Genomic DNA, 57671 nt, shown 5'->3' with positions numbered 1-57671 from the left:
GCTTAAATGAAGAAGGCTTTAATCTCGATTTGATTGGTCGTGCGCGTAAAATGAAAATCGTCATGGACAGAGATTACGTCGTAGAAAAGCTGAACGTGAATGGCCAACCCTATATTTATCAACAAGTAGAAAACAGCTTCACCCAACCCAACGGCATCGTGGCGCAAAAAATGTTGGAATGGGCAGTGGATTGTACCCAAGACAGCCAAGGCGATTTACTTGAACTCTATTGTGGTAATGGCAACTTCTCATTAGCGCTGGCGCAAAACTTCGAGCGAGTACTGGCTACCGAACTGGCGAAGCCATCGGTCGATTCGGCGCAATACAACATCAAAGCCAATAACATTGATAATGTACAAATCATCCGCATGTCAGCGGAAGATTTTACCGATGCGATGGAAGGAAAGCGCGAATTCCGACGCCTAAAAGATAACGATATCGACTTAACCAGCTACAACTGCAACACCATTTTTGTCGATCCGCCACGTTCCGGCATGGATGAAGGGACTTGTAAAATGGTTCAAGGCTATGAGCGCATCATGTATATCTCATGTAATCCAGAAACACTGAAAGATAATTTAGACATTCTGGCGCAAACCCATAATATCACCCGCTTTGCTTTATTTGATCAGTTCCCATTTACTCATCATATGGAAGTGGGCGTGTTTTTAGAGCGTAAATAAAAACCGAACGTTCAAAAAATAAGGCCGCTGAATATCTGAATATTCAGCGGCCTTGTCGCTTCAAACCATTATTTATTTAGACTTTTTGATTGCGCCTTTCATCAACGTAGTGCCTTTGGCTAACATTCTTAATTGCAAAATCATTCGCTCAGCCAGTGCGTCACGCGCATCAGCTTCAAGATCCAAGGCTTCCGCTCCTGAAGTAAAGACGATAGTCACAGAGGCTTCCGCTTGAATCGCAGCCAATTCAGGTTCAAGACCGGCTCGAACCAAATACTCAGCTAATTCTGCGCCAAAATGTTGGATTTCACGCGCCACCGCTGCACGAAACTCCGCCGAAGTGCCTGAACGCTCACGTAATAATAAGCGAAAAATGTTCGGGCTTTGCTCAATAAACTCCATAAAAGTTTGTACCGAAGTGCGAATTAAACTGCCCTCTGCCACAATGCGCTGACGAGCCTGACGCATCAATTGTCGCAGCAATAAACCACCTTCATCCACCATCACTAAGCCAAGTTCATCCATGTCTTTAAAATGGCGATAGAAAGACGTCGGCGCAATCCCAGCCTCGCGAGACACTTCACGCAAACTTAAATTAGAAAAGCCACGATCTGCACTTAATTGACCAAAGGCGGCATCAATCAAAGAGCGACGCGTTTTTTCTTTTTGTTGAGCTCGAATTCCCATATTGTCTTCTCTTGCTATCAATCTTTGATGATCATTGGGCAACTAATATACCGATAAATCCCTCTTGTACCTAATCACACCAACTGAATTTTCCTCGAAAAAACGAAATTTATCCTGAATCAACTCAATCTCTGTGATCATGACGACTGTCTGCTGCCTCCATCATTTACCCGAAAAATGAATGCGTTAGAATTTGACCTTATTGGATATAAACTCGGTGGGCGCTAAGCTCACATAAACCAAAGGAAGAGCATGATGGATTCAACACACTTTGATGTCATTGTCATCGGCAGTGGCCCGGGCGGTGAAGGTGCTGCTATGGGGCTAGCAAAAGCAGGGCTAAACGTCGCTATCATTGAAAAAGAAAGCAGTGTTGGCGGCGGGTGTACTCACTGGGGCACCATTCCATCAAAAGCCCTCCGTCATGCGGTTAGCCGTATCATCGAATTTAATAACAACCCATTATTTTGCAAAAACAACACCAGTTTAACCGCTTCTTTTTCCGATATTTTAAACCACGCCAAAAGTGTCATTGATAAGCAAACCCGCTTACGCCAAGGATTCTACGACCGCAACAGTTGCTCATTATTATTTGGACAGGCCACGTTTACTGGCCCGAACAGCATTTCTGTCACTCAAGCCGATGGCACCTCTGAAGAATACAGCGCGGATAAATTTGTCATTGCAACCGGCTCTCGCCCATACCAACCGGATGATGTCGATTTCAATCATGAGCGTATTTATAACAGCGACACCATCTTAAATTTAAAGCATGACCCTCGACACATCATCATCTACGGTGCCGGTGTCATTGGCTGTGAATACGCCTCGATTTTCCGAGGATTAGAGGTCAAAACCGATTTAATCAACACTCGTGATCGCTTATTGGCTTTTCTTGATAATGAAACCTCCGATGCCCTCTCCTACCATTTCTGGAATAGTGGCGTGGTGATCCGCAATGATGAAACCTACAGTAAGATCGAAGGTACGGACGATGGCGTCGTCATCCATCTTGAATCCGGCAAGAAGATGAAAGCCGATTGCTTACTGTATGCCAATGGTCGAACCGGTAATACCGACACCTTAAATTTAGAATTGGTTGGTTTAAAAGCCGATTCTCGAGGCCAATTAAGCGTCAATAATAGTTACCAAACTGAAGTTGAGCATGTTTATGCGGTCGGTGATGTGATTGGTTATCCGAGCCTAGCAAGTGCCGCTTACGATCAAGGCCGCTTTGTGGCTCAAGCCATCGCTAAAGGCAAAGCGGATAACTTCTTAATTGATGACATTCCAACCGGGATTTATACCATTCCAGAAATCAGTTCGGTCGGTAAAACAGAGCAAGAGTTAACCGCAGCAAAAGTGCCTTATGAAGTGGGTCGTGCGTCGTTTAAACACTTAGCTCGCGCGCAAATTGCCGGTAAAGACATTGGCAGCTTGAAAATTTTATTCCACCGAGAAACCAAACAAATTTTGGGCATTCACTGCTTTGGTGAACGCGCGGCAGAAATCATTCATATCGGCCAAGCGATTATGGAACAAAAAGGCCCAGCCAATACCATTGAATATTTTGTGAATACCACATTCAACTACCCAACCATGGCGGAAGCCTATCGTGTGGCGGCATTAAATGGTCTCAATCGCTTGTTTTAAGTTAGATTCCAATCATAAATGAAAAAAAGGCGCTAATGGTTCTGTCCATCAGCGCCTTATTCTTATCCGCGAAATTAAGAAGTCGCTTCAATAAAAGTCTGAGCTTTCCATTGCTTAATGAATATGACCGCCAGACCAACACCACGCATTCCCATGAAGCTCAACATGGCAAGCCATAAAGCATGATTGCCCCAAGAAGCGAAACTAAAGTACAGCGCAAAGAAACACAACATCGCCACCAACATACTATTGCGCATGTCTTTGCCTTTGGTCGCGCCCACAAAAATACCATCAAGTAAGAAGCACCACATTGAAACCAGTGGCATCACTACCAGCCAAGGCAGATAAATATCCGCTTGTGCCTGTACATTTGGGATATCGGTGATCAAACGAATGAGTTGGTGACCAAATAAGAAGAATAGCAAAGTCAGCAGTAGGCTACATATCAAACCCCAAAATGAGGTACCGATAAGAGAGTTTAATAACTGCCCACGGCTTTTTGCTCCAACCGCTTTGCCCACCATGGCTTCCATTGCATAGGCAAAACCATCCATGCCATAAGACACCATCATTAAGAAGCTCATTAACACCGCATTTGCGGCCACCACCTGATCACCTAAAGCTGCCCCTTGAAAGGTCATAAAGCTGAATACCGCTTGTAAGCATAAAGAGCGTAAAAAGATATCGCTGTTTAAGCGCAGCATACGACCAATCCCTTGTGTCGCTGATGGCAACAAACTCACCACACTTGGCAGTTGCTGCTTAATCCAAGTACGCATTACAAAAACTAAACCAAGCGCCAAACCGGTATAATCAGCCGCAACCGACGCCCAAGCGGCACCTGCGACTTTCCAATCAAACACCAATACAAACAGCACATCCAAAATAATATTGGCAAGGTTGGTGATAATCACTAGCCACATCGGCGCTCGCGCATTTTGTGTGCCTAATAGCCAACCTAAAATCACAAAGTTGGCCAATGCCGCCGGTGCACTCCATACGCGAATAGAGAAATATTGCATGCCATAGTGTTTCACTTCTTCACTGGCATTACTTAGCGAAAAGATCAAATCAGCAAGGGGAGAATGAAATAATAGAAATACAGCAGCCAAAGACCAGGCCACCAGCATGCCTTGTAGCCAAACTTTCGCCAACTTATGCGCACTCTGCTCACCTTGAGCTTGCGCCGTTAACCCGGTGGTCGCCATACGTAAAAAGCCCAGCAACCAAAACGTCACACTGATCATGGTGCTGCCCAAAGCCACACCGCCGAGATACCAAGCATAATCCAGATGCCCGATGACCGCCGCATCGACCAAACCTAACAAAGGTACGGTAATATTGGAAAGCACCATAGGAATGGCAAGTGTCAGCACTTGTTTGTGTAATGCTCGCTGAGAAAGAATCTGTTGCAACTGTTGGATCACGGAAAACCTCGCTTAGATGAAAGCTCAGTCTACCCTGCTTTTTTTTGTAAAGAAATTCCTAAGCCAATAACGACCTGTTTAAATCATGCTCACCAGCGTAAATGAATGAGGCTCGGCGTGAGACGATGTTTAAGAAAAGGCAATTTGGCCGCCACTCGTTGCCACGCACGCCAACGTTTACAATCGCTCTCAATTGGTGAGTAAGCTTTGATTTGGTAAATCCAGGGCAACCAAGAGACTAAACTGGTTAACGGATTTTTTAATCCATGAGAATAAGGCACACAGCCCATTTTTTTGCCCCAATGGCTCTGCGTTTTGTCCCCCGCTAAAACTAAGCACGCTTCAGCATGAGAAAAATGACGACCAATTTTTTGCACAAAATGTGCCACCTGGTTACGCGGTTGATTCAACAGGGCTTGCTCACACACGACCAATACGGGTGCAGTTTCGGGGATTCTAATTTGCTCTAACCAACTCATATCAGGAACTGAGCCACACATCATGGTGTATCGTTCGCTATGATGAAACAGCCTTTGACGCCACAGCAAGGTTTCATCCACATCCACTTCGATCCAATGACACAAACCATTATCTAAACGATAAAAACGCGTATCGAGCCCAGCGCCAACATTGATGATCCACGCGTTAGGATGATGCTTTAAGAAACGAGCCACTTCCATATCGCACAATTGGGTCAAGGTGACATGAAGTAATTGCTTTTGATCGATATCGCCAGAAAGACACTCATCGGAAAGGTGGCACCGCTGACAAGCACGAGCGGCAATAGGGTCATACACCAAACCATCATCAATCAAACTTTCACGACTACGCAGCCACAATGGTTGCAACAAATCACTCGGGACTTGATACGTTTGTGACGACGATGTTTTACGGTGTTCAGAAGAAAGGCTCATCAATTAACCTCCTGGCGTGAGATTAATTGATGATAATGATTCTCATTTTAACATTCAAGCGTATTAAATCAGTTTTTTACTGATAAGAGCAGTGAGAATAAGAACGGAAAACAGGTTACATCCAAGTGTTATTACGAATAATGCCAACCGCCAAGCCTTCAATGGTTAACTCTTGTTGGGTTAAGTCCACTTCAATTGGGCTAAACTCTTCATTCTCTGCATGCAGCAATACTTTAGAACCTTTACGTTCTAAGCGCTTCACTGTGACATCGTCATCCACGCGAGCGACAACCACTTGCCCATCACGTACATCTTGAGTCTTGTGTACCGCAAGCAAATCGCCATCAATAATACCGATGTCTTTCATACTCATGCCATGTACACGCAATAAGAAATCCGCTTGTGGTCGAAACATAGATGGATCAACTTGATAATGGCTTTCAACGTGTTCTTGCGCCAAGATAGGTTCACCCGCTGCCACTTGACCAATCAAAGGTAAACCCTGATCTTCCAGCAGTTCTTCTTCGGCTTGCACGATGCGAATACCGCGCGAAGCACCAGGAATAATTTCAATTACATTTTTTCGCGCTAAAGCTTTTAAATGCTCTTCTGCGGCATTAGCGGAACGAAACCCAAGTTCACGAGCAATCTCAGCACGAGTAGGCGGCATTCCGGTCATATCAATCTTATCTTTGATCAGTTCAAAAATTTGTTGCTGGCGAGGCGTTAAGGGCTTCATAATTCACCTGTCTTTTTATACAGTTGACTGTGAGTATATACAGTAAAATAAAATAACTCCAGAGATATGAATCACTTTTTAATCATTTATCCCCAAGTAACTTAATGCGTATATCAATTTGAATCTCATTGAAAAGTCAGGATTTGCTTGGTATTGGGATGATTTGACCGGAATAAGCTAATAGAATGTGGCGTTTTCTGCTATTCTTGCAGCGCATTTGTGGGCCGTTTGTTTTCATTCCCACTGTTTTTTACTTTTGAGGCTATACATTGCTATGTCTTACGGACACCTAGTTTCTCGTTCTCTGCTTAAGTTACCGCTGTCATTGTTGGTAAAAGGTAAAACCATTCCTGCCAATCCGGTGGAAGAGTTAACGATAGATTTAACTAAGCCCATCGTGTATGCGATGCCGTTTGATTCAGACATCGATCTGATCAGCTTGCAAACCCAAACCAAAGCACTCGGTTTACCCGATCCTCTCACTCCGCTCATGGTTAACGGTAAAGAATTTTCACGCTTTGTGTTTTTAACCTCAAAAGGCATCACTCAGCAAAGTAAGCAGGTCTTACCGCAAAAGTCGGTTGAGCTGTTTACTGATTTACTTAAATTGCATCAAGACGACCTAGAGTTGGATATTCAAGTTCTACCTACCGCCATTTTATGGGGTCGTAAACCGAATAAAGAAGGCAAAGAGAAACCATATTTACAAGCGATCAGTGCCTGCCAAAAAAGCCGCTTACTCGTTTCTTCAGGGCGCGATTGTATGATCCGCTTTAGCCCTTTTGTATCACTACGTTATATGGCTGACACGCACGGGGTGGATGAAACCATCGCGCACAAATTGGCTCGTGTGGCTCGCATTCACTTTTCTCGTCAAAAATTAGCCGCATCAGGCCCAAGTTTGCCGCAGCGCCAAGTGCTGTTTAATCGCTTGTTGAAATCGCCTGAAATCCAAAAAGCGATTCAAGACGAAGCGAGCAGTAAAAATATTTCTCTCGAAAAAGCACAAAAACACGCGCAAGACATGCTAGAAGAAATCGCGGCGGATTTCTCTTATACCTTGATTCGTGTTGGCGCTCGATTCCTCGGTTGGTTGTGGAATAAACTGTACCAAGGCTTAAATATCAATAACATGGCAAGCGTGCGTAAACTGGCGCAAGATGGCCATGAAATCATTTATGTGCCTTGCCACCGAAGCCACATGGATTACCTATTATTGTCTTATGTTTTACATCATGAAGGCATGGTACCACCACACATTGCAGCGGGAGTGAACTTAAACTTCTTCCCTGCTGGCCCGATTTTCCGCCGTGGTGGTGCGTTCTTTATTCGTCGCAGCTTTAAAGGCAACAAGCTGTATTCAACCATTTTCCGCGAATATTTGGCTGAGTTGTTTATTAAAGGTTATTCGGTCGAATTTTTCAGTGAAGGCGGACGCTCACGCACTGGTCGCTTATTACAAGCCAAAACCGGCATGCTAGCGATGACAATTCAAACCATGCTGCGTGGCTTAAACCGCCCTGTGACATTAGTTCCTGTTTACATCGGTTATGAACACGTGATGGAAGTCGCCACCTACACCAAAGAGTTGACCGGCAAACGTAAAGAAAAAGAAAGTGCGGGTATGGTTCTGAAAACATTACGTAAATTGCGTAATTTCGGCCAAGGCTACGTCAACTTTGGTGAGCCGATTAACTTGAATCAGTACCTCAATGAAGAAGTACCGGGTTGGTCGAGTAAAGAAAACCAAAATCAAGATGGTCAAAAACCACAATGGATGAACCCTGTTGTGAATAAGTTGGCCAACAAGATGATGACACACATTAACGATGCAGCTGCGGCCAATGCGTTAACGCTCTGTTCGACAGCATTATTAGCCTCCAACCAACGCGCATTGTCACGTAAGAAACTGGAACAACAAATTGAGTGTTACTTAGCTCTGCTGTCGAATGTACCTTATAGCTCAACCAGCACAGTACCCAATGCCACGGCAGCAGAATTAGTCGAGCATGCCGAAAAGCTCGATAAATTCATGGTCGAAGCGGATGATAAAGGTGACATCATTTCACTCGATCGTAGTCAGTCGATTTTGATGACCTATTATCGCAATAACATCATTCACTTGTTTGCCTTACCTTCTTTAATTGCCCACTTAGTGGTGCAAAAAGAACACATTTCACGCCAACAATTACACCATGCTATTGGCTTAATCTTCCCATTCTTAAAAGCGGAATTATTCCTGCATTATCAAGATGATGAACTTGAAGATGTGATTAACAACCATGTTAATGAACTGATCCGCCAACAACTAGTGATAGAACAAGAAGGTGAGTTATCAATTAACCCAGCTCATGTACAAGTGCTGATCTTACTATCGCGCACGATTGTCGAAACCTTGCAACGCTACGCGATAGCACTGACGCAATTGGTTGCCATGCCCGATATTGATAAAGGCTTATTGGAACAACAAAGCCAAAATATTGCGCAGCGTTTAGGCCGCCTGCATGGCATTAATGCACCAGAGTTTTTTGATAAAGGCGTGTTCATCACTCTATTCCAAACTCTCAAGCAACAAGGCTATTTGGAGCAGTCAGAATCAAACCAAACTCAAGTTTTGGTCGACTTATTGGGTGAATTGCTGTCACCGGAAATTCAATTGACGCTACAAGAAAGCATCATGCGCAAAGACTGATTCGATGCTTTACCGTCTAAAAACAAACATGCCGCAAGTGGAAGCACCTGCGGCATGTTTTTCTTTAAAACAATAGAATGAGCGATGAACTAAGAGCTAAAAAATCACACTCAATAGAATCCCTAACGCGATCACCATTCCAGCATAATTATTATTGAGGAAGGCGGTAAAACACGCCTCTCTTTCTCTATCCTTAATCAAGCGCTGTTGATAAACAAATAAAGCAGCCGCGCCTAACACACCCCAATAATACACAGGTGATAATGACATCCAATCACCCAACACCATCAACAGTAATAAACTCGCCAACTGCAATAAACCAATGATTAATTTATCGAAACGACCAAACAAAATCGCGGTCGACTTAATGCCAATTTTTAAATCATCATCTCGGTCAACCATGGCGTATTGAGTATCGTAGGCAATGGTCCACAGCATATTAATCGCGAAAACTAACCACACTTCAGGAGGTAAACTGTTGGATTCAGCTGCCCACGCCATCGGAATCGCCCAGCTGAACGCTAAGCCTAAAAATAACTGAGGGACATGAGTAAATCGCTTCATAAATGGGTAGATAAACGCCAACACCACTCCCACTAAAGACAACTCAATAGTGAGGCGATTCATGCTGAGTACCAATAAGAATGACACCAATACCAGCACGAAAAACAAAACTAACGCTTCTTTACTGCTCACCAATCCTGATGGCAAAGGGCGATTTTTAGTGCGCTTAACATGGCCATCGACTTTGCGGTCCGCAAAATCATTGATCACACACCCCGCTGAACGCATCGTAAAGACACCAAGGACAAACACAATAGTGACATGCCAATCTGGTAATCCATCTGCGGCCAACAATAACGCCCACAAGGTTGGCCACAAAAGTAATAAAGAGCCAATGGGACGATTCATTCGAGTTAACTGCCAATACGCAGCCGCTTTTTCCATAGTCATTGCTTTCATTCCTTGCGATAAATAGGCGATGGTGGCAAAAATAACTCTGCCACTAACATCGGCTTATTATTCATCCATAAACGCGAACTGCGTGCTGCTAATTGTCCTAACGGCGAGTCAACCGTGCCTAAATGTAACTGGTCACGTGCAACCTGTTGGGCTTGGAATACCGTCAAGCCAAGAGGCTTCTCACCTATCTGAGATAAATCAAACTGCTCATCACTTAATGACGAGCGGGGAATAATTGTGCTGCCAAGCAACCAAGGCTCACCATCAGCGGCCAAAATCACATCTCGGACCAAACAATCTTGGTCATCACATGAATGCTCAAACAACATCGATTTTTGAAAGTCAGTCAATTCATGCACTGGCACTAACTGATTACGCACCACTTCAGCCACTAATCGTTGGCATTGTTGAGAAAAGAGCTGAGACAGTGAGCCTTGCTCTTGCAACCATTGCGGATCATGCTGCTCAGAGAATGAAAACTCGGCCGCGTGTTGCCAATCAAGCCCTGAAAAATAACTAAAGTAAGAAGAGTAGCGTTGTTTCATCATATCCATATCATCGAGATCTTACAGCCAGTCGCCATTGTATCAACAGAAATCCATTGCGGATATCTAAGCCATAGGCTCTTAAACACAATAAAGGCAAACTAAAGCACAAATTAGGATTTTTTTGTCGGCGTTTCTAATTTTGTTGGCGTTTCTAACATAGCTAAAGCACAACCGGTCAACAAACCCGCCAAATGAGCACTATTGGCAATCGCCATAAAAGGCTGAATAAAGCCAAACACTAGCCAGCCCAGCATGAAAATCACTAGGGTACGTGGAATAAATAAACCTTTTTCTGGGCAGCGCCAGCCAATAACCCACAAATAGCCCATCAAGGCGTACACCACGCCAGATAAGCCACCAAAGTTTGCCCCTTCAACCCAGTATTGTGCCGCGCCCGATAATGCCGCAGACAATAAGAAGATCTGGAGTAATTTGAATGACCCTAGCTTTTTCTCAATATCACCACCAAACTGCCACCACCACAGTAAATTAAAGGCAATATGAGCAATAGAGAAATGCAGCAACGCATGACTTATCCAACGCCACAGCTGCCATTTTTGCTCCAATGTGGCAGGAAAATGCAAAGATTGAAAAATAGGACGTCCAAAACCAACAAATTGCAGCGTGTATATGGCTAAACACACCACCATAATTAGTAATGTTAAAGGCCCAGCTTTAGACTTAATCTGCTGAATAAAGCTAGGAGAATGGTATTGGAACTGTTGAGTACGAGTGTCTGCCACTTGCCAAGAAGCCTCTTGATATTTTTGATCGTGTGGATTTGCCATGAACGCGTTTAATTCCGCTTCTGCTTCCACTTGATGTTCAGGTTGTTTGAGCCACAAAGCAAAATGACCCTCTCCCTCCGGCATCAGCACAATATCAATGTGGCGTGAGGCCATATAATCAATAAAAGATTGAGCAACGCGAGGGTTATCCAATGTGACCAAACGAATCATACTACTACCTATTTGGTTTACTTATACACAATCCTGCCAATGAAATGACAAGATGACCATTACGCCATTTTTATCACGGGCAAATCACTACGTTGCCAAGCTTCAAAACCACCATCCACACTATACACTTCTTCAAAGCCTTGGTTGACTAAATATTGGGCCGCACCTTGGCTACTGATACCGTGATAGCACATCACCAACACCGGCTGATCAAACTCAATCTCTTCCATCAAAGCCACAATCGTATCATTAGTTAAATGCTTCGCTTCTTGAGCGTGCGCCACCGCAAAAGATTGTGGGTCTCGAATATCCAGTAACACGGCATTTTTTTCACGCAACATCTGCTGAGCACCGGTTACATCAATATGTAAAAACTGGTCCATAAGTTTGATTCCTTTTTCGATAAATAAAGTGAGGCCATTATAACGTATCCCACAGCAAACAAAGACATAGAGAAAGTGAGGACTCCTAAAATTGTATACAAATAAGCCATCTGTGGATAAAGCTGTGAATTGCGTTGATAAAGTGTTTCTCTAATAAAAGATCCACTAGATGTAGTGTTGATCCTGATCTAGGTGTGTGTAAATTTATCTTTATCCCCATTCAAAAAAACGTCACGAACCCAGATGTTGTGTGCGGATCGATCACTCCAACACTAGTTTCCCCACAAACTTATCCACAGGGGAAAATGGCGCAATCGATTATAGCGATCCGTCCACATGATCGAACCGAAATAAACTGATCGCATAAAAAAAGCCAAGATCATAAGACCTTGGCTTTTGGGGATTCTTATCCATGAACCAATGATGAATTAAAACTCACCCACCGCTGATTTCAATTTCTTCATTGCGTTCTTTTCAAGCTGACGAATACGTTCTGCCGATACATTGTAGGTTTCTGCTAACTCTTGCAGCGTTGCTTTTTGGTCATCCAACCAACGAGAACGAACAATGTGTTGGCTGCGCTCGTCTAACGTTGCCAAAGCATGACCTAGACGGTTATTAGTATGCGCTTCCCAGTTATCCGCTTCGATATTTTCAGCAATATCAGAATGCTTATCTTCTAAATACAATACCGGTGCAGTGTAAGAAGAGATGGAATCATCATCTTCTGAAGGCATTTCAAAAGTCGCATCTTGCGCGGCAAGACGAGACTCCATTTCACGCACTTCATGAGCAGATACACCGAGCTCTTGAGCAACAGTTTCCACTTCACCATTGTTAAACCAACCTAAGCGTTTTTTCGACTTACGTAGGTTAAAGAATAATTTACGTTGTGCTTTGGTCGTGGCAATTTTCACAATACGCCAGTTACGAAGCACGTATTCATGGATTTCAGCTTTAATCCAGTGAACAGCAAATGAAACAAGACGAACACCCACTTCTGGGTTGAAGCGTTTAACTGCCTTCATTAAGCCAATATTACCTTCTTGGATCAAATCCGCTAAAGGTAAACCATAACCAGAATAGCCACGAGCTACGTGAACCACAAAGCGTAGGTGTGACAGAATCAGGCCTTTCGCCGCTTCAATCTCACCGTGGTAATGTAATCGCTCTGCTAAGTCACGCTCTTCTTCAGCGCTCAGCATTGGGTAGCTGTTCGCTGTGCGAATATAGCTATCTAAACTATCTGAAGTGACTAAAGCCATTGGATATGCGTTTGACATTCAATTCCTCTTTCTGTCTTTAAATCGGTTGAACACTGTTAGAAAGACATTTGCTTAATTTACAACCCACCTATTCTGGACCTAAAAATCTCGATCTTCAAGGGGGAAATTATTATTCATAGTCATTAGCGAGAATGCAAGCCTCTAAAGCTATTGCTTAAAAGAAAAGCCGTGAAGCTCACATTGCAGCGCCAATAAACATAATGCGATTGAAAAATTGGCTAATAAAAAAGGCCTCATGAGCGAGACCTTTTATTAGAGTGAAGAAGTTTAAACTGGTTCAATTTCTTTTAGATGTTTTCTCGCCGATAAATTAGCGGCTATCCATCCAAGCGCTGAGCCAAGCATTAATAGCAAAATACTTTCATCCCAGCCTAAGCCGAGCAAACTAAAGTGACTATCGTACAAATTAGCCAAATCATCGACCGCGCCACTCACTAACAACGTGATGATCAACGTAAACAACCACGCAATGAAAGAGCCAAGTAACCCCAACCATAAACCGGTGTACAAATATGGACGCAAGATGAAGCGGTCGGTGGCACCAATTAACTTCATAACCTGAATTTCTTCTTTATGCGCCAAGATATTAAAGCGTAGTGTGTTACCGACAATTAAGAACACCGACACCAACATCAGTACAGCAAAAGAACATGACACTATATAGGCTAAGTGTTTTATCGCATCCAAACGTGCAAACCAATCTTCATCCAAACGCACATCAGTGACATCGCTTTCTGCTTGCAATTTACGCGCTAGCATTTTGATATTGCCGGTTTGATCCGCTTGAGGCAGCACCACTAACACCGGAGGCAAAGCGGTATTGCTTAATAACGACATCGCTTTTTCCAATCCGGAGAACTGGCTTAAATCTTCCAAGCCTTGCTGAGAAGAAATGTATTGCACCGATTTCACTTCCGGCATGTTTTCAAGCTGGTCTTTAAACACCATCAAACGCGCTTCTGGTGTGCCTTCTTTTAAATACACACTGATTTGAGAGGCGCTGTTCATCTCTTCAGCCACCGTAGCGATATTTTTACCCGCGGTATAAAACGTGGCAGGCAAAGTGAGTGACATCGATACCACAGCCAATGTCAAAATCGTGCCTAGTGGGCGCGCCATTAAATTACGAAACGATTCTTTGGCTTGTTTAATATGAGTACGGAAAAAACCTTCCGAAGTTGGACGAGCATTCGCTTTTGACGATTTGGCCGCTTTCATCTTCTTATTGGCCATAACGTTCTACCTCACTTAAGAAACCTTGATTCAATTCAAAACGACGATATTGAGGTCGGCTATTCACCAATTCCAGATCGTGGGTCGCTAAAATGATCGACACACCGGCGCGGTTAAATTCTTCAAGCAAATTCAACACTTGATGCGATAACGCGTGATCGAGGTTACCGGTTGGCTCATCGGCGAGTAATAAGCGAGGGCGATTCACAACCGCGCGAGCAATACCAACACGTTGCTGCTCACCACCCGATAATTGGCGAGGCAAGCATGGCGCTTTATCTAACATACCAATTTTATCTAACGCAGCTGAAACACGACGTTTGATCTCATTTTCCGATGCGCCTTCAATTCGCATTGGCAACGCGACATTATCAAATACAGTACGATCCATCAGCAGGCGGTGATCTTGGAAAATAATGCCAATATTACGGCGCAAAAACGGAATATCTTTGCTGGCGATACGGCTAATATCATGATCATTAAAATGAATTTTGCCATCACTTGGACGTTCAATCGCACAGATCAATTTGAGTAAGGTACTTTTACCCGCACCAGAGTGGCCGCCAAGAAACGCCATTTCACCACGTCTTAGGTGGAAATCGACTTTTTGCAGCGCTTGGTGACCGCCTCGGTATACCTTGCTGACTTGTTGAAACTTAATCATTTCTTTCCCTTAATACCCGATTATTCTTCACGGCTAAATAGCGCTTCAATAAAGTCATGCGCTTGGAATGGACGTAAATCATCAATGCCTTCACCCACCCCAATATAACGAATTGGAATTTGGAATTGATCCGCCAGTGCGAAAATCACCCCACCTTTGGCGGTGCCATCAAGTTTGGTTAAGTTAATGCCAGTCACAGGGGCGACATCGCTGAACAATTTAGCCTGACTGATGGCATTCTGACCCGTACCAGCATCGAGCGTTAACATAATTTCATGCGGTGCAGAATCATCGATTTTCTTCATTACACGCACAATTTTACGCAACTCTTCCATCAAGTTGCTCTTATTCTGTAAGCGTCCCGCGGTATCAGCAATGACAACATCCACACCACGAGCACGCGCCGCTTCAATCGCATCATAAATAACAGAGGCGCTGTCTGCGCCAGTATGTTGCGCAATCACAGGGACATCATTACGTTGCCCCCAAACTTGCAGCTGTTCAACCGCGGCTGCACGGAAAGTATCACCAGCCGCTAACATGACCGATTTACCCTGTGATTGGAATTGTTTGGCGAGCTTACCAATCGTCGTGGTTTTACCTACCCCGTTCACGCCGACCATCAAGATCACATACGGCGTTTTGGTGGTATCAATTTCAAGCGGTTGCTCAACTTCCGCTAAGATATCGGCCATTTCTTGTTTTAATAGCCCATACAACGCTTCGCCATCTTTTAAATCTTGGCGAGACGCTTTTTCCGTCAGGCTATCAATAATTTTAACCGTGGTGTTCATGCCCACGTCAGCAATCAATAACTGCTCTTCTAATTCTTCAAATAGATCATCATCGATTTTTTTGCCTTTGAATAAACCAAAGAAACCGGCGCCAATATTTTGCTTGGTGCGCTGTAAGCTGCGTTTTAAACGGGCAAAGAAACTTTCTGTCGGTTTGGTTTGCTCTTGAACGCGATCGCTTTCTAATTCTTCCACCTGTGGAGAGTTTGGTGGCATTTCTTCAACGTCATCCGTTTCAGCAACCTCATCGGCTTTTGCAACGAGCTCGTCTTCAATCGTAATTTCAGGCTCAATTTCTGCCTCTTGCTCTACGGATTCAATCGATGCTTCTTCATCCAACTGCGATGACGTCGATTGCGACTCAAGATCATCTTGCTTCTGCTCAATAACAGTTTCATCAGTTAGCGTTTCTTCAGTCGGAGTGTCAGAGGTGGGTTCAGAGGAGGTTTTTTTTTCTTCTTCTTCAGCAAAACCTAGCCAAGAGAGTAAACCGCGTTTCTTTTTAGCTGTCATGAACAAGTCCTAGCATTCACTTTGTGTCAAAGTGATCAATATTTAAAGGTAAGTCGCGAGCAATCAGCGCTAACATAGCTTGATGGTTAGCAAACTCCTGCCCCTTAAAGTCAGTTAGGTATATAATATCACTTTATTAGTACACTAAAAAATCTATCTGCGGTTTATTCTATGCAAAGACGTAAAGCTTCACCCTCCTCAACGCCGAAAGGCTCAACTGGCTTTATTCGCATCATCAGTGGCTTATGGCGCGGAAGAAAATTGCCGGTTCAAGATGCGCAAGGGTTACGCCCAACCACAGACCGAGTGAAAGAAACGTTATTTAATTGGCTGGCCGCCGATATTCCTCATGCTCGTTGCTTAGATTTGTTTGCTGGCTCTGGGGGTTTAGGCTTTGAAGCCGCTTCACGCCAGGCGGAATTGGTCACCATGATCGAACTTCACAAACCGGCCTATCAACAGTTGAAAACCAACATTCAGCAACTCAAAGCCAATAATATTGAAGTGCATAACCAAGATGCGCTGAGCTTTTTACAACAAGCTGGTCAGCCTTATGACATCGTATTTATTGATCCGCCTTTTCGTCAGGGTTTACTTGAGCAAACTCTCAACTTACTGCAACAAAATGGTTGGCTCTCGGATAATGGGTTAGTCTACATCGAAACAGAAAAAGAGCTTCACTTACCGACGCTTCCAACGCATTGGCAATTGCATCGCGAGAAAACTGCGGGACAAGTTTGCTACCGCCTCTATCAATTAGAATCTGTGGAATAACCGCATGAAAAAACTCTTCAATCTCGCCGCTAAGGCATTTATGTTGGTCGTATGGCTAGTTTTTATAACTAACCTGATCAATCCATTCCCTGGCATGGCACACATCGCGCTCAATGTGATGGCGATTTTTACCCTATTTATGCATGCTATGCAGTCAATGCTATTTTCTAGTGCTCTCCCAAAAGAAACGACGATGACAAGATGGGAAAAACTGTCGATTGTGTTATTTGGCACGTTTGCCTTAATCGATCTCAAAGATAAATATTTAAAATAATCTATCGCTCCCCCAAAAAAACAAAGCCGTCGATGAACTCAAATCATCGGCGGCTTTTTTATAAAATCGGATTTATATAAAGATTAAGATAAATATTGCTTGAGGCCATCTAAGAACATTTGCGTTGACATCATCACCAGCAATAAACCCATCAAACGCTCGATCGCACGAAGCCCTTTCTCACCCAAAATGCGATGGAAGAAACTGTAAAACATCAAAATTAAGAAAGTCCCCGCCCACGCCAATAGCACCGCTAATGACCAATCAAGCATACGATCGGGTGACTGACTGGAAAGAAGTAATAAAGATGCAATCACCGAAGGACCTGCGATCATCGGAATCGCCAAGGGGACAAAGAAAGGTTCTTCACCGGCAGCCAGTCCAACCACACCACCCGGCTGTGGAAAGATCATACGAATCGCGATAATAAACAAAATTAACCCACCAGAAATGCTCAAAGTCTCCGGCTGAACATGCAAAAAGCTTAAAATCGATTTACCCGCAAACAGGAATAACAACAAAATCAGTAAAGCAAACACCAATTCACGCACTAACACGATACGACGACGTTTCGGATCCAGATGTTTCAAAATTGAGAGCACGACTGGCAAGTTACCCAGCGGATCCATAATCAAAAACAGCATCACAGCTGCAGATAAAATTTCCATATACTTTCCAATGTTACGAATAAAGGCAATGCGTAAAAACGTAAGATCGCGTCATTAAATACATTAGGCTGACGCTAAAACTAAAGGCGCAATGATCAAAATATGTGAGCCAAAGTAGCACAACATCGTCCAATCATTCGACATTTTGAAAGGTCGTTTAAAATGATGAATAGACCATATCAACACTGACGTTGCCAACAACGCCGTGCCAAGAAAACCAGACAGATCCAATAAAGAACGACTCACCTGCCACACCTGACCAGATGCCCACAACAATTGCCACAAAATAATCGCAACCACAGCCGCATGTTTTACAAAGCTATCTAAAAGAGGCAATAAAATGAAAAAAATCACGACGATCAAGGCAAACAACGCTATCGGAACGGCCCAATTTAAATGCTGAACTTGAGACCAGAAACTCAAGCTATAGAACAAGCAACCCATCGAAAACCACAAGAATTGCAGAATTTTGTATCTTGTCGCGAAGGTTTCAACGTAATAACAAAGTGCAAAAAAAGCCAAAGCACACATAGACCAAATCGGCGCTATTTGAGGAGAGTTAAGCGTTGGAGCTAACGAATAGGCCAGCGCGATTAAGATGAATAATTTCGAAGCCGCAAAAAGTTTCGGCTTATTCAGTCTCATCAATAACAGCATGGACAGTAATAACCCACCCATTAACAGCCAATACCACATGCGTTTCCCCTTTCTATTTACCAACTTAGTGTAGAGAGACCCCAATAGAAGGTAAAGTCGAAAATGATACCTTAGAAAAGATTGTTATTTCTCTAACTGATAATTAAATCAGCATAAAATCACACAACTTATCTATTTCGCCATATCGAACTTCAAACCCTTAAAAACAGAACTTTTACAGAACAAAAAACAAACAGAACAATAAAAACAAAAACAATCAACAACTTAAATAAAAAAATAAGAGCAAAAAACAATCAAAAATCAAATAGTGAAATTTTTAAGTCAATTTTTTGTCATCCGTTTCTTAAAAAACGAATTTTTGAGCCCAGAAAGGCCAATATTTCTATAAAAATTTCAGTTTAACGATAAAATCCTCACCACTACTCACTAAGCCATAAAATAACAATTTTAAAAACCCATGACATTTCGAAATGAACAAAAACAATATTATTAAATAAAAATCAATCACTTAAATAAAAGCAATGATTATCAAAAATGAAAACCATCATTGCATTTTAATTGAGTAAAACCTTTACCTATGACATTTGGGCGATATTCTTACAACAAACTTGCATTTATAGCCCGATATCAAATAGATCTAGATCAACTGCTTTTTTTTTGTTATATTAGCTGCATATTCAATCAACCAAGGAGTTTTCTCATGACAACATCTCAAAGACAAGGATTGGTATTAATTGCAGTTATGGTTGGTTTAATGACTCTACCAATGATCTCTTAATCAAATTCTTAAAAACAAAAAAGGACGCACATAGCGTCCTTTTTTGTTTGTATTTTACTAAGATCAATCAGTTAAGATTTAAGTGTTGTGCGACAACATCCCAATGAACCACATAAACAAGCGCAGCACCAAGCGTCATCAACACCATCAATAAAATTGCCACACCCCATATCATCTTGCCACTTCTGGGTGTGAGTTCTTTTTCGCACTCAATACACGCTCGAACAAATTGATCGATCAAGGCCTGATTCGATCCTTCTTCATCTAACAAATGCTGCCGAGTATCGGCAATAGAGTAGAGTTTTTTCGCGATATCATGAGGTAAACGAGTTCCACAGCTTTCTGTTAGCTCGACTAAACCTTGCCCTTGTGCGTAATACTGCTCTCTTAGCAACCGCTCCAAACGACGAGTATGCATGACGACTTTTTCAATATCAGACACTCATGACTCCTCTCTTCCATGACAACATGTAGAAACTAAACCAAGATAAAGGCAATAAAACCAGTAGTACATCGAGAAAAACTCGTTTAGATCACGATTTATTGCGTTCAGTTAAGTAGAATTTGCTAGAAAAATAATTAGTTAGGATCTTCTTTATGCCTATCAGCTTAATCATCGCCATTGTTTTATTGATCGGACTTTCTGCTTGGCTAGCACTTCGTTTTAACCAGCGCCATAAAGTCGGTCAAGATGCCCCACAGCAAACCGTCAAAGTCATGGTGCTGGATAAACAAAGTATCGACATTCCAGATGCTCAACCGGGGAAAGAAGATCAAGAGTATTGGATTTACGTACAAAAGCTGCCTGTTGGTCCCAAGCGAGAATTCAAAGTCGGCATTCATTATTATGGGGCGCTAAACCCAGGAGATCGTGGCGAACTTACATATCAAGGTGATAAATTTTTGCATTTCGCTCTCCAGCGACAGTCCTGACGCTGGAGAGTTTTATCTCATTAAGGCAATAACCAACGAGTTTTCGCTGAGCGAGCCAACAGCCAACTGAGGGCCAGTGCGCCACCACCACTGAGCACAACCCAAAGCGGAATCACCCAAATAGGGTGACCTTGGTGCCAACCATAGGCTTTCATTGGCCACAAGAACACTGGGTGTAGTAAATAAATTCCCAAGCTATAACGACTAATAAAGCTCACGATAGCCACTGTTTTTCCGCTCAAACGGTCTGCAAAATAACGACATAAAATAAACACCATCATCGCCGCCAATGCAGTATTCAGAGTCTTGTAGGAAAGCCAAAGACCAAAAGTATAGTGCTTAGCCTCAACGCTTCCCATCATCACCATCAACGCTGTAACCGCTAAAGACACCATACCAATAATAAACACCGACAGTGCAATATTGCTGGTCACTTCCATCCTTTGATAACAAAGATAACCCAAAAGTAAGTAACCACTATAAAGATAGATTTGATTGCTCCACGGGCCGCTCACACCAAATAAATAAAACGCCGTAGTAAGAAGCCACAATGAAATCAAAGCGTACAAACTTACGCTATCACTCACTTTGACGAGGTACTGTAGAAAAGGAATAACGAAATACAGTGGAATAAAATAGTAAAAGAAGCCTAAATGATAATAAGTTTCGTGATGGAAGAAATCAGACAGGACTTGATAACTGGTTTCCGCATCAAACCCACTCGCACTCCAACCAGAGAGGTACGCGTAGAAAAGCGACCACACCACAAACGGCACCACGACTTTCGCGACACGACGCTTTAAATAATAGTGGGTATCAAAAGGGCGAGTATCACTTAAAAATAACGCCCCTGAAACCATAATAAAAACCGGGACCGCCCAACGGGAAAAGCTATTGATGCCCACTGCGGTTGACCATTGGTCAAAAGGAATAACCCCAAGTAACTCTCGATAAGGAGCAAGCACATGAATCGCTACCACTGCGACCGCCGCAACGCACCTGAGTAAATCAAAGAAAAACACCCTTTGCGTCATTAATTTGCACCTTTATTGCCATAAACCAATATCGACAACAATAAAGCAACAAATTGCTAATGGCTATCACTTAACCAAAAGTTAACCCACAGCAGACGTTTCCGTGATTAATCCCTTCTTAGGCAGCCAAATCGAAATCACACACGTTACAACTAAAAAGGCAAACGACACCCATAAGCACGCCGCTAACCCTGCCATTTGGAATACCCAGCCAGATAATACCGTACCAATTAAACGTCCCATCGCATTGGCCATATAATAAAAGCCCACATCCATAGAGACGCCATCGCCTTTGGCATAACTAACAATTAGGTAAGAATGCATGGAGGAATTAATCGCAAAGAAAGCCCCGAAGATCAATAGCCCGACCACAATCACCAATTGCGGTTGCCACTGAATTTGTACTCCATAAGCGACTAAACCGGTAATCAAAGCCAGTAACGATGCCCAAATTAACGCGGCTCGACCATCGGGTATTTTGCCTTTTGCTTTACCTGTTAATCTCGGTGCGAACCCTTGTACCACGCCATAAGCGATAACCCATAGCGCCAAGAAGCTGCCCACCCAGATATGCTCCCAGCCAAAAACACTACCAAGATAAATAGGTAGCGCCACCACAAACCACACATCACGCGCACCAAATAAGAACATGCGAGCGGCGGATAAGATATTGATTGAACGAGACTTAGAAAACATCTGGCTAAATTTTGGTTTGGATTTGGCTTTGCCCATGTCCGATTCCAACCAAACCAAGCTGCCCAAGAGCACCAAGACGAGCACGGCAGCCATCGCCAACATCGAGTATTGAAAACCTAAAACCGATAGCAGCAAGCCACCGAGAAAGAACCCCACACCTTTAAGGGCATTTTTCGAACCGGTTAACACCGCTATCCAATGATATAACGCGCCTTGTTGGTCATTTGGCACTAAGGTTTTGATTGCACTCTTAGCGCTCATTTTATTCAAATCTTTCGCGATACCTGACAAGGCTTGTGCTGCCATCACCCACGGAATGGTCAGCCACGAGTTAGGAAGTGCTAACATCAATAAAGCCACAATCTGCATCATCAGGCCAATGTTCATGGTTTTATTCAGTCCTAAACGCGCGCCAAGCCAGCCTCCGACCAAATTGGTGACGACGCCAAAGAACTCATAAAACAGAAATAACGAGGCAATGGCTAGCGTGCTGTAACCCAAATCGTAGAAGTACAGCACCACCAGCATCCGTAATGCACCATCGGTTAAGGTGAAGTTCCAATAATTAAACGTCACCAACATATATTGGCGAATTTGGCGATCTAAATGGGCAAACATAACAAGATTTATCCTGTTTAAGGCACCAGATATGACTCATTCGCCATATCTGAGACAGAAAAAATTAATCGGCTGAAAACTGATTGATGTACTCAACCTGTACCGGTTTAGTGAATGCACCAGGCCTTAATGCTTGTACTTCGTGAATAATGTCATCCAGCGCCCAACCTTGTTCTAATAACACATGAGCGGCTAATAAACCGGTACGGCCAGAGCCGCCCATACAATGCAGCGCCACTTTATGATTATTCTCTAAAAGTTGATGCAGATTTGGACTCACCGCCTTCCAACCTAATTGAAAGCTGTCATTTGGCGCACAATCGTCTTCAATCACTAATTGAAACCATTGCATTCCCAGCTGTTCTACCTGTTCACCTAAGCTTTCAACTTGCGCCTGTTGCAACTCTTCATCACTCAAGGCAGTGACAACCGCGGCCACACCTTGGGCTTTTAATTGAGAAAGGGAGTCTTGCAAGCTCACGCCCTTAGTGCCTGGACACGGAGTAAGTACTAACCCAGCACCTTGTTCATTTAATGGTAAATCCCATGTTGGATGTGTCATCGTTCTACTCCTTAAGCCAAACCCACTTTACGAACCAACTCAGCCGTGCGTGTGGCGTAGCCCATTTCATTGTCATACCAAGCGTAAATTTTCACCATGCGAGTGCCCACCACCATGGTCGATAACGCATCAACAATGGTCGAGCGCTGGTCGCCTCGGTAATCAATCGACACTAATGGTTTTTCTTCAAACCCAAGAATGCCTTTCAGCTCACCCTGTGCTGCTTCTTTGAGTAGTGCATTGACTTCTTCTGCGGTGGTATCTCGCTTCACATCAAAAATAATGTCAGTTAAAGAAGCATTGGCTAATGGGACACGAACGGCATGACCATTAATTTTGCCTTTCAGATCAGGGAAAATTTCCACAATCGCCGTCGCTGAGCCGGTTGTGGTTGGGATCAAGCTCATGCCACATGCGCGAGCACGACGCAGGTCTTTGTGCGGGGCATCCAAAATGGTTTGAGTGTTGGTCAAATCATGAATAGTGGTAAAAGAAGACAGTTCAATACCGAGTTTTTCATGGATCACTTTCACCACAGGGGCAATACAGTTGGTGGTGCAAGAAGCTGCGGTCACAATACGGTGAATCGCAGGGTCAAAAATCTCATCATTGACACCCACGACAATATTGGCAATGCCTGGCTCTTTAACCGGCGCAGACACCACGACACGTTTTACGCCTTGCTCAAGGTATTGATTGAGAAAAGCCGTTTTACGATGTACACCTGTCGCTTCAATCACTACATCGCAATCCGACCAATCGACCGCTTGTATTTCCTTTTCTCGAGTAACCGCAATACGTTTCTCATTAATCAGCATCGCGCCATCTTCTTCGATTACTGAGTGCTGCCAACGACCTTGCACCGAATCAAATTCCAGTAAATGCGCTAACGTATGGGCATCGCCAGCCACATCATTGATACGCACAAATTCAACTTCCGGCCAATCAAACGCAGCACGTAAAGCCAAGCGTCCTATGCGACCAAATCCATTAATTCCAACTTTGATTGTCATGGTTATTTCCTTAAATGATTCGAAATGATTAACAGCACACAGGGCGCGCATTCATATTATGTAAGCGCTCACTATCAGCTTGATACTCTTGTTGCAAACAGCTTGATTGTTTGAGTCCTTCAATCACCTTACGCATCCAACCCGGTAAATCTTGTGATAATTGGTAGTACACCCACTGACCTTTACGGCTGTCCAGCAGCAAACCCGATTGACGTAATTGCGCTAGGTGGCGGGAAATCTTAGGCTGACTTTCTTGCAAGGCCTCGGTGAGCTCACACACGCACAGTTGCCCTTCTCGAGCAATCAACAATAAACAGCGAGTTCGGGTTTCATCAGCCAACATTTTGAAAAATTGATGGGGTAACATAGTGTTTTCACCTTATATATGGATATGCGCATATTTGTATTTATTGTTCGAAAACGCAACCCTTCAAATGACGTTGTCATCAAATATTCATATTGAGAGAAGAGGCTAGAACAAAACAACAAAAGAGAAAAAACTACGTTAGAGGGGTAAAAAATGGCATAGTGGGAACCATCAATGTCGCTCACTTCGAGCCAAGCAATACAGATGTGATATGAAAAACCCTAACCCGCCGAGGCAACAAAAACAATGCCAACAAGAACAATGGCAACGTGAACATCAGTTTATTGAATTTTCACAACAGACCTTAGCGCCTTTCTGGCAAACACGAAATGAAGGCTTTATCTCTGGTGAACAGGGTAAACAGCTGTATTGGGTTTCGTTTACCAAAAAAGAAAACACCAAAGCGATTTTTGTCGTCAATGGCCGTATCGAAAGTGCCTATAAATACCAAGAGTTATTCTGGGATCTGACCGAACAAGGCTACGACGTGTATTCGTATGATCACCGTGGACAAGGCATGTCGGAGCGCTGTTGTGACGATCGCCAAATCGGCCATGTCGAGCACTTTGATCATTACATTCAAGACATGCACCATGTGGTCACAGCGTTTGACTTTAGCCGCTACGATAAATCGTTCATTTTGGCTCACTCTATGGGCGGCGCGATCTCCACTCGCTATATTCAAACCCATCCCGACCATCCGTTTGATGCGATTGCGTTAAGTGCCCCGATGATCGGTATTCAAATGCAATGGTATTTGCGCCCGTTTTCTGCACCATTAACCAAATGGATGGCGGCTCGCAGTCCATTACCAAACTATGCTCCTGGGCAAAAAGCCTATGTAGCCAAACCTTTTACCAATAACCACTTAACCCATAGTGAGCTGCGCTATCAATGGTTCCGCGATTTATATGACCGCCAACCCGAGATTCAATTAGGTGGGCCAAGCAGTCATTGGGTTAATCAATCCTTATTAGCCGCCAAGCGCTGTAGCCTAGAAGTGGAAAAAATCACCATTCCTGTGCTATTGATGCAGGCAGGGCAAGATACGATTGTCGATAATGCCGCTCAACGCCGCTTTATCAAAAAACTCAACCTGGTTCATCACGGACGAGGTCAATTAGAAATCATTAATGGAGCACGCCACGAGTTGCTGTTTGAAAGTGATGAGCTGCGTGTTCAAGCTCTGCAACTGTGTTTGGATTTTTTTGCCCAACACTAAAGGATAAAGACGGCTAAAAGAGGAAACAAACAAGAATGACCTTTACCCTCTTTTTTCCTCTTAAATTCAAGTAGACTATTTTCAATTCAATTAAAGTGATTTTTTAGAGGCAATATGTCAAACACTCCGCTTTCTCAAACTGATTTACAAGATGTGCGTATTGTCGCATCCGATCTTGATGGTACTTTGCTGCTTCCTGACCACACGCTCGGTGAACTCACTAAGCAAACCTTGAAGAAACTGCACCAACAAGGCATGACGTTTATTTTTGCCACTGGTCGTCACCATGTGGATGTCGCCACTTTCCGTAGTATTGCGGGCATTCCAGCTTACATGATCACATCAAACGGGGCGCGTGTGCACAGCCCTGACAATCAATTAATGTATAGCAAAAACTTACCAGAAGAGGTCATCCAACCGATTGTCGATATTCTGAAACAAGACCCTAGCCTACGCATTCATATCTACCGCAGCGACGATTGGCTGACTGATAAAGAAGATTTGAGCTTAAGCAAACATCACCAAGAATCTGGCTTTAATTACACGGTTTTCGATGTCGATAACGCACCGACTCAAGATGTGGCAAAACTGTTCTTTACTCACCCAGATCATGACCACCTAGCACAGTACGAACAGCAATTGAAAGAGCAATTTGGTGACAAACTCAGCATTGCTTTCTCGACTCCGACTTGCTTAGAAATGATGGCACCGAACGTCTCAAAAGGCGACGCACTGAAAGCGGTGGCACAAGCATTAGGCAAAGATCTTGAGCATTGTATTGCTTTTGGTGATGGCATGAACGATGTGGAAATGCTGGAAGCGGCGCACAAAGGTTTAGTTATGGGTACCGCTCACCACAAAGTGATGCAAGCCCTGCCTAATCACGAAATCATTGGCAGCAGCGCCGATGAAGCCGTCGCCCATTACTTAGAAGATCACCTGCTATAATCCAACGCCCTTTCTCCCTGAAAGGCAAAATGGCGACCCACACCTTGAAGTGACGGTCGCCATTTTTGTATTTACCAATTTAATATCAATCGCAGCTAATTTTATTCTTGGTGCAAGATTATCTGCCACTCTTCTTCGGTGACGGGCATGATGGATAAACGATTGCCGCGTTTTACTAACGGCATATTTTCCAGCTCGGGAATGGCTTTCAATTCTGCTAGTGTGACAATACGTTCAAACTTACGCACAAACTCAATATCCACCATCATCCAACGAGGGTTGCTGGGATCGGATTTAATATCAAAATATGGGCTTTCAGGATCAAATTGAAAATGATCGGGATAGGCTTCTTTTACCACTTTCGCTATCCCCGCCACTCCGATCTCTTTGCATGAAGAATGATAAATCAGCACTTGATCACCGACTTTCACTTCATCACGTAACATGTTTCTTGCTTGATAATTGCGGACTCCCTCCCAACATGCCACTTTTTGTACACGTAGCGTATCAATCGAAAAGGTATCCGGTTCTGTTTTGAATAACCAATATGCCATAATGAACCTTCTGTTGCCCGGTCAGTCTACTAGGGCCTGTTGAACTTTCGTGGTTAAATTTTGTTCGAGATAAAAGCGTTTTAGGCAAGGCAAGTCGATTGTAGCCTAGTTATTCTAAGTAAATGAGACTTAACGAAGCATAAAACGCTTTTAGCCGAACCCTTCGGGCAGCGTTTGTTGGGTATTTATACTGCGTTATCGGCTCCTCGTGTAGGCTAGCTACACCACGGAGCCTCTGCCTTGTTTAAATACCCAACAATTCGCTGCAAAAATCATCACGAAGGATCAACAGGCCCTACGGTCTGTTGACCTTTCGTAATCGTATCTATTAAGGATGAAAATACCATGAAGGCTTATACAATCCCATTGAGTTTTTCACTGCTGTTATTGCTCAGCGCTTGTTCTAGCCAGCCAGATGAACCGCAATTACTCGCCCAAAGTGAGCCGGTTGAAATGGCCAACAGTGATGAACTTACTACGGCAAATCGAGTCGATGAGCAGCTATTTATTCAGCAAAGCCAACAACAAGCCGCGAGTCAAAGTGCGCAGGATTGGGTAGGCACATATCAAAGCAAAGCGCAGGCAGGCTTGATCACCACATTAGAGCTGAATGCAGATCATACTGCCACCACTCGTTATACATATCAAAACGGTGACCCTAGCTTAATTGAAACCGGCTTTTGGCAACAAAATGAGGATACCATTCACGTCTTGATGACGGAGCATGATGGCAATCAATTCAATGCCTTACGCATCTTCACCATTGATGGCTTCCAGCTTAAAGCGGAAAAAGAAATCGTCAATGGCATGGAATACCAACTGGGTACCGATGGATTAACGGTACAAAAAATGAAAGTGGAAACCAGCATGGTGCCAGCCGATCAGGCCGCGACTCAAGGAGCCATCACGGCTCTAGCGGCAGCGAACATTGTCGGCAGCAATCAGTACAATGCTCAGGTTGATGCCACCATTCGACATTATTTCAAAATCAACCGCACTGACCCAAAGAATAACCGTTATCGCTGGCTGACCTACGATATAAACAACGACCAAAAGCCGGAACTATTTGTCCTCACTGATTGGTGTGGTTCCGGCGGCTGTACGGTTTTGATGTTTGAAAATCGTGATAATGAATGGCAATTTAACAGCCGTATTACCCAAGTCCGCACTCCGATTCAGGTCACCAATTACCATCACTTCGGCTGGCGTGATTTGATTATTCCAGTGAGTGGTGGTGGCGCAAAAGCAGCCAATCATGTCATGGAATACACCGGCGTCAGCTACCCGATTAATGCCTCTACTGCGCCAGTAAGCGATAAAAAAGGCAACGTAACACTATTCTCCGATAACATCAGTGCAGCGCAACAAGGGATAAAAATGTAAACTAAGGCGGTGTTTTCATCATCACTTAAAGCCGAATGTCACCAAACCCAACTAAGCCCAGCACTCCGTCATGCCCTCAATGTGGCTTGCGCTACCAATGTGTCTGCATCCATACACCCAAGCTTGAGATCAATGCTCACATTGCGCTGCTCACTCACCCTAACGAGCTCAAACGTGCCACCAATACAGGTAAACTACTCAGCCATAGCCTATCCAACTGTGAGGTTCATGTATGGGATAGAGTCAATCCACCCGCCAAACTGCTTGAGCAAATCCCCCAACAAGCGACCTATTTGTTGTTTCCAAGCGAACAAGCGATTGATTTAGATACCATCAAATCGAAGCCTTTGACGGGTTCTGCATTGTTTATTATCTTGGATGGCACCTGGCAAGAAGCGAAAAAAATGCTCAACAAAAGCCCGTGGCTGCAAGCCTTACCTAAAGTCTCTCTGTCTGCTGCTCAGCTCTCTAGCTACAGCCTGCGCCGTAATCAAACACAAGGCAATTTATGTACCTGTGAGGTAGGAATAAATCTGTTGCAGCAACTGAATCCGAAGCAGGATTTATCAACACTACAACAGTATTTTGAGTTGTTTTTGAAGATGTATGAGGCGGATAGGGAGCATAGGGTTTTCGAGTCTCGTGAATAGGACGGAAACGTAGCTAGGTACTCGGGCGCTTCGCTGCTCGGGTCTCGGGTCTCGAAGCGCAGCGCCCTAGCTACGAGCAACCGATAATCAACAAATCCTCAAGCGCAGTAATCTCAACATCCGGTAGCACTCGCCCATAATCTTCATGTTTCAGCGATTTGTGGTAATCATTAATCCAACACGCGCTCATGCCGGCGTATTTCGCTCCAGCAACATCGGAAGTCAGGTTATCGCCGACATGTAAGACGTTAGCTGCCGGTAAACCTAAATGCGCTAATGCGGTTTCAAACATTTGTCCATGTGGTTTAGCCCATCCGTCGGGGCCGGCGTTCAGCACCAGATCAAAATAATCACCTAGGCCGATTTTACTTGGGTTGACGTTACCATTGGTGATCGCGATCAGCGGCATTTGCTGTTTGAGTTTAGCCATCACTTGGTGGGTGAGATCCGGCACATCGATTTGATGACGCCAAATCAGCACTTGATCCATCGCCGTTTTCGCTGCTTGAGAAGCTTTTGGATCATCGTAACCCAAATGCATTAATCCCTGACGGATCTGCTGATAACGCCACTCGCTGACATCACTTTGCAAAAAAGGGGTTTGCTTGGCTAACTGATTTTTTAACTGACGCCACGCTTGGTGCGGCATTTCTTGGCTGATCGGGTGATGGGCATGAAGCCATTGCTCGGTCTTTTGTTCCAGATCGCGAATCACCGGGTGGTTGTCATATAAGGTGTCATCGAGATCAAAGGTCATCGCCTTAATGGTTGGCAGGTTGCGGTAAAATCTCAGTGCCATGATGACTCCTTATAAGGCTTTATATTTCATAATAGAATGCTTGACGCTTATTCCTGCTCTGAATCCGGTGAACGGCTCTTTTTCGCACGTGGGTGGGCGTTGTCATACACCTTAGCCAGATGTTGAAAGTCTAAACTAGTGTAAATTTGGGTAGTGGAAATATTTTCGTGCCCCAGTAATTCTTGCACCGCACGTAAGTTTTGACTCGACTCCAACATGTGAGTCGCAAACGAATGGCGCAATTTATGCGGGCTAATATGGCTAGAAACCCCTTGCTTAATGCCCCACTCTTCCATGCGTTTTTGCACGTTTCGATGCGAAATACGGCTACCACGTTTGGAAACAAATAACGCCGACTCAGTTTCACTGGCTAAGGTTGCACGCACTGTTAACCATCGAGCCAGCCACTCTTTGGCTTGACCAGAAAATGGGGCTTTACGTTCTTTATTGCCTTTACCAATCACGCGAATCTCGCCCGAGCTGACTTGTACATGATTGACATCAATGCTAACTAACTCGGCCAAACGCAATCCCGCACCGTACATCAATTCCATCATGGCGCGATCTCGAATGGCTAAAGGGTCATCGTCATTGACTTCCAATAACTGACCGACTTCATCAATATCGAGGTTTTTCGGCAGTGGGCGCTTTTTCTTCGGCGCAGCCACTCCTTTGGCAGGGTTAGCACTGAGTTCATCAATTGAAATCAAATAATCAAAAAAGCTGCGTAAAGAGGATAAACGCGTACCAATACTGCTGGGCTTTAACCCTTCGCGATTGGCTTTGGCGATCAGTTGCCTTACCCAGGCGGCATCGACTTGTTGCCAATGTTGGATGCCGAGCTGATGCAGTTGCTCGGCCATAATCGACAATTGACGCTGATAGTTCGCTTGTGTGTGCGCGCTTAACCCTCTTTCATGATGCAGGTAATCATAAAAGCGCTGTAATGAGGTTTGCATGTCTTCTGGTAAGTTAAGACTCATTGGCACAGCTTAATGTTTTTACTGGCTCAAACGCCTCATCCACTTGGCTTAAATGCTTCACCATAAAAGTGACCACCGAGGCGAGATGACGCAAAAACAAGGTGTCCATTTCCGGCTGGAAGTGCCCGCCTTCTTGGCTGGAAAAAGCAAGCAAGCCAATCGGGTTAGATGGATTCAGCGGCAAGATCACATACGAACCCAGTTCTGATAATTCATTATTGCTAAAGCGATCGCCACCAAATAAAGCGTGACGGTCTTGGCGATTTAAGCGGCCTAAATAAGCCGATTTGCCATTAAGATGATTGGTCATAAAACGTTTTAATGTTTCGCGCGACAATGCCCAATCGGAATGTTGGTGCTCCAGTAATAATAAATGCGAAGATAGACCAATTTGACGGCTATAGTGCTCAACTTGTTGAATGAGTGAGGTCAAGGACTGAGAGGCTAAAACCGACTGCTGTAATTCCATCAACTGATGAAAAGTACGATCATTTTTCGCCGCAAGAGACATCATGTGAGTGATCTCTTCTTCTAACTCTTCAATACGCTGACGCTGACGACGCATCTGAATTTCAACTAAAGATACCGCGCCTTGTTGATGGTGTGAAAACGCAAGCCGTTCAACCAACTCTGGTCGTTGGATAAAAAAGTCAGGGTGGTCTTTTAAGTATTCTGCTACCGTTTCAGCAGTCAAATGATCCGCTTGCATTACTCACTCTATATCTAATTTAACAACTAATTTGGCCATCATACACATGAGCCACTGGGCCGGTCATGTATAAAGGTTTACCTGGTCCTTGCCAGAAAATACGCAACTTACCGCCCGGCAATTGCACCGTCACTTCAGGGTCGAGCAAACCTTGGTTAATACCGACCGCAACAGCACCACATGCGCCACTACCACAGGCTTGCGTTTCACCGGCGCCTCGTTCGTAAACCCGCAATTTCACGTTATTACGATCGATGATTTGCATAAAGCCGGCATTCACTCGCTCAGGGAAACGCTCATGCGACTCAAGCAATGGGCCAACGTTATCCACATCGAAATTATCTACATCATCGACGATGGTCACCACATGTGGATTGCCCATGCTCACTGCACCACAAAATAAGGTGTGTTCGCCTGCTCGTAAAATATAGGTCTTTTCCGCTTGTTTTGCTTTGAACGGGATCTTACTTGGCTCAAATATCGGCTGTCCCATGTTCACAGTCACCGAATCTAGGCTTTCCACCTTCAGCACCATACGGCCTTTTTTCGTGCTGACATTGATACTGTATTTATTGGTTAAGCCTTTCATACGCACAAATCGAGCGAAACAACGTGCACCGTTACCACATTGTTCTACTTCGCTACCATCGGAATTAAAAATACGATAATGAAAATCGGTTTCTGGGTCGTAGGGCGCTTCTACTACCAATAATTGATCAAAACCCACGCCAGTATGGCGGTCAGCCAAACGACGGATCAAATCAGGTGAAAAGAAGATGTTTTGGGTGATACAGTCGACCACCATAAAGTCATTACCCAAACCATGCATTTTAGAAAAGTGGAAATGCATATCGCCTCATGTATTCAAATAAAATAAATGCCCTAACGATCACTCGTCAGGGCATAGCATGCTCAATTTATTGGGGAAGGATGGATTCCAATTCCCACAAACTGCTTAATTGTTCACGTTGACGCACAACATGAGCTTGGTCGCCATCAACCATGATTTCCGCCGCGCGGGTACGAGTATTGTAGTTGGACGACATCACAAAGCCATAAGCACCCGCCGAACGGACCGCTAATAGGTCGCCTTCTTCAATCACCAATTCGCGATCTTTACCGATAAAATCACCGGTTTCGCAAATTGGGCCAACCAAATCGTAAGTCATAGGCGTACCTTGACGTGGCGCAACAGGCACAATATTCATCCAAGCTTGATACAAAGAAGGACGGATCATGTCGTTCATCGCCGCATCAATCACGGCAAAGTTTTTGTGCTCCGTTAGTTTTAGCAGTTCAACCTTAGTCAGCAAGATGCCTGCATTAGCTGCGATAGCGCGACCAGGCTCGAACACCAACTCAAGGTGGCTATGATTTTCCAAGCGTGATAGTAAGGCTTTGGCGTAATCCGAAGGCTGTGGTGGCAATTCATCACGATACACCACACCTAAGCCACCACCGACATCAAGATGACGAATATGAATACCTTGCTCAGAAAGGTTATCGATCAGCGCCAATAGACGATCAGTGGCATCAATAAATGGTGCAAGCTCAGTTAGCTGCGAACCAATATGACAGTCAATGCCATGTACGTCTAAATTCTCTAGGCTGCTAGCAAACTTGTACACTTGCGGCGCGCGATCAAAGGCGATACCAAATTTGTTATCACGTAAACCGGTAGAAATATAAGGATGAGTGTGCGCGTCAACATCTGGGTTAATGCGCAGAGAAATAGGCGCTTTGACACCTAATTCACCGGCCACTTGGTTTAAACGCTCAAGTTCAGGTTCCGATTCCACATTAAAACATTTAATGCCAAGCTCTAACGCACGCTTCATTTCTGCGCGGGTTTTGCCAACACCAGAGAACACCACTTTTTTCGGGTCGCCACCAGCGGCAATCACACGCTCAAGTTCACCGCCCGACACGATATCAAAGCCAGAACCTAAGCGAGCAAGCACGTTAAGGACACCAATATTAGAGTTGGCTTTCACCGCATAACACACCAAGTGTGGATGTTCACCCACCGCAGAATCAAAGGCTTTCCAGTGACGCTCTAATGTGGCACGAGAATACACATACAGCGGCGTGCCATATTGCTCAGCCAGTTGAGTTAAAGAGACATTTTCAGCCCAAAGTTGGCCATCATCCTGATAATTAAAAAAGTCCAATCTGTTTTCCTTATTCTGCTTGTTGAGCCTCGGCTGGCTCCGTCACTTCTGTTGCGGGTTCTGGTTGCGTGGTTTCAACCGGCTTGACGGTCACACTGCCATCAGAACCTTTAATCGATACTTCACCGGTATTGACTGGCTCAGGCTCATCTTGTGGCAAGTAAAGCGGGCCAGTTTGACCACAACCTGCTAAGACTAAAATCGCTACAGTCAGTAAGCTAAACGTTAATTTTTTCATTCTGATATCGTGATTAATCATTCAATGCCCCCTATAATCGCACCACACACAAGAAAAGCAATAGCCAAGCCAGTGATTGCAACACGATTTGCACACCTTGGTTGCGAATACCTTAATAGCCAAGTTTCAATTATAGGCTGAAGCATAAAAACCATAGGACAATGACAATATGAACGATACGGAATTTCACCAATTAGTCGACCTGCAAATGACGCGTATTGAAGAAGCGATTGATGAATCTGAGGCCGATATTGATTTCGATGTGTCAGGCAATGTCATGACATTAGAATTTGAAGACCGTAGCCAAATCATCATTAACCGCCAAGAGCCAATGCATGAAATCTGGCTTGCGTCTAAATCCGGTGGCTACCACTTTAAATACGATGGCGAACAATGGATTTGCTCTAAAACTGGCGCGGAACTGTTCTCATTAGTGAAAACTGAATGTGAAAAGCACGCCGGTGAAGACATTGATTGGCCAGCCTAATACAGACCAATAACAACGCAAACAGTGACAAATAAGCAGAAAAAATGCCGCTATTGGCGATCAATAGCGGCGAAAGATAAGTAAGATTCAGATTGGAAGCTGGAGCAATAAATTTCCTCGACGTTCCCTACACGTTTGGAATATTTGCCCTAATCAAAACGTAGTCACAAATACGTCATTAATAAAATCTCAATTGCCTTTTTTTTCATCATCAGTATTATCTCGGTTCTTTTTTCGTCGCAGATCACAATTATCTTCAAACATCACAATCAGAGTTAACCCGTTATGACCTTCGATCCTAACAATGTGAATAAAACCTTAGATGCCCAAGGGCTACGCTGCCCAGAACCTGTGATGATGGTGAGAAAAACCATTCGTACCATGCAAGAAGGCGAAGTGTTATTGATTACTGCCGATGATCCATCGACCACTCGCGATATACCGAGCTTTTGCCGCTTTATGGATCATCAATTACTGCACGCCAGCACCGATGAGTTGCCATATCAGTTCTTGATCAAAAAAGGATTGGCGTAAATAAAGCGCTTATATAAAAAAGGCCGCGCATGTTTGCCTTACGCGGCCTATTCATTAAATTTCTTTACTTTCCAATCTCGCCAGTTTTACCTTTAACTCTTGCAGCTGTTGTTTCATCGGGATGATATACAACACCCGAACCCAAGCCTCCACAGCTAAGGCTGCCATAATGATGGCTCCAGCCACCATTGGTAACCACAAATCAGTCACCGCCATTCCCAATAAAGTCAGCCCTAAACCAAAAGTGAACAAATAGCTTTGGCTCTTTGGTGTGATTCCTGCGTAGCGAGTCAACATAACATCACCTCATTATTTATAGGGGTTATACCTATTATAGTGAGCAAGATGACAAGACGATGAAAATTAAAGTGCTTAAACCAGTAAAAATTTGAAAGACATTATGATCAACACCACACCACCAAGTAGCTCAGCCTGACTTTCCAACCAAGTCCCGCTTTTACGACCAATAAACACGCCCGCAAAGCTAAAGCCAAATGTGACAAAACCTATCAAAGCACACGCAATAAATGGATCCACATCCAAAAGCGGTAAGCTAAACCCTGCCGCCATCGCATCCACGCTGGTGGCAATCGCAAGCGTTAACATCACGCGGTGAGTAATTTGCGCGATGTCTTCTTCAATGCCTTCAGAAAACGCTTCATAAATCATTTTCGCGCCAATGAATAGCAACAAAACAAAGGCAATATAAGGTGCATATTCTTCAATCCAGCCTAAAACGCCATGACCTCCTAAGAAGCCAATAAAGGGCATCAACGCCTGAAATACACCAAAGTAAACGCCTGCTTTTAATGCTAATTTCAATGGAGTTTGTTGCTGCGAGCTCACCTTTGCACCCAATCCAATAGAAACCGCAAACGCATCCATACTCAGTGCCAACGCTAATAGCAATACATCAAACATATCTTCACTCACACTTTATTATTTAGCCATCTCGTGGCAATTTTGCGGCAAAGGATAATATTTCACCCATTTTGATTCAATGATTAAAGCGTTTAACTGTAAGTTCGCATTGAGGCGAATAAGTGAACTCGCTATACTGAGAAACAATTTTTTATTCGAAATTCGCGCGATTTAGCAGGCAAAAACACATTATGCAAAAATACGACGTCAAAACCTTTCAAGGGATGATCCTCGCGCTGCAGGATTATTGGGCCCAAGTTGGCTGTACCATTGTTCAACCTTTAGATATGGAAGTAGGCGCTGGGACCTCGCACCCGATGACTTGCCTGCGCGCTATTGGTCCAGAGCCAATTGCCACGGCTTACGTGCAACCATCTCGCCGTCCAACCGATGGCCGCTACGGTGAAAACCCAAACCGTTTGCAACACTATTACCAATTCCAAGTGATCATCAAGCCTTCTCCTGACAACATTCAAGAGCTGTACCTTGGCTCACTCGAAGTGTTAGGTATTGACCCGCTTGTACACGACATTCGCTTTGTAGAAGACAACTGGGAAAACCCAACACTAGGCGCATGGGGCTTAGGCTGGGAAGTGTGGCTAAACGGCATGGAAGTCACTCAGTTTACTTACTTCCAACAAGTAGGTGGCCTAGAGTGTAAACCCGTTACCGGTGAAATCACTTACGGTATCGAACGTTTAGCGATGTACATTCAAGGTGTGGATTCGGTTTACGATCTCGTATGGACAGATGGCCCACTTGGTAAAGTGACTTACGGTGACATTTTCCACCAAAACGAGGTTGAGCAATCGACTTACAACTTCGAACACGCAGACGTAGATTTCCTATTTACTTTCTTCGACCAATGCGAAAAAGAATGTAAACAACTTCTTGAGCTAGAAAAGCCGCTACCGCTACCCGCTTACGAGCGCATTTTAAAAGCCGGTCATGCCTTTAACTTGCTTGATGCACGTAAAGCTATCTCTGTTACCGAGCGTCAACGCTACATTTTACGCATTCGCAACCTAACCAAATCGGTTGCTGAAGCTTACTACGCTTCTCGTGAAGCATTAGGTTTCCCTATGTGTAAAAAAGAAAATGGTGAGGAGAAGTAATCATGGCGAAGAATTTCTTAATCGAATTAGGTACGGAAGAATTACCACCAACGCAACTTCGCACTCTAGCTGAAGCGTTTGCTGCTAACTTTGAAGCCGAACTAAAAAGCGCAGAAATCGCACATAACGGTGTGAAGTGGTATGCCGCTCCTCGTCGTTTAGCTCTTAAAGTGGCAGAACTTGCTGAAAGCCAACAAGACAAAATCGTTGAAAAACGTGGACCTGCGATTGCTCAAGCGTTTGATGCAGAGGGCAATGCAACCAAAGCAGCTCAAGGTTGGGCGCGTGGTAATGGTATTACTGTTGACCAAGCTGAACGTCTAAAAACCGACAAAGGTGAATGGCTGCTATTTAAACAAGAAGTCAAAGGCCAAGCGGTGAAAGATTTGGTTATCGACATGGCTGCCAAAGCACTGGCTAACTTACCTATCGCAAAACCAATGCGTTGGGGCGACAAAGAAACTCAATTCATCCGTCCAGTAAAAACACTCACGGTTTTATTTGGTGATGAACTGATCGCAGGCGAAATCCTAGGTGTGGCATCAGATCGCACCATCCGTGGTCACCGCTTCATGGGTGAGCGCGAGTTTACCATCGACAATGCGGATCAATACCCGGCTCTACTGGCTGAAAAAGGCAAAGTCATGGCCGATTACGAAGAGCGTAAAGCGATCATTTTGCGTGATTCTCAAAAAGCAGCAGCAGAGGTTGGCGGTGTTGCTGATCTTGAAGACGACCTCGTTGAAGAAGTGACGTCTTTGGTTGAATGGCCTGTGGTATTAACCGCTAAGTTTGAAGAAGAGTTCCTAAAAGTGCCTTCTGAAGCCTTGGTTTACACCATGAAAGGCGATCAGAAATACTTCCCCGTCTATTCTCATAAAAACGGTGACTCAAACAAGAAGCTGCTTCCTAACTTCATCTTTGTTTCAAACATTGAATCAAAAGACCCTCGTCAAGTTATTGAAGGTAACGAGAAAGTGGTTCGCCCACGTTTGGCGGATGCAGAATTCTTCTTTAATACTGACCGTAAACGTACTTTGGAATCGCACCTTCCTGAATTAGAAACGGCAATCTTCCAAAAACAATTGGGCACAATCAAAGATAAAACTGACCGCATCACTGAACTTGCTGGCTTTATTGCAGAGCAGATCGGTGCTGACGTTGAGAAATCTAAACGCGCTGGCTTACTCGCAAAATGCGACTTGATGACCTCAATGGTGTTCGAATTTACTGACACTCAAGGCGTTATGGGTATGCACTACGCACGCCACGACGGTGAAGACGAAGAAGTTGCCGTGGCACTCAACGAGCAATACATGCCACGTTTTGCCGGTGATGACTTACCAAGCTCAGACGTAGCCGCTTCGGTTGCGATGGCGGATAAACTGGACACGCTAGTCGGTATCTTCGGTATTGGCCAAGCGCCAAAAGGTTCGGATCCATTTGCATTGCGTCGTGCTTCTTTAGGTATTTTGCGAATCATCGTTGAGAAAGGTTACCACCTAGACTTAACCGTTCTGATCGCAAAAGCGAAAGAATTGCTAGGTGACAAACTCACCAATGCCAACGTTGAAGAAGACGTACTGGAATTCATGCTAGGCCGTTTCCGCGCTTGGTATCAAGACCAAGGCTTTAGCGTTGATATCATTCAAGCGGTATTGGCGCGTCGTCCAACTAAACCACTGGATTTCGACCAACGCGTGAAAGCTGTTTCTCACTTCCGCGATTTAGATGCCGCAGAAGCTCTAGCAGCAGCCAACAAACGTGTAGGTAACATCTTAGCGAAATTTGATGGTGAATTAGCTCAAGATATCGATCTTGCTCTACTTCAAGAAGACGCTGAGAAAACACTAGCAGAAAATGTTGAAGTGATGACCGAAGCGTTAGAACCAGCATTTGCCACTGGCGATTACCAACAAGCACTAAGCAAGCTTGCTGATCTTCGTGAGCCGGTTGATGCTTTCTTTGATAACGTGATGGTCATGGCCGATGATGAAGCCTTGAAGAAAAACCGCCTAACCATGCTGAACAACCTACGTAACTTGTTCTTGCAGATCGCGGACATTTCACTGCTACAAAAATAACGCATCCAATAGAGAGCTCTTTTCTCATCAAAGCCATGATCATTTGATTATGGCTTTTTTATTTGCCTTTGATACGTCCTAGCCTCTTCCTATCGTCCTCTCAATCAAGTATGTTCTGGTTTACAGCCTATGTTAAAAAGTTGTAGGCAGACAGGAACAATCAAGGTTGAGTTAGGACGTTATGCAGTTTTCTAAGTTTGGTGACAAGTTTAATCGCTATTCAGGTATTACCCAGTTAATGGATGATCTTAATGATGGGCTACGTACTCCGGGTGCCATCATGCTCGGTGGAGGCAACCCTGCCGCGATACCTGAAATGCTCGATTACTTTAAGCAAGCCAGTCAAGATATGCTGGAAAACGGCGACCTGATCTCTGCCATGACCAACTATGATGGCCCGCAAGGTAAGAATGTTTTTCTGCAAGCACTCGCAGAGCTACTGAAAACCACTTATGGTTGGGACATCAGCGAAAAGAATATCAGCCTTACCAACGGCAGCCAAAGTGCGTTCTTTGCTTTGTTTAACCTTTTTGCTGGCAAGCAAGCCGATGGTAGTCATAAGAAAATTTTACTGCCGCTGGCACCAGAATACATTGGCTACAGCGATGCGGGTATTGATGAAGACATTTTTGTTTCCTATCACCCTGAAATTGAATTACTCGACAATCGCATGTTCAAATACCACGTCGATTTTGAACACGTACAAGTCGATGACTCCGTCGCGGCAATTTGTGTGTCACGCCCCACCAACCCAACCGGCAATGTGCTCACTGATGACGAAGTCAAAAAGCTCGATAAACTAGCACGAGACAATAATATTCCACTGATTTTAGATAACGCCTATGGCACACCATTCCCTAATATCATCTTTGAAGATGTAACCCCATTTTGGAATGACAACACCATTTTGTGCATGAGCTTATCCAAATTAGGTTTACCGGGTGTGCGTTGCGGTATTGTGATTGCGAGTGAAGAAATGACTCAAGCCATGACCAACATCAATGGCATCATCAACCTGGCACCATGCAGTATTGGCCCGGCGCTAGCAACGCATATGATCAAAAATAACGATCTCTTGCCGCTCAGTGAAAACGTCATCAAACCGCACTATCAAGCCAAAGCACAACACGCGGTGGAATTACTGCAAGCAGCGATCCCCGATCCGCGCTTTAAAATTCATAAACCGGAAGGCGCGATCTTCTTATGGCTATGGTTTGATGAACTGCCAATCACCACCATGGAACTGTATCAACGATTAAAAGCCCGTGGGGTGTTAATTGTACCAGGTGAGTATTTCTTCTTTGGCCAAGACGCCTCGGATGATGGCAAACCTTGGCAGCACGCACACCAATGTCTACGTATGAATTATGTGCAGAAAGAACAAGACATGCAGCGCGGCATTGAAATTATTGCCGAGGAAGTGAATAAGGCTTATCAACAAGGTTAATCAATCGACCTAAATGAGATCAACTAGAAAGAAACAAAAAGGGTGCCTCATCAGCACCCTTCTCTTCCTTTATATTTTCGCTGCTAGATTATTTGTTTTCTAACAACTCTTTACCGTTGATGGCAATTTTACGTGGTTGCATCGCTTCTGGAATTTCGCGTTCCAAGTCGATGTGTAATAAGCCATTTTCCATACCTGCGCTAAGCACTTTCACGTAATCTGCAAGCTGGAATTTACGCTCAAAATCACGTTCAGCAATACCTTGGTAAACGTAGTTTTTACCTTCTTCAGGTTGACGTTCACCACGCACAATCAGCATGTTTTCGTGCTGAGTTATATCGAGATTTTCTTCAGAAAAACCCGCGACCGCCATGGTGATGCGGAAATGGTTTTCATCTTGTTTCTCAATATTGTATGGAGGGTAACCGCCTGATGAATTTTTGGCGTTGTTCGATTCCATTAGATTTAATAAACGATCAAAACCAATGGCGTTACGGTATAAAGGTGAGAAGTCTACATTACGCATAATACTATCCTTTTATTTAAGCAATAGTTTCTATTTAATCAATAGTGTGCAAGATTTCAGCCCGAGCTGAAGCTTGCGGTTTTTAAGTTGTGTGCTGTTCTATAACCCCGTAGGCGAAATAGATTCAGCGATTTCAGGGCCTAACTCTACTCTCATTCAAAGAGCCGCAGAGCTTATTAGCATCCCTTTCATAATCATATATATGGACATCAAAATAGCTTTCAAGAGGACTGTTAAAAAATTTTTAATCTATTTTTCTATCCCTAAATCTATTTTTCTACCCCTAAAAGAAAAAAACCCTTTGCGTCAACAAAGGGCTTTAAAGATTTCAGTGAGCGTTTCAGGCTACACGTCTGAGTCTACACATCTGATTTTACACATCCAGGTTAGCCACTTTCAGTGCGTTGTCTTCAATGAACTTACGACGTGGCTCAACTTGATCACCCATTAAGGTAGTGAACAATTCATCCGATGCAACGGCATCATCAATCGTAACTTGCATCATGCGACGTGTTTCTGGGTCCATGGTGGTTTCCCAAAGCTGATCTGGGTTCATCTCACCAAGACCTTTGTAGCGTTGTAGCGATAGGCCACGACGCGACTCTTTGATTAACCAATCCAGTGCTTCAGAGAAGGTAGACACTTCTTGCTTACGCTCACCACGTTTCACATAAGCGCCATCTTCAACTAGACCATCCAATGCTTCAGACAGATCCGCTAAGCGGCCATATTCTTTTGAATTCAATAAATCTAGAGACACTACGTATTCATGCATCACACCGTGAGTACGTACCACCAGCTTAGCAATGCTTACGCCTAACTCTTCATGTTTTTCGACTTCCAGAGAGTACTGGCTTGCACCGACTTCTTTCGCATTTAACTGCTCAACCAGCTTTTGGCCCCAAGCTTGAACTTTATCCGCGTCTTGACACATTTCAGCCGTTAAACGTGGCATGTAAGTCAATTCGTTGATCATCGCGTATGGGTAACGACGGCTCATGCGTTTTACAAGCTTCATGCCTTCGTTATATTGAAGAACCAGTTTTTCTAGCGCTTCACCGGTCAGTGCAGGCGCATTCTCGTTCACATAAAGTTCGGCGTTATCTAAAGCAAGACCAGCTTGGTATTGCTCCATCGCATCTTCATCTTTAATGTATTGCTCTTGCTTACCTTTCTTCACTTTGTAAAGCGGTGGCTGAGCAATATAGATGTAGCCGCGTTCGATCAATTCCGGCATTTGACGGTAGAAGAAGGTCAATAGCAGCGTACGAATGTGCGAACCATCGACGTCGGCATCGGTCATGATGATGATTTGGTGGTAACGCAATTTGTCTGGGTTGTACTCGTCACGGCCAATACCACAACCAAGTGCAGTGATAAGCGTAGCCACTTCTTGTGAAGACAGCATTTTATCGAAACGGGCTTTTTCTACGTTTAGGATTTTACCTTTAAGCGGTAAGATCGCTTGGTTTTTACGGTTACGGCCTTGTTTTGCGGAGCCGCCTGCCGAATCACCCTCCACAATGTAGAGTTCAGAAAGTGCTGGGTCTTTCTCTTGGCAATCTGCCAGTTTACCTGGAAGACCGGCTAAATCTAACGCGCCTTTACGACGAGTCATTTCACGGGCTTTACGCGCCGCTTCACGAGCACGCGCAGCATCAATGATTTTGCTACACACGATTTTAGCTTCGTTCGGGTTTTCAATTAAGAAGTCCGCTAATTTTTCACTCATCGCCGATTCAACCGCTGACTTCACTTCCGAAGACACCAGTTTATCTTTGGTTTGGCTTGAGAATTTTGGATCCGGCACTTTCACAGAAACAACTGCGGTTAAACCTTCACGCGCATCATCGCCAGACGTGGTGGCTTTCTCTTTCTTCGAGTAGCCTTCTTTGTCCATGAAGTTATTTAACGTACGAGTTAACGCACCACGGAAGCCGGCTAAGTGCGTACCGCCATCACGCTGTGGAATGTTGTTGGTAAAGCAATATACGCCTTCTTGGAAACCATCGTTCCATTGCATCGCCACTTCTACAGTAATGCCGTCTTCTTCACGGTAATGATCAAAGTGGAAGACTTTCTGATGAATTGGGGTTTTGTTGCGGTTTAAATGCTCAACAAACGCTTGAATACCACCTTCAAATTTAAAGTGATCGCCTTTATCTTCTTCACGCTCATCGGTCAATTTAATTGAAATGCCTGAGTTTAAGAAAGACAGTTCACGCAGACGCTTAGCTAAAATGTCATACACGAATTCAACGTTGGTGAAAGTCTCTTCACTTGGCCAAAAACGGATTTTGGTTCCGGTTTCAGTTGTATCGCCAATCACAGCAAGAGGGGCATCCGGTACACCATGACGATAAACTTGTTGATGAATGTGACCACCACGTTTAATGGTTAATTCCACTTTTTCAGATAAGGCATTCACTACCGACACACCTACACCGTGCAAACCGCCCGATACTTTATAAGAGTTATCGTCGAATTTACCACCAGCGTGCAGTACCGTCATGATAACTTCTGCCGCTGAAACGCCTTCTTCTTGGTGCATTTCAGTTGGAATACCACGGCCATCATCGCTTACCGATACTGAGTTATCTTCATGGATAGTCACGATGATGTCAGAACAATGTCCAGCTAAGGCTTCATCGATGGAGTTATCCACCACCTCAAACACCATGTGGTGCAGACCTGTACCATCATCGGTATCACCGATATACATCCCCGGACGTTTACGTACAGCATCTAGCCCTTTAAGGACTTTAATACTCGATGAATCATAGCTATTTGCAGAATCATTGTTGTTCGACATGAATTGTTCTCGCCTTAATTATCCTTGCTCTATTTTGCCATGTTCCACATGAAACATCCTGCTATTTTCACTTTGCATTTCAGCAATGTGACTTGCAGTAATAGAACTTATAAAAACCTGTGCCTGGGTTTGCTTTAAATATTCAGCAAGACGACCACGGCGTTGACTATCTAGCTCAGAGGCAAAATCATCAATTAAATAGATACATTGCTTACCAGTGGTTTGAGTCAAGTGCTGACCTTGCGCTAAACGCAACGCACACACCATGAGCTTTAATTGCCCACGCGACAGCACATCTTCCACCGGAGTCGCATTAATTTTCAGTTTGAGATCCGCTTTATTCGGGCCACTGAAGGTGTAGCCGAGCTGCTGATCTCGTTCAAAATTCTTGTGTAAAATTTCCGCATAGGGCGTGTCTTTATCCCAGCCCCTATAATACTGAATTTTCACTTCAAATTCAGGTAAAAAAACACCACAAATCTGCTCGGCAACCTGTTTTAATTGCAAAACATAGTCAGCGCGCCACTGACTGATGGTTTCCGCTAATTCCGCTAACTCTTTATCCCAAAAACTCAGTTCACGATAACTGGTGGCGGTCTTTAATAATGCGTTGCGTTGTTTGATTAATCGCTTTAAACGCGCCCATTTATCATAAAAACTGGGTTGAGTATGAAAAACGCCCCAATCGATAAAAGAACGGCGGAACTTAGGCCCTTCAGTTAATAACTCAAAGCCTTCAGTATGTATTAATTGTAGAGGCAAAATTTGCGCCAATTGAGCAATTTTCTGCCCACCTTGGCCACCAATTTTGACTTCGCTACTGCCATCACGTTGCTTATTAATACCAATCGGCAATTCATAATCATCTTGTGATACAAAACGTCCATGTACGAACAGTTCATTTTCATCGTTTTGGATCACCCGCCCAGTTAACGTGCTTTTGAACGAGCGACCATGGCCAAGCAAATAAATCGCTTCCAGCACACTGGTTTTGCCGCTGCCATTGGGGCCGACCAGAAAATTAAAGCCTGGTGATAAAGATAAATCACAGGCTTTAATATTACGAAATTGCTGTATAGATAATCGAGTGAGCGGCATTTATAAGCGGATCGGCATCACAACGTACATCGCCGAGGCATCTTCTACGTTTTCTACTAACGCACTGGCATTGGCATCACTCATCGACATACGCACGGTTTGGCATTTCAGAGTATTTAAAATATCCAGTACGTAGCTAACGTTAAAACCAATTTCAAGCGGCTCACCTTGGTAATTTACATCCAAGTTTTCTTCCGCTTCTTCTTGCTCAGGGTTATTGGCGGTAATACGCATTTCAGAGCCAGACAAATTGACACGCACACCGCGGAATTTCTCATTCGACAAAATGGCAGCACGCGAGAAAGATTGACGCAAAGCTTCACAATCGGCTTCTAACGTTTTGGTGCTATGTTGCGGCATTACGCGGCGATAATCGGGGAAACGGCCGTCAACCAGCTTAGAAGTAAAGGTAAATTCATTCACATTGGCGCGAATATTCGAGCTACCAATCTGCAGGGTAACTTGCTCATCAGGGCGATCAAGTAATTTGATTAATTCTAGTACCCCTTTACGCGGTACAATCACTTGCTGCTGCGGGTATTCGCCCACTAATGCGGTTTCTGCTACCGCCATACGGTGACCATCGGTCGCAACCGAACGCAAAGTCGTGCCTTCAATTTCAAACAACATGCCGTTTAAGTAATAGCGAACGTCTTGGTTCGCCATTGAGAACTGAGTTTTTTCCACCAGCTGACGCAATTCACCTTGAGTAACTGTGACTTCTGCTTCACTTTGCCAATCTTCAATATTAGGGAAATCAGCCGCGGGTAATGTGGCAAGAGAAAAACGACTGCGGCCTGATTTGATCAATAAACGCTCTTCATCTAGCGTGATATCAATATTGGCACTATCCGGTAAACCACGGCAAATATCGAGAAACTTACGTGATGGGACGGTGGTGCTACCTGGTTCAAAATGACCTTCTAGCGCTAAACGACAAATCAGTTCAACTTCTAAATCGGTTGCAGTGATGGTCAATTCACCGTTATCCACTTTAATCAGTAGGTTACCTAAAATAGGCAAACTTGAGCGACCACCTAATGCACCAGACACTTGTTGCAAAGGTTTGATCAATTGAGAGCGTTCAATGGTAAATATCATAATCTACTCTAAGTAATTTCAACCGGTTAATAGGTAAAATGCACGACAAAGAAAAACGAATAATTTATCTATTACGAAGATAAAGTACGAATCAAGTTAGAATAATCTTCTTTAATATCGTGGCTTTCTTCACGCAATTCTTTAATTTTACGGCACGCGTGCAACACAGTGGTATGGTCACGGCCACCAAACGCATCACCAATTTCAGGCAAGCTATGATTGGTGAGCTCTTTTGATAATGCCATCGCCAATTGACGAGGACGTGCCACCGAACGTGAACGACGTTTAGATAATAAGTCAGCTACTTTGATTTTGTAATATTCGGCCACAGTTTTTTGAATATTATCGATGGTGACCAATTTCTCTTGTAACGCTAATAAATCACGCAGCGCTTCACGTACAAAATCGATGGTAATTGGACGGCCAGTAAAATTGGCGTTAGCAATCACACGGTTTAATGCTCCTTCCAATTCACGCACATTGGAACGCAGACGCTTCGCGATAAAGAAGGCCACTTCATCTGCCAGGGTAATTTGGTGATCTTCGGCTTTTTTCATCAAGATGGCGACGCGAGTTTCCAATTCAGGCGGTTCGATCGCAACCGTTAGACCCCAACCAAAGCGGGATTTTAGACGATCTTCTACACCGCTGATCTCTTTTGGATAACGATCGGAGGTGAGAATGATCTGCTGATTACCTTCTAATAACGCATTAAAGGTATGGAAGAATTCTTCTTGAGAACGATCTTTTTTGGCAAAGAATTGAATATCATCGATAAGCAAAGCATCAAGACTACGGTAATAACGCTTAAATTCTTCCATGGTACCGTCAGTAAGCGCTTTTACCATGTCTTGCACAAAGCGCTCAGAGTGCATGTACACCACTTTGGCGTTTGGATTATTTTCCACAATCGCATTACCCACTGCTTGCAATAAGTGGGTCTTACCTAAACCCGTCCCACCATACAAAAATAGAGGGTTATAAGACACGCCCGGATTACCTGCGACCTGTTTGGCGGCCGCTAAACCGAGTTGGTTTGACTTACCTTCTACGAAATTATGGAATTTATGCTTAGGTTGCAGGTTAGAGCGATGATTCACATCGATCGTCACTGCGCGCTCATTTGGCGCTGCAGCCGGTGCACGTCCATTAGCAACATTCGCTGGCGCTGGCGCATCAAAAGTCGGCTTTTTCGGTGCCGCCGTAGCAGGTTGAGCTGGCTTACTTCCCACTTCAAAACGCAAATTCGGCGTATCAGAACCAGAAAATTCTTTCAGTAATCGATCAATACTATGGAGATACTTATCACGCACCCAGTCTAATACAAAACGGTTAGGGGCAAATAAGGTGAGAGTATTGTCATTGAGCTCAGCTTGTAGGGGTCTCACCCACATACTGAATTCAGTTGCAGGAAGCTCTTCTTGAAGCCGTTGCAAGCACTGCAACCATAACGAAGACGACACATTAACCTCACACGAAATAAAATGATCTTAAAGGAATGTAATTCTACAGCTTAGGCTGCAAGATCACCAGTAATAGATCCTCAGATCAGTGAATAAGATCTAAGTTATTCACAATTTTTACCATGATCTTCTTTTTTCTGTGTGCAAGTGGATAATTTTGATCTTTTTATCGCTGAAATCTGCCTTAGTGCATAAAGTTACCCACAAACCCTCGCCTTTATTTTCAAACCATCTAATATCAATTGTTATGATTAATAACATCTTATTCTTAGATTTATTAATAAGGGGATAAGTATAATGACACCCAAATCATCTGGAGAATGAAGTATGAACCGAACAATCACTAAAATCATTAGCGCTGCTGCCCTATTTTTTTCTATCACAGGTTTAGCACAAGCGGCGAATCAAGAAGTCAAAGTCGGTATGTCAGGTACCTATTTTCCATTCACTTTTCAAAAAATGGATAAACTGCAAGGTTTCGAAGTCGATTTGTGGAATGAAATCGGTAAACGTAATGATTACGATGTGAAATTTGTTACCGCTAACTTTTCGGGCTTATTTGGCTTATTAGAAACCGGTCGAATTGATACTATTTCTAACCAAGTAACGATGACCGATGCGCGTAAGGCTAAATATCTGTTCTCTGAACCTTATGTGGTTGATGGGGTGCAAATCACGGTACGTAAAGGCAATGACTCCATTCATGGTATTGAAGACTTAGCGGGTAAAACCGTAGCGGTCAATCTTGGTTCAAACTTTGAACAAGTGCTACGTAGCTATGATAAAGACGGCAAAATCAACATCAAAACTTACGATGCGGGCATCGAGCAAGATGTGGCTCTAGGTCGTTCGGATGCCTTTGTGATGGACCGTTTATCGGCACTACAAATCATCAAAAAAACCAACTTACCTCTACAATTGGCTGGCGAACCGTTTGAAACCATTGAAAATGCGTGGCCATTTGTTGATAACGAAAAAGGCCACAAACTACAAGGTGAAGTGAATAAAGCGCTCGATGCCATGCGCGCAGACGGCACATTAGCCAAAATTTCTGAAAAATGGTTTGGCGCTGATATCACGAAAAAGTAATCGCCTTCCCCTTTAAGATTCCAACTCGCGCTTTCCGCAGCTCCCCCTGTGAAAGCGCGTTTTGTTTTAGTCTCTATTTTTAACGATTGGTTATAGCACTACGTACTGTTTTTCTGTCTTAATCCCGCCATTTGTATCAAAATGTTACCAATATAATTCTTTTGGCTGAACTCTAGGACGTGACTCCAGTCTGTCATTTGATATCAGTAAGCACTCTCGACCCACAGCGATTTGACTAGAGGAACATTTTTCATGGCGCTGCATTTAACTTCATCTCGCTTTCTTGGCAAAGTTTGGCAATTATCGAAACCTTATTGGCAATCGGAAGAAAAATGGATCGCACAGGGGCTATTAGCGGCAATCGTGCTACTCAATCTTGGCATGGTGTACATGTCGGTGATTTTGAACCAATGGAACTCGGATTTTTACAATGCCTTACAAGAGCTAGATAAAGACGCGTTTATTCATCTCATTTTAAAATTTTCAATCATTGCGGCGATATTCATTGCGATAGCGGTATACCGCATTTATCTCAATATGATGCTGCAACTGCGTTGGCGTCGTTGGCTAACCAATGCTTACTTTTCAGAATGGCTCAGTGATCGTTCGTATTTCCAATTGGAGCGTGGCAACCATCAAACCGATAACCCAGATCAACGTATCGCCGAAGATATCGACCAGTTCACTGGAGATACCTTAAGTTTATCCCTAGGTTTACTCAATTCTGTTGTGACCTTAGCCTCATTCATTACCATTTTATGGGGCTTGTCTTCGCCACTGAATATCGACATTGCAGGCCATCAACTGAATATTCCAGGCTTTATGGTGTGGGCGGCATTACTGTATGCGGTTGTGGGCAGCTTTATCATGCATAAAATTGGTAAGCCATTAATTGGACTTAACTTTATGCAGCAAAAATTCGAGGCCAACTTTCGTTATTCGATGGTGCGCTTACGTGAAAATGCCGAAGGGGTCGCGCTCTATCATGGTGAAGACAAAGAACGAGAATTACTGGAACTGCGCTTTACCGATGTATGGAAAAATACCTGGCAAATCATGCGTAAACAGAAGCAAATTGTCGGGTTTAATAGCGGCTATAATCAAATTGCCATCATCTTCCCGATTATTATTGCTGCGCCGAGCTTTTTCTCTGGTGCCATCAAACTCGGCGGCTTAATGCAGGTCAACAACGCCTTTTCCCAAGTCATGGGCGCAGTCAGTTGGTTTGTCGATTCGTATGCCAGCATTGCTAGCTGGAAAGCCAGTGTTGACCGTTTAACCACCTATAATCAAGATATGATGGAGACTAAGCAGCAAGCCGAACATTCGAAACTCAAGGTAACACGCCAAACGCAAAATACGCTTAGCATTCATCACTGCCAAGTTAAGCTGCCGAATGGTAATGTGCTGAGCCAGCTGCAAGCCTTAACCTTAACTACCGGTCAACATACGTTAATTTCTGGTCAGTCAGGGATTGGCAAAAGCACCTTAATGAAAACCATTGCGGGTATTTGGCCGTTTTCTGAAGGTAATGTCGAACTGGAACAAAGCAGCTTATTTTTGCCACAAAAGCCTTATTTACCAGTAGGAACATTGCGTGAAGTGCTGTGTTATCCAAAGGTTGATATTGAAATCGATGATGAGAAAATTCAACACTTACTAGAGGCGTGTCATTTAGAGCATTTCATTACACAACTAGACGAAGTAAAGCACTGGTCTCACACTATGTCACTCGGTGAACAACAGCGAGTGGCGTTGGTTAGGACGTTGATAATACAACCTAAGTGGCTATTTTTAGATGAAGCCACCTCATCTTTGGATGAAGAAACCGAAAGCAAAATGTACCAATTACTTGAAAAACAGCTGCCAGATACCACATTAGTGAGCATTGCCCATCGCAGTAAAGTGGCGCGTTATCACCACTATCGATTGCATGCCCAACGTGTCGAGCAACAAGTTAACTGGCAATTTAGCCCAATATAAGGAACGACCTTTTAATCATGAATTTTGATGTGAACTACATGCTCGAGCTGCTGCCGATCTTATTTCGCTATCTCGGCACCACTTTGCAAATGGCCTTTTGGGGTATGATCTTCGCACTGATACTCGCTATTGTGATCGCGAATATCCGTGTGTTTAAAGTGCCCGTATTGGATCAACTCAGCCAGCTGTATATTAGCTTTTTCCGTGGCACACCGTTGTTAGTCCAGCTCTTTTTACTTTATTACGGTTTACCACAAATCTTCCCTATTTTTGTCGGTATGGATGCCTTTACCGCGGCCATTATCGGTTTAACCTTGCACTTTGCTTCTTATATGGCAGAGAGTATTCGCGCTGCAATTATTGGTATTGATCGCAGCCAAATGGAAGCCAGTATTTCGATCGGTATGACGTCATCGCAATCGATGCGACGCATTATTTTGCCTCAAGCGTCACGCGTGGCTCTGCCTTCATTGATGAATTATTTCATTGATATGATTAAATCGACGTCACTTGCGTTCACTTTAGGTGTGGCAGAAATCATGGCCAAAGCACAAATGGAAGCCTCATCCAGTTTCCGTTTCTTTGAAGCCTTCTTAGCGGTAGCCTTAATTTATTGGGGGGTCGTATTAGTGCTGACTCGAGTACAGACTTGGGCTGAAACCAAACTGAATAAGGCATATCAACGATGATCAGAATTGCTAATCTACACAAAACCTTTGGCGATACCGAAGTGTTAAAAGGCGTGGATATTGAGATCCAAAAAGGCGAGATCATCGTGATTATTGGCTCCAGTGGTACCGGAAAATCCACCTTATTACGTTGCGTCAATTTCTTAGAGCAACCCGAGCAAGGGGTGATAGAAATTGAAGGCACGACCGTCGATGCGCAAAATCACACGAAAGCGGACATGCTGGCACTCCGCCGTAAAACTGGGTTTGTATTCCAAAACTACGCACTGTTTGCCCATTTAACCGCCAAACAAAACATTGCTGAAGGTTTGATCACGGTAAGAGGCTGGAAAAAAGCCGATGCCCTGGCGCACGCACAGCAAATATTAGATGACATTGGCCTTGGCGATAAAGGTGACAGTTATCCAGCGTCATTATCGGGTGGCCAACAACAACGAGTGGGCATTGGGCGTGCTATGGCCTTCGATCCAGAACTGTTGTTATTCGATGAACCGACCTCGGCACTCGATCCTGAATGGGTCGGCGAAGTATTGAATTTAATGAAGAAATTGGCGAAACAGCATCAAACTATGCTGGTGGTCACCCATGAAATGCAATTTGCCAAAGAAGTCGCGGATCGCGTGATCTACATGGCTGATGGTCATATTGTGGAGCAAGGTACGCCGGATCAAATATTTAATTCACCGAGTCATCCACAACTTATCAAGTTCTTAAACCAAGTAGGGATCCAATAGGATCCTTGCACTTGATATAAGAACCCGTATAATCCGCACTCAGATTTTTAGGCCAACCGGCTTTTTATTGCCCAATAACGGCGTTTATTAAGCCTTGTAGCATTGACTCTTAGCCAGTCAATGATTACAATTCCGCCTCTTTGTTGAGAGGTGTCGGATTAAATGTCTCACACCGGGTTCAACAGGAACCTATAAACTACTGATCAGTAAAGGTAATAATCATGAAACGTACTTTTCAACCTACTGTTCTTAAGCGTAAACGTACTCACGGTTTCCGTGCACGTATGGCTACTAAGAACGGTCGTAAAGTAATTAATGCACGTCGTGCAAAAGGCCGTAAGCGCCTTTCAAAATAATTTTGAATTATTTTGACTAAGTCTACTTTTACTCGGGAGTTACGTTTGTTAACTCCCGAGCATTATCAAAACGTCTTTCAGCAAGCTCATCGAGCCGGCTCTCCTCATTTCACTATTATCGCTCGCAATAATACACTCTCCCATCCAAGACTTGGATTAGCTGTTCCGAAAAAACAAATCAAAACCGCCGTTGGTCGTAACCGTTTTAAACGTTTAGCCCGTGAAAGCTTTCGCCTAAAACAACACCAATTGCCAAGTAAAGATTTTGTCGTGATTGCAAAAAAGAGTGCGCAAGATTTGAGTAATGACGAAATTTTTAAGTTATTTGATAAGTTATGGCAACGCCTGTCTCGCCCTTATCGTGGTTAGCGATTAGGTTAATATACCTATATAAAGGACTTATTAGCCCACTGATTGGCCCACGATGTCGTTTTACACCAACTTGCTCCACTTATGCTATTGAAGCAATTAATGAGCACGGTTTTGTAAAAGGGTGTTGGTTATCTGGCAAACGTCTATTAAAATGCCATCCTTTAAATGCTGGGGGATATGACCCTGTCCCACCAAAACAAAAACACGACAGAGATAAATAATAATGGATTCTCAACGTAATATCCTGTTAATCGCGTTTGCTCTAGTCAGCTTTTTACTATTCCAACAATGGAGTAATAAAGATGCTCAACCAGCTCAAACTAGCGTGCAGCAGACTCAAACCACAAACGACGGTAGCTTACCTCATGACCCTGCTGAAGCCTCGGCTGATCCGTTAGCTCCTCAGCAAATAAAAAATCAACCAGCAAAAACCACCATCCAAGTAAAAACGGATGTGTTAACGCTAGCCATTAATCCTGTTGGTGGTGACGTTGTTTCAGCAAAACTAAATCAATATAACGAGACGCTGAATTCCAAAAATCCTTTCATGCTGCTGAAAGAAGAACCGGATCATGAGTACATTGCTCAAAGTGGTTTAGTCGGTCCTCAAGGTATTGACGTTAGCACTGCGAATCGCCCTACTTACCAAACTTCTGCTTCTTCTTTCCAACTAGCAGAAGGCCAAGACGAACTACGCATTCCTCTTACCTACACAGCCAATGGCATTGAATACACCAAAACCTTCATTGTTAAGCGCGGTAGCTACGCCATTGATGTGGTTTACGATATTCAAAACAACTCAGGTCAAGATGCGACTCTAGGTATGTATGCTCACCTTCGCCAAACCATGGTGAAAGGTAATGGTCACATTGGTATGCCTGTGTACACTGGTGGTGCTTTCTCTACGTCTGAAACTCGTTATGAAAAATACAAGTTTGACGATATGAAAGACAAAAACCTCAACAAAACTCTGGAAGATGGCCAGGGTTGGGTTGCGATGCTAGAACACTATTTCTCTTCAGCTTGGATCCCTCGTGACCAGCCAGGTACGATTTTATACTCTCGCGTGATTGGTGATGTGGCGGACATCGGTGTTCGTACACCAAACCAAGTGATTGCAAACGGTCAAAATGGTGAAATTAAAGCCACACTTTGGGCCGGTCCTAAGCTGCAAGACCAAATGGCGGCAACGGCACCTCACCTAGATCTTGTGGTCGACTACGGTTGGTTATGGTTCATTGCTAAACCACTACATTCATTACTTTCTTTCTTACACGAGCACGTTGCAAGTAACTGGGGTATCGCGATTATCCTACTAACTTTCATCGTTCGTGGTGCGATGTATCCGCTAACCAAAGCGCAGTACACGTCGATGGCAAAAATGCGTATGCTTCAGCCTAAGATTGCGGCAATGAAAGAGCGTCTAGGTGATGACCGTCAACGCGTAAGCCAAGAAATGATGGCCATGTACAAAGAAGAGAAAGTTAACCCGCTTGGTGGTTGTTTCCCTATCTTGCTACAAATGCCTATCTTCATCGCACTTTACTGGGCGTTGATGGAATCGGTTGAATTGCGTCACGCGCCATTCTTTGCGTGGATCCATGACTTATCAGCGCAAGACCCTTACTACATCTTGCCTATCCTGATGGGTATCTCAATGTTGATCATCCAGAAGATGAGCCCAACAACCATTACCGATCCAATGCAGCAAAAAATGATGATGTTCATGCCGATCATCTTTGTTTTCTTCTTCTTGTGGTTCCCAGCAGGTCTAGTACTTTACTACCTAATGTCGAACATCGTAACCTTGGTTCAACAAACCTTGATTTACCGAGCACTCGAGAAAAAAGGTCTGCATTCTAAGAATAAATAATCTTCTTAGACGTACAAAATAATGAAGGCGGCCAGTTGGTCGCCTTTTGCTTTTCATTTTATAAATAGCAAAAGCAGATTAGAATTTAATACCAATTACACTAATTAGATGGTCAGAAATTGCGTAGGGAAAAGGCTTGAGAACAAGGCAAAAATTTTCGATAAGTAGTTATTCTACAATCAAAATTTATAACGCAGTTATCAAGCCTTTTAACAAGCAAGAATGATCTGATAATTAGTACGATTGGTATAACCTCACCTACTAAACAGGTTGGAATTATGAGTACAGATACAATCGTGGCACAAGCGACCGCCCTTGGACGTGGTGGTGTTGGCATCATCCGAGTATCAGGGCCCAAAGCGACCCAAGTTGCGCGAGAAGTTCTGGGGCGAGAAATCAAACCTCGTTACGCAGAATATCTCCCATTTAAAGATGAACAAGGCCTACAGCTCGACCAAGGCATTGCGCTGTATTTCCCGAATCCAAATTCATTTACTGGTGAAGATGTCCTGGAATTGCAAGGGCACGGCGGCCCTGTAGTGATGGATATGCTGATCAAACGCATCCTAAAAATTGATGGCATTCGCGCGGCACGCCCAGGTGAGTTTTCAGAACGCGCCTTTTTAAATGACAAAATCGATCTCACTCAAGCCGAAGCCATTGCTGATTTAATCGATGCTAGCTCTGAAGAAGCCGCAAAATCGGCGCTCAACTCTCTACAAGGCGAGTTTTCAGGTCGCATTAATCAGCTGGTGGAATCGTTAATTTATCTGCGAATTTATGTCGAAGCGGCGATTGATTTTCCTGAAGAAGAAATCGACTTTTTAGCCGATGGCAAAGTCAGCGCTGACTTACAAACCATCATTGATAACCTAGCGGCCGTACGTAAAGAAGCCAACCAAGGTGCTCTTATTCGTGAAGGTATGAAAGTGGTTATCGCAGGGCGTCCAAATGCCGGTAAATCTAGCCTTCTGAACGCGTTGTCAGGTAAAGAGTCGGCGATTGTGACCGACATCGCAGGCACGACACGAGACGTGTTACGAGAGCATATTCATATTGATGGCATGCCATTACACATTATCGATACTGCCGGGCTACGTGAAGCGTCAGATGAAGTTGAGAAAATTGGTATTGAACGCGCTTGGGAAGAAATAGAACAAGCTGATCGCGTGTTATTTATGGTGGATGGCACGACTACTGAGGCCACCGATCCCAAAGAGATCTGGCCGGATTTTGTCGAACGTTTACCAAATAGCATAGGTATGACTGTGATCCGCAATAAAGCCGATCAAACCGGAGAAACACTGGGGATCTGTCACGTCAATAACCCAACCTTGATCCGTTTATCGGCCAAAACAGGCGATGGTGTGGAAGCGCTACGTGAACATTTAAAAGAGTGTATGGGCTTTGCTGGTGGCAGTGAAGGTCGGTTTATGGCACGCCGTCGTCACCTAGAGGCGCTTGATAATGCCGCGCACCACCTTGAAATAGGTCAACAGCAACTAGAAGGTTACATGGCCGGAGAAATCCTGGCAGAAGAACTCCGCATCACGCAGCAACATCTCAGCGAGATCACCGGTGAATTTAGCTCTGATGACTTACTCGGACGTATATTTTCCTCATTCTGTATCGGCAAATAACTCTCTATTGCGATTCTATATTGCTAAATAACAGGCTTTAATTAAGCGAACCAATAAGACACGCCATGGGCTTTGCGATCAAAGTCCGTGGCGTTTTATTTTCATCTCAACCTCATCAACCATTAGCCCTACCATCTTTGTGTTGATAATCTTAGCGTTAAGCCTATTATCTAGCACAAAGCATTAGGCATTAATAAGAGAGTGACTATGATCCAGATTATTACAGGTAGCACCTTAGGTGGGGCTGAATATGTGGGAGATCACTTAAGTGATCTACTCATCGCACAAGGACTTGAAACCCAAATCCACAATCAGCCGGATCTTGCTGAAATAGAAGCGACCGGTATTTGGTTACTGATCACCTCAACCCACGGTGCCGGTGATTACCCAGACAATATCCAACCATTTATCAGTGCATTAAAATCCACGCCACCGCGTATGTCGGAAGTGAAATTTGCCGTGATTGCCATTGGTGACTCAAGCTATGATACTTTTTGTGGTGCAGGGAAAGATGCAAGAGAAACGTTATTAGATATTGGCGCACAAGAATTGTGTCCGCACTTAGAAATCGATGTTATGAGCACTCCAGTTCCAGAAGAACCTGCTGAAGAGTGGCTCAACAATCACTTAACGGCCTTTAGCCAAGACCAAAAATAACGCTATATCTACCTCATTCCCTCTGAAAAAGCAGATGCCTCCATCTGCTTTTTATTCCTTTTATAGTAAAAATCGTCGTTATCCGTCATAAAGTCATAGAACAACTTGAACTAAGTGTTCAAAATTCAACCAAACCACCTGTGGATAAACTACCTTTTATCCTGTGATCCTACCATTTTTATACACTGGATAACTATTTCATCAAAACTACTTGTGGATAAATAGCGATTTAGATCCCAGTTAATACAGAGTAAGATCAGGCTTAGATCACAAGAAAGGATCGTTCTAAACATCATGATCTTTAAGATCATTTTCTTGTTATCCACATGATCGAGCTTCTCTAATAATAGATCCAATAAAAGATCTATATAAAGATCTTATATATATAAAGCCTTTCTGATCCTCGATTTTCTCTGACAAATTGATTCTCAGTGAAGATTAAAAAAGGTAGAATATCGCTCCTTTTATTTCCCTCGATCATATTGAAGTGATCGTTTTAATTGAATACTTGAGGTCTGATC

The 57671-nt window shown here is 43.9% G+C and carries 58 protein-coding genes and 1 pseudogene (1 of these 59 running past the window's edge); 25 read left to right on the top strand and 34 right to left on the bottom strand.

Features of this window, described 5'->3' with window-relative positions:
• Positions 1-683: the 3' portion of a tRNA (uridine(54)-C5)-methyltransferase TrmA gene (gene trmA / locus Vgang_RS00295; RefSeq protein WP_105903015.1), read on the top strand. Its footprint begins 424 nt before the window's first position; only the last 683 of its 1107 coding nucleotides appear in the window; the start codon falls outside the window, past its left edge; its stop codon occupies positions 681-683.
• Between the two features lie 72 nt (positions 684-755).
• Here the strand turns inward: trmA and fabR are convergent, their stop codons facing one another.
• Positions 756-1370 carry an HTH-type transcriptional repressor FabR gene (gene fabR / locus Vgang_RS00290; protein WP_105903014.1) on the bottom strand — a complete coding sequence of 205 codons (615 nt, stop codon included), beginning with the start codon at positions 1368-1370 and terminating at the stop codon, positions 756-758.
• Positions 1371-1622: 252 nt separating this feature from the next.
• On the opposite strand from fabR, the gene sthA reads away from it, so the two are divergent.
• Positions 1623-3023: a Si-specific NAD(P)(+) transhydrogenase gene (gene sthA, locus Vgang_RS00285; RefSeq protein WP_105903013.1), complete on the top strand. Its 1401-nt coding sequence runs from the start codon at positions 1623-1625 to the stop codon at positions 3021-3023.
• Positions 3024-3097: 74 nt separating this feature from the next.
• On the opposite strand, the gene dinF is transcribed toward sthA, so the two are convergent.
• The 3 genes from dinF to lexA form a co-directional block, all read right to left on the bottom strand.
• Complete coding sequence (gene dinF, locus Vgang_RS00280; protein ID WP_105903012.1) at positions 3098-4450, bottom strand: MATE family efflux transporter DinF; 1353 nt, start codon at positions 4448-4450, stop codon at positions 3098-3100.
• 89 nt (positions 4451-4539) lie between these two features.
• Entirely contained in the window at positions 4540-5364 is an 825-nt protein-coding gene (locus Vgang_RS00275) for a class I SAM-dependent methyltransferase (protein ID WP_105903011.1), read from the bottom strand.
• A 115-nt stretch (positions 5365-5479) separates the two neighbouring features.
• Positions 5480-6103 carry a transcriptional repressor LexA gene (gene lexA / locus Vgang_RS00270; protein WP_105903010.1) on the bottom strand — a complete coding sequence of 208 codons (624 nt, stop codon included), beginning with the start codon at positions 6101-6103 and terminating at the stop codon, positions 5480-5482.
• 274 nt (positions 6104-6377) lie between these two features.
• Between lexA and plsB the strand changes: the two genes are divergently transcribed.
• Positions 6378-8795: a glycerol-3-phosphate 1-O-acyltransferase PlsB gene (plsB, locus tag Vgang_RS00265; RefSeq protein ID WP_105903009.1), complete on the top strand. Its 2418-nt coding sequence runs from the start codon at positions 6378-6380 to the stop codon at positions 8793-8795.
• Positions 8796-8891: 96 nt separating this feature from the next.
• Here plsB and ubiA read toward each other — a convergent pair whose 3' ends face one another.
• The 8 genes from ubiA to ftsY all read right to left on the bottom strand — a co-directional run bounded on the left by ubiA (position 8892) and on the right by ftsY (position 16138).
• Positions 8892-9749, bottom strand: coding sequence for a 4-hydroxybenzoate octaprenyltransferase (gene ubiA, locus Vgang_RS00260; protein ID WP_105903008.1), 858 nt, complete (start codon positions 9747-9749; stop codon positions 8892-8894).
• A 5-nt stretch (positions 9750-9754) separates the two neighbouring features.
• Entirely contained in the window at positions 9755-10303 is a 549-nt protein-coding gene (locus Vgang_RS00255; RefSeq protein WP_105903026.1) for a chorismate lyase, read from the bottom strand.
• A 113-nt stretch (positions 10304-10416) separates the two neighbouring features.
• Positions 10417-11265, bottom strand: coding sequence for a rhomboid family intramembrane serine protease GlpG (gene glpG, locus Vgang_RS00250; protein WP_105903007.1), 849 nt, complete (start codon positions 11263-11265; stop codon positions 10417-10419).
• 59 nt (positions 11266-11324) lie between these two features.
• The gene (gene glpE / locus Vgang_RS00245; protein WP_105903006.1) at positions 11325-11648 is read right to left on the bottom strand and encodes a thiosulfate sulfurtransferase GlpE; all 324 of its coding nucleotides are present in this window, start codon (positions 11646-11648) and stop codon (positions 11325-11327) included.
• A 428-nt stretch (positions 11649-12076) separates the two neighbouring features.
• Positions 12077-12931: an RNA polymerase sigma factor RpoH gene (gene rpoH / locus Vgang_RS00240; protein ID WP_105903005.1), complete on the bottom strand. Its 855-nt coding sequence runs from the start codon at positions 12929-12931 to the stop codon at positions 12077-12079.
• A gap of 270 nt (positions 12932-13201) precedes the next feature.
• Positions 13202-14167, bottom strand: coding sequence for a permease-like cell division protein FtsX (gene ftsX / locus Vgang_RS00235; protein WP_105903004.1), 966 nt, complete (start codon positions 14165-14167; stop codon positions 13202-13204).
• The gene (gene ftsE, locus Vgang_RS00230) at positions 14157-14831 is read right to left on the bottom strand and encodes a cell division ATP-binding protein FtsE (protein WP_105903003.1); all 675 of its coding nucleotides are present in this window, start codon (positions 14829-14831) and stop codon (positions 14157-14159) included. Before ftsE ends, ftsX begins: the two co-directional genes overlap by 11 nt.
• A gap of 20 nt (positions 14832-14851) precedes the next feature.
• On the bottom strand, positions 14852-16138 hold the full coding sequence (ftsY, locus tag Vgang_RS00225; protein WP_105903002.1) for a signal recognition particle-docking protein FtsY: 1287 nt from the start codon (positions 16136-16138) through the stop codon (positions 14852-14854).
• 171 nt (positions 16139-16309) lie between these two features.
• On the opposite strand from ftsY, the gene rsmD reads away from it, so the two are divergent.
• Together rsmD and Vgang_RS00215 are read left to right on the top strand one after the other, a co-directional pair.
• Positions 16310-16912, top strand: coding sequence for a 16S rRNA (guanine(966)-N(2))-methyltransferase RsmD (rsmD, locus tag Vgang_RS00220; RefSeq protein ID WP_105903001.1), 603 nt, complete (start codon positions 16310-16312; stop codon positions 16910-16912).
• Positions 16913-16916: 4 nt separating this feature from the next.
• The gene (locus tag Vgang_RS00215; protein WP_105903000.1) at positions 16917-17186 is read left to right on the top strand and encodes a DUF1145 domain-containing protein; all 270 of its coding nucleotides are present in this window, start codon (positions 16917-16919) and stop codon (positions 17184-17186) included.
• Positions 17187-17269: 83 nt separating this feature from the next.
• On the opposite strand, the gene Vgang_RS00210 is transcribed toward Vgang_RS00215, so the two are convergent.
• The 3 genes from Vgang_RS00210 to Vgang_RS00200 form a co-directional block, all read right to left on the bottom strand.
• Complete coding sequence (locus tag Vgang_RS00210) at positions 17270-17854, bottom strand: YhgN family NAAT transporter (RefSeq protein WP_105902999.1); 585 nt, start codon at positions 17852-17854, stop codon at positions 17270-17272.
• A 63-nt stretch (positions 17855-17917) separates the two neighbouring features.
• On the bottom strand, positions 17918-18550 hold the full coding sequence (locus Vgang_RS00205; RefSeq protein WP_105902998.1) for a lysoplasmalogenase family protein: 633 nt from the start codon (positions 18548-18550) through the stop codon (positions 17918-17920).
• Positions 18551-19356: 806 nt separating this feature from the next.
• On the bottom strand, positions 19357-19731 hold the full coding sequence (locus Vgang_RS00200; RefSeq protein ID WP_170066850.1) for a DUF4145 domain-containing protein: 375 nt from the start codon (positions 19729-19731) through the stop codon (positions 19357-19359).
• A gap of 155 nt (positions 19732-19886) precedes the next feature.
• Between Vgang_RS00200 and Vgang_RS00195 the strand changes: the two genes are divergently transcribed.
• Positions 19887-20222, top strand: a complete 336-nt coding sequence (locus tag Vgang_RS00195; RefSeq protein ID WP_105902996.1) for a DUF2500 domain-containing protein — start codon at positions 19887-19889, stop codon at positions 20220-20222.
• A gap of 20 nt (positions 20223-20242) precedes the next feature.
• Here Vgang_RS00195 and Vgang_RS00190 read toward each other — a convergent pair whose 3' ends face one another.
• The 5 genes from Vgang_RS00190 to Vgang_RS00170 form a co-directional block, all read right to left on the bottom strand.
• A complete protein-coding gene (locus tag Vgang_RS00190; RefSeq protein WP_105902995.1) occupies positions 20243-21256 on the bottom strand; it encodes an acyltransferase in 1014 nt (337 codons plus the stop codon).
• An 81-nt stretch (positions 21257-21337) separates the two neighbouring features.
• Complete coding sequence (gene arsJ, locus Vgang_RS00185) at positions 21338-22570, bottom strand: organoarsenical effux MFS transporter ArsJ (RefSeq protein ID WP_105902994.1); 1233 nt, start codon at positions 22568-22570, stop codon at positions 21338-21340.
• Positions 22571-22634: 64 nt separating this feature from the next.
• Entirely contained in the window at positions 22635-23132 is a 498-nt protein-coding gene (locus Vgang_RS00180; RefSeq protein ID WP_105902993.1) for a cyclin-dependent kinase inhibitor 3 family protein, read from the bottom strand.
• 11 nt (positions 23133-23143) lie between these two features.
• Entirely contained in the window at positions 23144-24145 is a 1002-nt protein-coding gene (locus Vgang_RS00175) for an ArsJ-associated glyceraldehyde-3-phosphate dehydrogenase (RefSeq protein WP_105902992.1), read from the bottom strand.
• 28 nt (positions 24146-24173) lie between these two features.
• On the bottom strand, positions 24174-24512 hold the full coding sequence (locus Vgang_RS00170; RefSeq protein WP_105902991.1) for a metalloregulator ArsR/SmtB family transcription factor: 339 nt from the start codon (positions 24510-24512) through the stop codon (positions 24174-24176).
• Between the two features lie 211 nt (positions 24513-24723).
• Here Vgang_RS00170 and Vgang_RS00165 point away from each other — a divergent pair, with 211 nt between their 5' ends.
• The gene (locus Vgang_RS00165; RefSeq protein WP_105902990.1) at positions 24724-25734 is read left to right on the top strand and encodes an alpha/beta fold hydrolase; all 1011 of its coding nucleotides are present in this window, start codon (positions 24724-24726) and stop codon (positions 25732-25734) included.
• 114 nt (positions 25735-25848) lie between these two features.
• Positions 25849-26682 (top strand): Cof-type HAD-IIB family hydrolase, encoded by an 834-nt coding sequence (locus Vgang_RS00160; RefSeq protein WP_105902989.1) that lies wholly within the window; start codon positions 25849-25851, stop codon positions 26680-26682.
• A 101-nt stretch (positions 26683-26783) separates the two neighbouring features.
• On the opposite strand, the gene Vgang_RS00155 is transcribed toward Vgang_RS00160, so the two are convergent.
• Positions 26784-27236, bottom strand: coding sequence for an EVE domain-containing protein (locus Vgang_RS00155; protein WP_105902988.1), 453 nt, complete (start codon positions 27234-27236; stop codon positions 26784-26786).
• 345 nt (positions 27237-27581) lie between these two features.
• Here Vgang_RS00155 and Vgang_RS00150 point away from each other — a divergent pair, with 345 nt between their 5' ends.
• Entirely contained in the window at positions 27582-28619 is a 1038-nt protein-coding gene (locus tag Vgang_RS00150; RefSeq protein ID WP_105902987.1) for a hypothetical protein, read from the top strand.
• A gap of 35 nt (positions 28620-28654) precedes the next feature.
• Positions 28655-29269, top strand: a complete 615-nt coding sequence (locus Vgang_RS00145) for a tRNA-uridine aminocarboxypropyltransferase (RefSeq protein ID WP_105902986.1) — start codon at positions 28655-28657, stop codon at positions 29267-29269.
• A gap of 70 nt (positions 29270-29339) precedes the next feature.
• Here the strand turns inward: Vgang_RS00145 and yigB are convergent, their stop codons facing one another.
• The 6 genes and pseudogenes from yigB to lptM all read right to left on the bottom strand — a co-directional run.
• On the bottom strand, positions 29340-30062 hold the full coding sequence (yigB, locus tag Vgang_RS00140; RefSeq protein WP_105903024.1) for a 5-amino-6-(5-phospho-D-ribitylamino)uracil phosphatase YigB: 723 nt from the start codon (positions 30060-30062) through the stop codon (positions 29340-29342).
• Between the two features lie 53 nt (positions 30063-30115).
• Positions 30116-31051 (bottom strand): tyrosine recombinase XerC, encoded by a 936-nt coding sequence (gene xerC, locus Vgang_RS00135; protein ID WP_105902985.1) that lies wholly within the window; start codon positions 31049-31051, stop codon positions 30116-30118.
• Complete coding sequence (locus tag Vgang_RS00130; RefSeq protein ID WP_105902984.1) at positions 31041-31760, bottom strand: DUF484 family protein; 720 nt, start codon at positions 31758-31760, stop codon at positions 31041-31043. Before Vgang_RS00130 ends, xerC begins: the two co-directional genes overlap by 11 nt.
• 19 nt (positions 31761-31779) lie before the next feature.
• Complete coding sequence (gene dapF, locus Vgang_RS00125; RefSeq protein ID WP_105902983.1) at positions 31780-32610, bottom strand: diaminopimelate epimerase; 831 nt, start codon at positions 32608-32610, stop codon at positions 31780-31782.
• A 67-nt stretch (positions 32611-32677) separates the two neighbouring features.
• Positions 32678-33931, bottom strand: a complete 1254-nt coding sequence (gene lysA, locus Vgang_RS00120) for a diaminopimelate decarboxylase (RefSeq protein ID WP_105902982.1) — start codon at positions 33929-33931, stop codon at positions 32678-32680.
• A 148-nt stretch (positions 33932-34079) separates the two neighbouring features.
• Positions 34080-34169 (bottom strand): annotated as a pseudogene (gene lptM, locus Vgang_RS17145) (LPS translocon maturation chaperone LptM); the annotation flags it as partial.
• A 169-nt stretch (positions 34170-34338) separates the two neighbouring features.
• Between lptM and cyaY the strand changes: the two are divergent.
• Positions 34339-34656: an iron donor protein CyaY gene (gene cyaY, locus Vgang_RS00110; protein ID WP_105902981.1), complete on the top strand. Its 318-nt coding sequence runs from the start codon at positions 34339-34341 to the stop codon at positions 34654-34656.
• Positions 34657-34941: 285 nt separating this feature from the next.
• On the top strand, positions 34942-35190 hold the full coding sequence (gene tusA, locus Vgang_RS00105) for a sulfurtransferase TusA (protein WP_105902980.1): 249 nt from the start codon (positions 34942-34944) through the stop codon (positions 35188-35190).
• Between the two features lie 54 nt (positions 35191-35244).
• Here tusA and Vgang_RS00100 read toward each other — a convergent pair whose 3' ends face one another.
• Positions 35245-35487, bottom strand: a complete 243-nt coding sequence (locus Vgang_RS00100) for a hypothetical protein (protein WP_105902979.1) — start codon at positions 35485-35487, stop codon at positions 35245-35247.
• Between the two features lie 75 nt (positions 35488-35562).
• Positions 35563-36111 (bottom strand): manganese efflux pump MntP, encoded by a 549-nt coding sequence (locus Vgang_RS00095; RefSeq protein WP_105902978.1) that lies wholly within the window; start codon positions 36109-36111, stop codon positions 35563-35565.
• A 191-nt stretch (positions 36112-36302) separates the two neighbouring features.
• Between Vgang_RS00095 and glyQ the strand changes: the two genes are divergently transcribed.
• The 3 genes from glyQ (at position 36303) to Vgang_RS00080 (ending at position 40757) form a co-directional block, all read left to right on the top strand.
• Positions 36303-37226, top strand: coding sequence for a glycine--tRNA ligase subunit alpha (glyQ, locus tag Vgang_RS00090; RefSeq protein WP_105902977.1), 924 nt, complete (start codon positions 36303-36305; stop codon positions 37224-37226).
• A gap of 2 nt (positions 37227-37228) precedes the next feature.
• Complete coding sequence (gene glyS, locus Vgang_RS00085) at positions 37229-39310, top strand: glycine--tRNA ligase subunit beta (protein WP_105902976.1); 2082 nt, start codon at positions 37229-37231, stop codon at positions 39308-39310.
• Between the two features lie 181 nt (positions 39311-39491).
• Positions 39492-40757 (top strand): valine--pyruvate transaminase, encoded by a 1266-nt coding sequence (locus Vgang_RS00080; protein WP_105902975.1) that lies wholly within the window; start codon positions 39492-39494, stop codon positions 40755-40757.
• Between the two features lie 88 nt (positions 40758-40845).
• Here Vgang_RS00080 and Vgang_RS00075 read toward each other — a convergent pair whose 3' ends face one another.
• The 5 genes from Vgang_RS00075 to dnaA form a co-directional block, all read right to left on the bottom strand.
• Positions 40846-41283, bottom strand: a complete 438-nt coding sequence (locus Vgang_RS00075; protein ID WP_105902974.1) for an Hsp20 family protein — start codon at positions 41281-41283, stop codon at positions 40846-40848.
• A 373-nt stretch (positions 41284-41656) separates the two neighbouring features.
• Positions 41657-44095, bottom strand: coding sequence for a DNA topoisomerase (ATP-hydrolyzing) subunit B (gyrB, locus tag Vgang_RS00070; protein WP_105902973.1), 2439 nt, complete (start codon positions 44093-44095; stop codon positions 41657-41659).
• An 18-nt stretch (positions 44096-44113) separates the two neighbouring features.
• Positions 44114-45193, bottom strand: a complete 1080-nt coding sequence (gene recF, locus Vgang_RS00065; RefSeq protein ID WP_105902972.1) for a DNA replication/repair protein RecF — start codon at positions 45191-45193, stop codon at positions 44114-44116.
• Positions 45194-46294, bottom strand: coding sequence for a DNA polymerase III subunit beta (dnaN, locus tag Vgang_RS00060; RefSeq protein ID WP_105902971.1), 1101 nt, complete (start codon positions 46292-46294; stop codon positions 45194-45196). It abuts the gene before it with no gap.
• A gap of 71 nt (positions 46295-46365) precedes the next feature.
• Positions 46366-47757, bottom strand: a complete 1392-nt coding sequence (gene dnaA, locus Vgang_RS00055) for a chromosomal replication initiator protein DnaA (protein ID WP_105902970.1) — start codon at positions 47755-47757, stop codon at positions 46366-46368.
• A 327-nt stretch (positions 47758-48084) separates the two neighbouring features.
• Between dnaA and Vgang_RS00050 the strand changes: the two genes are divergently transcribed.
• The 10 genes from Vgang_RS00050 (at position 48085) to mioC (ending at position 57150) form a co-directional block, all read left to right on the top strand.
• Positions 48085-48846, top strand: coding sequence for an amino acid ABC transporter substrate-binding protein (locus Vgang_RS00050; protein WP_105902969.1), 762 nt, complete (start codon positions 48085-48087; stop codon positions 48844-48846).
• Positions 48847-49098: 252 nt separating this feature from the next.
• Complete coding sequence (locus Vgang_RS00045) at positions 49099-50829, top strand: ABC transporter ATP-binding protein/permease (RefSeq protein WP_105902968.1); 1731 nt, start codon at positions 49099-49101, stop codon at positions 50827-50829.
• A 17-nt stretch (positions 50830-50846) separates the two neighbouring features.
• Entirely contained in the window at positions 50847-51518 is a 672-nt protein-coding gene (locus Vgang_RS00040; protein ID WP_105902967.1) for an amino acid ABC transporter permease, read from the top strand.
• Positions 51515-52252 carry an amino acid ABC transporter ATP-binding protein gene (locus Vgang_RS00035; protein ID WP_105902966.1) on the top strand — a complete coding sequence of 246 codons (738 nt, stop codon included), beginning with the start codon at positions 51515-51517 and terminating at the stop codon, positions 52250-52252. The genes Vgang_RS00040 and Vgang_RS00035 overlap by 4 nt, the downstream gene beginning before the upstream one ends.
• Positions 52253-52473: 221 nt before the next feature.
• Complete coding sequence (rpmH, locus tag Vgang_RS00030; RefSeq protein ID WP_021707029.1) at positions 52474-52608, top strand: 50S ribosomal protein L34; 135 nt, start codon at positions 52474-52476, stop codon at positions 52606-52608.
• A gap of 45 nt (positions 52609-52653) precedes the next feature.
• A complete protein-coding gene (gene rnpA, locus Vgang_RS00025) occupies positions 52654-52977 on the top strand; it encodes a ribonuclease P protein component (RefSeq protein WP_245879956.1) in 324 nt (107 codons plus the stop codon).
• Complete coding sequence (gene yidD / locus Vgang_RS00020; RefSeq protein WP_105902964.1) at positions 52944-53201, top strand: membrane protein insertion efficiency factor YidD; 258 nt, start codon at positions 52944-52946, stop codon at positions 53199-53201. The genes rnpA and yidD overlap by 34 nt, the downstream gene beginning before the upstream one ends.
• 2 nt (positions 53202-53203) lie before the next feature.
• Positions 53204-54853: a membrane protein insertase YidC gene (gene yidC, locus Vgang_RS00015; RefSeq protein ID WP_105902963.1), complete on the top strand. Its 1650-nt coding sequence runs from the start codon at positions 53204-53206 to the stop codon at positions 54851-54853.
• A gap of 278 nt (positions 54854-55131) precedes the next feature.
• The gene (gene mnmE / locus Vgang_RS00010) at positions 55132-56493 is read left to right on the top strand and encodes a tRNA uridine-5-carboxymethylaminomethyl(34) synthesis GTPase MnmE (RefSeq protein ID WP_105902962.1); all 1362 of its coding nucleotides are present in this window, start codon (positions 55132-55134) and stop codon (positions 56491-56493) included.
• 207 nt (positions 56494-56700) lie between these two features.
• Positions 56701-57150, top strand: a complete 450-nt coding sequence (gene mioC, locus Vgang_RS00005; RefSeq protein ID WP_105902961.1) for an FMN-binding protein MioC — start codon at positions 56701-56703, stop codon at positions 57148-57150.
• Positions 57151-57671: the final 521 nt, after the last annotated feature.

The sequence above is a fragment of the Vibrio gangliei genome (genome assembly GCF_026001925.1).
GTDB classification, from domain to species: Bacteria; Pseudomonadota; Gammaproteobacteria; order Enterobacterales; family Vibrionaceae; genus Vibrio; species Vibrio gangliei.
The sequence above is the reverse complement of the archived record's forward strand: the minus strand, read 5'-3'. Positions and strand labels throughout refer to the sequence as shown.

Coding starts and splice junctions, on each gene's coding strand:
- fabR (WP_105903014.1), bottom strand. CDS start 1,370: ATGGGAATTCGAGCTCAACAAAAAGAAAAAACGCGTCGCTCTTTGATT.
- sthA (WP_105903013.1), top strand. CDS start 1,623: ATGATGGATTCAACACACTTTGATGTCATTGTCATCGGCAGTGGCCCG.
- Vgang_RS00275 (WP_105903011.1), bottom strand. CDS start 5,364: ATGAGCCTTTCTTCTGAACACCGTAAAACATCGTCGTCACAAACGTAT.
- lexA (WP_105903010.1), bottom strand. CDS start 6,103: ATGAAGCCCTTAACGCCTCGCCAGCAACAAATTTTTGAACTGATCAAA.
- plsB (WP_105903009.1), top strand. CDS start 6,378: ATGTCTTACGGACACCTAGTTTCTCGTTCTCTGCTTAAGTTACCGCTG.
- ubiA (WP_105903008.1), bottom strand. CDS start 9,749: ATGACTATGGAAAAAGCGGCTGCGTATTGGCAGTTAACTCGAATGAAT.
- Vgang_RS00255 (WP_105903026.1), bottom strand. CDS start 10,303: ATGAAACAACGCTACTCTTCTTACTTTAGTTATTTTTCAGGGCTTGAT.
- glpG (WP_105903007.1), bottom strand. CDS start 11,265: ATGATTCGTTTGGTCACATTGGATAACCCTCGCGTTGCTCAATCTTTT.
- glpE (WP_105903006.1), bottom strand. CDS start 11,648: ATGGACCAGTTTTTACATATTGATGTAACCGGTGCTCAGCAGATGTTG.
- rpoH (WP_105903005.1), bottom strand. CDS start 12,931: ATGTCAAACGCATATCCAATGGCTTTAGTCACTTCAGATAGTTTAGAT.
- ftsX (WP_105903004.1), bottom strand. CDS start 14,167: ATGGCCAATAAGAAGATGAAAGCGGCCAAATCGTCAAAAGCGAATGCT.
- ftsE (WP_105903003.1), bottom strand. CDS start 14,831: ATGATTAAGTTTCAACAAGTCAGCAAGGTATACCGAGGCGGTCACCAA.
- ftsY (WP_105903002.1), bottom strand. CDS start 16,138: ATGACAGCTAAAAAGAAACGCGGTTTACTCTCTTGGCTAGGTTTTGCT.
- rsmD (WP_105903001.1), top strand. CDS start 16,310: ATGCAAAGACGTAAAGCTTCACCCTCCTCAACGCCGAAAGGCTCAACT.
- Vgang_RS00215 (WP_105903000.1), top strand. CDS start 16,917: ATGAAAAAACTCTTCAATCTCGCCGCTAAGGCATTTATGTTGGTCGTA.
- Vgang_RS00210 (WP_105902999.1), bottom strand. CDS start 17,854: ATGGAAATTTTATCTGCAGCTGTGATGCTGTTTTTGATTATGGATCCG.
- Vgang_RS00205 (WP_105902998.1), bottom strand. CDS start 18,550: ATGTGGTATTGGCTGTTAATGGGTGGGTTATTACTGTCCATGCTGTTA.
- Vgang_RS00195 (WP_105902996.1), top strand. CDS start 19,887: ATGCCTATCAGCTTAATCATCGCCATTGTTTTATTGATCGGACTTTCT.
- Vgang_RS00190 (WP_105902995.1), bottom strand. CDS start 21,256: ATGACGCAAAGGGTGTTTTTCTTTGATTTACTCAGGTGCGTTGCGGCG.
- arsJ (WP_105902994.1), bottom strand. CDS start 22,570: ATGTTTGCCCATTTAGATCGCCAAATTCGCCAATATATGTTGGTGACG.
- Vgang_RS00180 (WP_105902993.1), bottom strand. CDS start 23,132: ATGACACATCCAACATGGGATTTACCATTAAATGAACAAGGTGCTGGG.
- Vgang_RS00175 (WP_105902992.1), bottom strand. CDS start 24,145: ATGACAATCAAAGTTGGAATTAATGGATTTGGTCGCATAGGACGCTTG.
- Vgang_RS00170 (WP_105902991.1), bottom strand. CDS start 24,512: ATGTTACCCCATCAATTTTTCAAAATGTTGGCTGATGAAACCCGAACT.
- Vgang_RS00165 (WP_105902990.1), top strand. CDS start 24,724: ATGAAAAACCCTAACCCGCCGAGGCAACAAAAACAATGCCAACAAGAA.
- Vgang_RS00160 (WP_105902989.1), top strand. CDS start 25,849: ATGTCAAACACTCCGCTTTCTCAAACTGATTTACAAGATGTGCGTATT.
- Vgang_RS00155 (WP_105902988.1), bottom strand. CDS start 27,236: ATGGCATATTGGTTATTCAAAACAGAACCGGATACCTTTTCGATTGAT.
- Vgang_RS00150 (WP_105902987.1), top strand. CDS start 27,582: ATGAAGGCTTATACAATCCCATTGAGTTTTTCACTGCTGTTATTGCTC.
- Vgang_RS00145 (WP_105902986.1), top strand. CDS start 28,655: ATGTCACCAAACCCAACTAAGCCCAGCACTCCGTCATGCCCTCAATGT.
- xerC (WP_105902985.1), bottom strand. CDS start 31,051: ATGAGTCTTAACTTACCAGAAGACATGCAAACCTCATTACAGCGCTTT.
- Vgang_RS00130 (WP_105902984.1), bottom strand. CDS start 31,760: ATGCAAGCGGATCATTTGACTGCTGAAACGGTAGCAGAATACTTAAAA.
- dapF (WP_105902983.1), bottom strand. CDS start 32,610: ATGCATTTCCACTTTTCTAAAATGCATGGTTTGGGTAATGACTTTATG.
- cyaY (WP_105902981.1), top strand. CDS start 34,339: ATGAACGATACGGAATTTCACCAATTAGTCGACCTGCAAATGACGCGT.
- tusA (WP_105902980.1), top strand. CDS start 34,942: ATGACCTTCGATCCTAACAATGTGAATAAAACCTTAGATGCCCAAGGG.
- Vgang_RS00100 (WP_105902979.1), bottom strand. CDS start 35,487: ATGTTGACTCGCTACGCAGGAATCACACCAAAGAGCCAAAGCTATTTG.
- Vgang_RS00095 (WP_105902978.1), bottom strand. CDS start 36,111: ATGTTTGATGTATTGCTATTAGCGTTGGCACTGAGTATGGATGCGTTT.
- glyQ (WP_105902977.1), top strand. CDS start 36,303: ATGCAAAAATACGACGTCAAAACCTTTCAAGGGATGATCCTCGCGCTG.
- glyS (WP_105902976.1), top strand. CDS start 37,229: ATGGCGAAGAATTTCTTAATCGAATTAGGTACGGAAGAATTACCACCA.
- Vgang_RS00080 (WP_105902975.1), top strand. CDS start 39,492: ATGCAGTTTTCTAAGTTTGGTGACAAGTTTAATCGCTATTCAGGTATT.
- Vgang_RS00075 (WP_105902974.1), bottom strand. CDS start 41,283: ATGCGTAATGTAGACTTCTCACCTTTATACCGTAACGCCATTGGTTTT.
- gyrB (WP_105902973.1), bottom strand. CDS start 44,095: ATGTCGAACAACAATGATTCTGCAAATAGCTATGATTCATCGAGTATT.
- recF (WP_105902972.1), bottom strand. CDS start 45,193: ATGCCGCTCACTCGATTATCTATACAGCAATTTCGTAATATTAAAGCC.
- dnaN (WP_105902971.1), bottom strand. CDS start 46,294: ATGATATTTACCATTGAACGCTCTCAATTGATCAAACCTTTGCAACAA.
- Vgang_RS00050 (WP_105902969.1), top strand. CDS start 48,085: ATGAACCGAACAATCACTAAAATCATTAGCGCTGCTGCCCTATTTTTT.
- Vgang_RS00045 (WP_105902968.1), top strand. CDS start 49,099: ATGGCGCTGCATTTAACTTCATCTCGCTTTCTTGGCAAAGTTTGGCAA.
- Vgang_RS00040 (WP_105902967.1), top strand. CDS start 50,847: ATGAATTTTGATGTGAACTACATGCTCGAGCTGCTGCCGATCTTATTT.
- Vgang_RS00035 (WP_105902966.1), top strand. CDS start 51,515: ATGATCAGAATTGCTAATCTACACAAAACCTTTGGCGATACCGAAGTG.
- rpmH (WP_021707029.1), top strand. CDS start 52,474: ATGAAACGTACTTTTCAACCTACTGTTCTTAAGCGTAAACGTACTCAC.
- yidD (WP_105902964.1), top strand. CDS start 52,944: ATGGCAACGCCTGTCTCGCCCTTATCGTGGTTAGCGATTAGGTTAATA.
- yidC (WP_105902963.1), top strand. CDS start 53,204: ATGGATTCTCAACGTAATATCCTGTTAATCGCGTTTGCTCTAGTCAGC.
- mnmE (WP_105902962.1), top strand. CDS start 55,132: ATGAGTACAGATACAATCGTGGCACAAGCGACCGCCCTTGGACGTGGT.
- mioC (WP_105902961.1), top strand. CDS start 56,701: ATGATCCAGATTATTACAGGTAGCACCTTAGGTGGGGCTGAATATGTG.